The organism is Labrys sp. LIt4 (genome assembly GCF_017813775.1).
In the GTDB taxonomy this organism is placed as follows: Bacteria; Pseudomonadota; Alphaproteobacteria; order Rhizobiales; family Labraceae; genus Labrys; species Labrys okinawensis_A.
The window spans coordinates 171,984-229,410 of sequence record NZ_JAGIPY010000008.1 but is presented as its reverse complement, the minus strand read 5'-3'; the positions used below and the strand labels follow the sequence as shown (position 1 = coordinate 229,410).

Sequence of the window (57,427 nt, the reverse complement as noted above, 5' to 3'; positions counted from 1 at the left end):
CGGCGTGGAGGTCCGGGCGCATTTCCGTTCCCTGTCGCAGTGGCTGGCATCCGTATTGGAGCGCGGCGCGCAGCAGGGGCGACTGCGACTGACGAGTTCCGCTCATGACGAGGCCGAAGCGTTCATGGCAACGGTGCACGGCGCGATGCTCTCGGCACGCGCCTATGGCGATCCGACGATTTTCGGTGTGGTGACAGGCCCCCTCCTGCGGCGTCTCGCGCCGCGGACGGACTGAGCCGCCCTTATCGCTGAAACGATCGGAATCGCCCCATCCAGCGATCCGGTTCGGACTTTCAAAGATCCTCTAGAGTTCACCCTGCATATCTACCTACTAGTTGGAAGCCTATTATCATTTAAACTTTAGGAGACTGAGATGTTTGGAATCTCCCCCATTGGCTGGGTGCATACGCTCGGCAGCCTGCCCGCGATTCCGCTCGCCCTGTACATGTTCGTTCGCGACGGACGGATCGTGCCGCGCTCGACGGCCGGCATCGTTTATTTCGTTTCGATGCTGATCGGCGCGGCAACAGTGTTCCTGGTCGCCCATCAACCGGTGAGCTACGTCATCGGTGCATCAACCATCGCGTTGCTGGTCGCCGGCTATGGTGTCGGGCGTCTTCATTGGCTGGGGCGTACCGGGCGATTTATCGAGACGGTCTGCTTGAGCCTGACCGTATTTCTGCTGATGGTGCCAACCGTCACCGAGACCCTGCGCCGCGTGCCGGACGGCCATCCCCTCGTCACCGACTTGAAGTCGCCGCTCCTCCTCGGGGCTCAGGGCAGCCTTCTTGTCATGCTGATCATAGGCCTAACGGCCCAGATCATCTACCTTCGCAGATCGGGGAGGGTTGCGGCGGGACAATCCTATTGACGGGACAGCCATCGCAGATGGGCGATGGCCAAGGATGCCGGTGGGCAGGGGCATGCCATCGATGTCCCATTAACCATGCTTCGGCAGTGCCCGCTATGGCGCGATCCATACCGTCATTTTTCAGAAACCGTTCATCTTTGTCTCGCTAGCTTGCTGCCAGAGCTGGGGGCGGCTTCTCTAGGATAATATTAATGAAAAAACTTATTTGCGCCGCCGTTCTTTGCATTGCGGCACTTGGCGGGACAACTCTTTCTGCTTCGGCTGCCCCGCGGCATGACTGGCGACATCCGGGTTTTGATCGACACCACCACCGGCCGGTATGCAAGATCGTCAAGACGAAGACCTTCAAACATGGCCGGCCGATCTGGGTGACGCGGCGCGTTTGCCGATAGGAATACCTGCAAAGCACCAATGCAAACAAAACCCCTCTGGCCTCAGGGCCAGAGCGTGGCCGGGGGGAATGGGCCGACGCTGCAGGTGGGCATGGGATCGCAGGCGGCCACCGTCATGTTGCCGGCCTGGATGAAAGGCCGGGAGGCTGCAATTGCAGCCCGCCTGCTTGGAACCAACGCCGGGCGAGACTGTTTAGCAGTAACTTTGACGTGACGCTGACATGCCCTTCTTGCCGGGCGACCGGCTGTATTGAGAGACTTGCATCATGAATATTTCGTCCAGATTTCGTACGATCGTGGCTGCGCTTGTCGCTACGGCGGGAGTCGGCCTCGCGAGTTCCGCACAGGCCGACAGCGGCACGATCCGCTTCTACGTCTACAAGGCTGCCTTCTTTGTCGGCGGCTCGGGAGGCGAGGGCACTTTGACCTTCCACGGCCGCCGTTATCCCATCTCCATCGGCGGTGTCTCGGGCGGCCTCGCCTTCGGGGCTTCCAAGACCTATTTCCAAGGTCGCGTGCGCAACATTCAGCGTGTCCGAGACGCGACAGGGGTCTATGGCGCGGCGGGTGGCGGTGGTGCCGTCGGCAAAGGGGCGCAAGTGATCGTCATGACCAATGGAAAGGGCGCCCAGCTCGAACTTCAAGGCAGGCAGGTTGGCTTGCAGGTCAACGCCGATGTCACCGGCCTTGCAATCTCGCTCAAGTAAGGGCGATTGAGTGGCTGAAGGCGGCCGTTACGGAGGACGGCGGGTATGTTCCCCTTCGCGTTCCGTGTCGGCCGTCAGCCTTCGAAAACCCGCGAGCCTATTGCGGCCCGCACGGCGTAGCCCGCCCTTCCGTTCAGCTTTAGCGCGGGCTTACGACGCCATGGTGGAATAGGCTCCGGGCGGTGTCGACGATGGTTTCCTCACGGGCCCGCGGACGCCATCCCAGAACTCGCCTGGCTTTCTCGCTGGTACTTCTGCGAATTGGCGTGCCTGTGGCCTGTTCCCTCTGTGGTGTCTGTATCTTCGCAGCGAGATTGCCCAGGTTTTCCTTGAGGATGCGGACGATATCGAACAGCGTGACGACATCGCCACTCACCCCAATGAAACGCTGTCCTTTTGCCGCTTCCGCCATCATCGCGAGGATGTGGAGATCGGCTAGATCGCGGACGTCGACCATGCCGAAATTCAGGCCGGGCAGGGGCGCAGCCCCTTCAAGGATCTGCTTGATGAAGGCGACGGAAGCGGAAATATCGGGCCCCAGAACCGGCCCGAAAACGCCGACCGGATTGATGACCGACATTTCGAGGGAGCCACCCTCCCTGTCGATGAAATCCCAGGCCGCCCGTTCGGCAAGGACCTTGGATTTGATGTAGGGCTGCATGCCCGGGCCGTTCGGATCCGTCCAATCCTCCTCGTTGAAGACCTCGTCATAGGTCGTGTGGCCGTAGCCGATCGCCGCAAACGAGGAGGTCAGCACGACACGCTTGACGCCGGCGTCCCTCGCGGCGCGCAGAACTCGCAAGGTACCATCGCGCGCGGGTACGATCAGTTCGTCCTCGTTCTCTGGCGCAGTCTGCGGAAATGGGGATGCCACATGCAGAACATAGTCACATCCGGCGACGGCGGCGGCCCAGCCACAGTCGTCGGTCAGATCCGCCTGGCCGAAGGAAAGTCCCAGACCGGGTTCGACACCGCCGTTGCGCACCATCGTCCGGACATCGGTTTCACGCTGGACGTTCCTCACAGTTGTTCGAACCTGATGACCTTCGCTCAAAAGCCTCGCAACGAGGTGACTGCCGACAAAACCCGAACCGCCGGTAACCAATATCTTGCCCATGGCACTACTCTGATCGTTTGCTTTACTGCAACATCGAGCTGTAATATGAAAATGGCAAGTAGGATGAATTTTCGGACCTAGTATGAAAAATCAAACTATAGAGCCACGAATCTATGACGAAGATGAATGCGCCGGGTGCAGAGGCCCGGACGCAATCGATATTCTGCGTTTCCAGCGAGCCATTCGCGCCATCACGGGCAAGTGGAAGATCGAGATCGTTTGTATTCTGGTCGAAGGGCCGTTGCGTTTCGGTGAGTTGCGGCGACGCCTTCCGGGGATCACCCAGCACATGCTGACCGAGCAGTTGCGCGATCTGGCCAACAACGGCATCGTGATCCGCAATGCCTTTGCAGAGATTCCGCCACGCGTGGAGTACGAACTGTCGCAGGCCGGGATTGATTTGATGCCGACGCTGCGGGAGATGCGAGACTGGATGCTGAAATATGAGCATCAACTGACGGCTTCCTGATTGCTCCGCTCTCACGGGTCCGGCTGCCGCGGCGCCCTCACTCGTCGAATGGAGCGTTCAGGACGAAATCCACCACCGAGGGAGCTCTGTAGCCCTGAACGAACCGTTCGCCGAAGTCACGGGCGAAGTTGTCGTAGGTTGTTTCCGGATTCTTCTCGGCGATACAGCAAAAGCACCTCGTCATCATCTTCTTCATGCCGAGGCGCGGGAATTCCGAGACGATCCTCGACATCTCGGCGGCGGGAATGGCATCGTAGCGCCACCCGATGACATCGACGCCGATGCCGGCGGTACAAAGCGCGACCTCCGGCTCTTTGTGCAGACCGATCGAGGGCGTCGAGTTGAGAGCGACGCTGTCCCAGACCAGTTGTGCGCGCCGGCTATCGACACCGCTCTGCCTCGCGAATGTCCGGGCCAGATCCGCCCCTTCCACCTCGAAGCGGCGCGGACCGGCAAAGCTTTCGTTCAGCGTGATGTCGTGCAGCAGCGTCCCCACGGCGACGACTTCCGGGTCGTGCTCAATGCTTTCGAGTTGTCCGAGCCGCGCCGCGAAAAGCCAGGAGCGGACCACATGATTGAACAGATAAGGTTCGCATTTCTCCCGCGCATATCCGATCGCCTTGTCCACCAGCGGCGTGTCGGGGACGGACACCCCCGCGAGCATTCGGCTGGGAATTTCGGTCATGGCCGGCTCCGCTTCTTTCTGGATGGTGGTCCGCCGGACGCGGCGAGGGGGAGCCGCGTCATTTCTGATCCGGAATCGTCAGCACCTTCTCGTCGGTATTGACGACGAACACCGCCAACAGTTTCGACGGCTGCGTGTCGCTGGCATTTGCACTGACGCCATGGTGGTCGCCCGGCAACTCCGTGAAGCTTTCGCCGGCCTTGAAGGTTCGAACCGGCCCCCCATTGATCTGGCTTTTCACCGCGCCTTCCAAAACGGTCGCGTAGATGATCGCCGATTTCGCGTGGGTATGTGCCGGCGAGTAACCGCCGGGACCATATTCGACAAGGACGCCGCGAATGCTCTTACCGGGTACATCCGGAAGCGCATGCTCATAGACGAGCGTGATCTTTGCGTTCTTGGCTCCCGGCACTTCGTCGGCCAGCGCCGGTGTGGCGAGCGCGGCAGCCAGGAGCAATGGAGGAAGACAGTACTTCATGGGCGTGTCCTCGGAGGTTGGGAACATCAGGCGGGGCGGTGGGCGCCCAACCAACTGTCGAGTGAAATGCGGCCGATTATCGCCTCTCCGAGCGGCACCAGCGACGTCTCCACGACGGTGCCGCCGAAATATCGAGCTTGCGGGTCGCCCACCACGCTACGGCTATCGCCTGTCGCCTCCAGATAGCGCGCGATGATCCGATCGAAGGGCGCCCGGTCAGGACCGGCGATGTCGAAATGGCCACCGCGTGGAGTTCCGGTCGCTGTCTCCGCCACGATAGCAGCAACATCGTCGGCGGCGATCGGCTGGAACAGGCCGGCAGGTAGACGCACGCTGCCATCAGCCATGCTGCCGTCGGCGATGGCACCCAGAAATTCCATGAACTGAGTGGCGCGCACGATGCTGTAGGGGATGCCCGAGCCTTCGATGAGCCTTTCCTGCGCCATCTTGGCCAGAAAATAGCCGTTGTCGGGCATGCGGTCTGTGCCGACGATGGAAAGAGCGACGTGATGGCGGATACCGGCGGCGCGTTCGGCGGCGAGCAGATTGCGGCCCGAGGTCTCGAAGAAGGCGAGCACCGCTTGCGGCTCGAAGGAGGGGGAATTGGCAACATCGACCACCACCTCCGCACCGGCGAGGGCTTCCGAGAGTCCCTCGCCGGTGAGCGTGTTGACGCCAGTGCTGGGCGAGGCGGCAATCGCTTCGTGACCCGCTTCGCGCAGGAGAGCCACGGTGCGCGACCCGATCAGTCCGCTGCCGCCGATAACGACGATCTTCATGAAACTGTCTCCGTTGGAACGCGGGTCAAAAGCCGGCGCTCCAGAGCGCCGGCTTTGGGAGACTCAGCCCTTCACGAAAGCGAGGAGGTCCGGATTCACCACATCGGCATGGGTCGTGCACATGCCGTGCGGGAACTTCTCATACACCTTCAGCGTGCTGTTCTTCAGAAGCTTGGCCGAAAGGAGCGCGGAGTCCGCAATCGGTACGATCTGATCGTCGTCACCATGCATGACGAGGGTCGGCACGGTGATGATCTTCAGGTCTTCCGTGAAATCGGTCTCGGAGAATGCCTTGATGCCGTCATAGTGGGCCTTGGCACCGCCCATCATGCCCTGTCGCCACCAATTGTCGATGACGGCCTGAATCGGCTGTGCGCCAGGGCGGTTGAAGCTGTAGAAGGGACCGGCAGGCAGGTCGACGTAGAATTTGGAACGGTTGTCGGCGAGTGCCTTGCGCAGGCCGTCGAATACCTCGATCGGCAAGCCACCGGGATTGGCCGCCGTCTTCACCATGATCGGGGGAACCGCGCCGATGATGATCAGCTTGGCGACGCGGCCTTGCGGCTGCCCATGCCTGGCCACGTAATGCGTCGCCTCGCCGCCGCCGGTCGAGTGGCCGATATGCACGGCATTCTTGAGATCGAGATGCTCGACGACCGCCGCGGCGTCGGCCGCGTAGTGGTCCATGTCATGGCCTTCGCTCACCTGTGCCGAGCGCCCATGCCCACGCCGATCATGCGCCACGACGCGATAGCCATTGTGCAGGAAGAACAGCATCTGGGTGTCCCAGTCGTCCGAGGACAGCGGCCAGCCATGGTGGAACATGATCGGTTGGGCCGTCTTCGGGCCCCAGTCCTTATAGAAGATCTCGACGCCGTCACGCGTGGTGATGGTGGCCATGCTTTGGTCCCTTTCAGAGGTTGGGCCTTGGGTTGTGGTTGATTGCGCTGCGGCCGGCCAGGCCGGAAGCATCGCCAGCGTCGCCGCGCCGAGCCCGAGGGCAAGCAGTTCGCGACGGCCGGGATCGGCCTGTTCATGTGGTCTTATGTCCGTCATCATCATCCCCGTTTTCGCTCATGACAGAGCGGCTATTCTTCGTTGGGCCTGCTTTGCCGGATGGGATGATCGCTTTGCTTCGCACCTGAGCATGCTCAGCGCGCAGCAATAATCGACGAGCAATTTTGGCAATCCCAAATAAACCGCACCAGAAAAAGCCGAGCTTTTTCGAATTAAGCTAGTCAGGCGCGGTTCTATAAATCGATATATTCATGAATTTCGCTGCCCCCGCTGCGTTGATTTGCATCTTTGAATATTTGTTGCAAAGCAGCAAGTAGGATGGATTTTATGACCTGGTCTGAAGAATCAGACTATGGCACGCCCGGCGGCGGCCTGGGCGGGCGGCCACAAGTGATTGCCACGATCAAGGGAAAGGACGCTGGGCGCGAAAGTCCCAGGCGGGGGTTGGGCAGAGGCGTCCGCTTCTATCCAGCTGGGATGCCGGCGCACTCTATCTTTGGAAACAGGCGCAACAGCCTGCGTCCTTTTCTTGTGGTGCTACCCGGCCACAAGCCCGGCAAACCCCTGGACCGAAGTAATTGTCCAGGGATAACCGGCAGGTACGCCGGCGATCTTCATGGTTGCTGCATGCGACCCGTTAGCGGTCCCCACAGGAAACTTCCGAAGGAGATGATGGCAGGTGTTGCGGACGCGACTTCGGCGTATTGAGCGCGACTGGTGCGGCAGGCTCAAAGGCGTTGTGAAGTGGCGGAAGGGGTGGGATTCGAACCCACGGTAGACTTGCGCCTACGACGGTTTTCAAGACCGTTGCCTTAAACCACTCGGCCACCCTTCCGCGCCTTCGCACCGCTGCGTGCGAATAGGGGCGGTCTAGCAGAGTAGGGGGCTTCGTCAAGACCTTCCGCGTCGAGAAGGGGCTTTGATCGTCCCATGGCTGGTGCCGCATGGTGGGGCGCGCCGCGGTTTGGCTTGTGCCATGAGCGGCCCCCACATTCTACCGACAGAAACACGCTTGACTCACTTAAATTCATCAATTTAACTAAATCTCGGCGGGACGAACCAGAAGCATGAAAAAACCGCCTCTCGAACAACGAGATCCGAGGAGGAATTGTCCAATGGCTTCTAGCCTTGAATTCATTGAGGCGGCCCTGATCGAACGCCGCCGTTTCCTGATCGGCTCGGCCCTCGCGGCCGGGTCGCTGTTGCTGCCTCCCGGGGCAAGACGCGCCTTCGCGGCTTCAGACCTTCAGCTCGCCAGCTCGATCCGTTCGCTGTCGAACGCCTTTCACGTCGCTTGGGACAAAGGATCGAAGGCGTATGCCGATACGGTGAGTGCGCCCTATGCGGCCCTGGTGACGGAGGGCAACAGTGAAAAGGGAATCGCCGACATCAAGGCCATGCTCGCCAAGGTCGGCAACAAGCTGGTGCTCGGCGTCGATCCCAACGATGTCCCCGATGCCCGGCCGATCGTGGAAGCCGTCACCAAGGCCGGCGCGCATGTCGTGACGGTGTGGAACAAACCGGACGACCTGCATCCCTGGGATTTCGGCGACAATTACGTCGCCCACATGTCGTTCAACGGCGTGCCGGCCGGTGAGCAGACGGCCAAGGCCCTGTTCGACAGTTTCGGCGGCGAGGGCGGCATCGTGGCGCTTGGCGGCATTGCCTCCAACGCCCCGGCCATCCAGCGCAAGCAAGGCCTGATGAATGCGATCAAGGCCAATGGCAAGGTGGAACTCCTCGATTTCCAGGATGCCGACTGGGATTCCACCAAGGCCAACAATGTCGTGGCCGCCTGGATCACGCGCTTCGGCGACAAGATCAAGGGCATCTGGGCCGCCAATGACGGCATGGCCGTCGGGGCGCTCGAGGCGCTGCGCGCCGAGGGCCTGGCCGGCAAGGTCCTGGTGACCGGCATCGACGGCACCAAGGATGCAGTCACGGCAATCCGCAACAAGGAGATGGCCGCGACCGTCGACTGGAACCCCTACTGGATCGGCGGCATCGCCCTTTCCCTCGGCTATCACGCGGCGACCGGTGCTTTCTCTCCTTCCAAGGAACCCAAGGAGCACCGAGAATTCTACGGTACCGGCGTCCTGATCACGCAGGCGGATGTCGAGGCCTATTGGAAGGCCAATATTGACGAGACCCCCAAGGTCGACTGGAACGATCTGTGGGGCAAGGTTACGGGCCAGATCACCTATTGAGATCGCGCCCGTCGGCGATGCGCGGCCCGCGGGGCAAGGTCTCTCCCAACCTTTCCTCACCGGCGGCCGCGCATCGCCCCTCTCGCAGGGATCCAGGCGGAATTCTCGAACCGAGACTGTCGAAATGGTGATCTCCAGACAATCCTTCGCGCGTGCCGCGCCGGTCATGGTCCTGTTCGGCCTCTGCCTCGGCATTTCGCTGCTGGATGCCCAGTTCCTCTCGCTCGGCAACCTCATCCGCGTGGCCGCATCGGCGGCAGCGCCGCTGACCCTGGCTCTGGGCGTGACTTTCATCATCCTGATGGGGTCGATCGATCTGTCGATCGAGGGCTCGATGGCCGTGACGGCGGCCGCGCTTTGCGCCTTCGTGGCCAATTCCACCGGCAGCGGATTCAATCTCGGCCTGCTGGCGCTGCCGCTGGCGCTGGCGACGGCTGCCATCTTCGGCTGCATCGTCGGGACCATCCATGTGGTCATGAAGGTGCCATCCTTCATGGTCAGCCTCGGCATGGGCTTCGTCGGCACCGGCCTCGCCACGGTCCTGCTCGGCGGCGAGAGGGTGCAGATCCTCGATCCGTCGATCCGTGCTCTAGCGCTCTCTCGCCTGGGCGGGGTTCCCCTGGCCGTCTATGTCGCGGCCTTCATGCTGCTCGTCGCCTGGTATGTGCAGGATCATACCCGCCTCGGCCGCCACATCATGGCGCTGGGAGGCGGCGAGGACCTCGCCAGGGCTTCCGGCGTGGCCGCTGGCCGCGTCCGCATCCTGGCCTTTACCCTGGCGGGCGTCTTCTTCGGGGTCGGAGCCGTCCTGGCCTGCGCGCGGCTGGGAGCCGGCAGCGCCCTGATCGGCAGCGGACAGCTCTTCACCGCCGTCAGCGCCGTCGTGGTGGGCGGAACTGCCCTGACCGGCGGCACGGGCGGGGTGTTCAACACGCTCGTCGGTGTGCTGATCGTGATGGTGCTCAACAACGGCATGATCATCATCGGCCTGCCGACTTTCGTGCAGCAGGGCGTGCTCGGCGTGGTGATCATCGGGGCGGTGCTCTTGAACACGCCCCTGCGCGCGCTCTCCGTGGTGAAGTGAGGGTCGGCGCCGTGCTCGAACTTCTCGGCATCACCAAGCGCTTCGGCAAGGTCGAAGCCCTCAAGAATGTATCGATTACCGTGTCGGCCGGCGAAGTCGTCGGACTGGTCGGAGAGAACGGGGCCGGCAAATCGACGCTGATGAAGGTGCTCAACGGCATCAATCAACCCGATGCCGGCGAGATCCGCATTCACGGCAAGGCCGGCTCGATCACCGGCCCCAAGGATGCGGCGGCTCGCGGCATCGGCATGGTGTTCCAGGAGCAATCCCTGATCACCAACCTGTCGGTGGCGGAGAACATCTTCCTCGGAAACGAAACCCCGTACATCCGCCTCGGCCGCATCGATTGGCGGCGCATGGCCGCGGCCGCCAGGCATCAGCTCGCAAAGGTCGGCCTGGACATCGATCCCCTGACCATCACCTCCGAACTCAGCTTCGTGCAGCGCCAGATGGTCGAACTCGCCAAGGTCCTGACCCTGGAGGAGGCGGTGGAGGGAAGCCTGTGCATCCTGCTCGACGAACCGACGTCGGTACTGGAGCAGGCGGAGATCGACATCCTCTTCGATGTCATCCGCAAGCTGAAGCAGCGGGCTGGCATCATCTTCGTCTCGCACCGGCTCGACGAGGTCATCGACATTTCCGACCGGATCTACGTTCTCAAGGATGGCGTGGTCGTCAGCCAGATGAGCAAGGATGAGGCAAGCCCGGAACGCATCCATCACCTGATGGTCGGGCGCGCCGCCACGGGCTCCTATTACAAGGAGGACAGACGGGCGCCATTTGGGGCGGAAATAGCCCTGAAGGCCAGGGGGCTGGCGCGGGCTCGGGCTTATGCCGACATCGATCTCGACCTTCATGTGGGTGAGGTCCTCGCCCTTGTCGGCACCGAGGGGGCCGGCAGCGAGGCCCTGATCCGCAGCCTGTTCGGCCTGGAGAAGATCCACCTCGGCAGTGCTCATTATCGTGGACGCAATCTGCGTTTCGTCTCCCCCAGCCAGGCGGTGTCCCTCGGGCTCGGCTATGTCCCGCGCGAGCGCAAATTCGAAGGCATCGTCGAAGAAATGACGGTCGAGGAGAACATCAGCCTCGCTCATCTCGGCGGCATGAGTCGCTTCGGCATCCTCAAATTCGGCGAGATCGGCCGCGCGACGCACAGCCTCATCGACCGCATGCGGATCAAGACCCCCGGCGCCGATACGCTTTGCGCAAATCTGTCGGGCGGCAATCAGCAAAAGGTCGTGCTGGCGAAATGGTACAATGCCGGGGCGCGCATCTTCCTGCTCGATCATCCCACCCGTGGCCTCGATGTCGGCGCCAAGGAGGATGTCTACGGCCTGATCCGCGAGCTTTGCGCCAATGGCTGTTCCGTCATCCTGATCGGCGACACCCTGGAAGAGGCACTCGGACTGGCCCACACCATCATCGTGATGAAGGACGGGCGCCAGACAGCACGCTTCGACACGCTGGCGGTCCCGCCGCCTGAACCGCTCGACCTCATCCGGCACATGGTGTGAGCATGGTACGTCTGCGTTCCCTTACGCCCTATCTGCCCTGGATCGCGCTGATCCTCGCCATCCTCGTCGTGGGCCTGTTCGACGCGCGCTTTCTCGATCCCATGACCCTGATCGGCCTGATGGCGGACAATGCCACGCTGTTCGTGATGGCCCTCGGCATGACCTTCGTGATCTATGTCGGGTCGGTCGATCTGTCGATGCAATCGGTGGCGGCCGTCGCCTCCATCGTGCTCGCCCTTCTACTGCCCGGATATGGCCTGGCCGCCATTCCGGCCGCCATCGTCATAGGCGGGATGTTCGGCCTGCTTTCAGGCTTCGTGCATGGCAAGCTGCGTATCCCGAGCTTCGTCGCCACCCTTGCCACCGGCGGCATCGCGGCGACGGCGGCTTTGTGGATTTCGGGCCAGAGGGCCGTCGGCATCGCCGGCGACGTCCGCGGCGACACCCTGGGCTGGATCATCGGCTCCACGCTCGGCCTGCCCAATGAAATCTGGGTCGGCCTGGTCGTCTTCGTCCTGGCCTTCGTGCTGGAGCAGGCGACGCCTTTCGGCAAGATGATGAAGGCCGTGGGCTGCAGCGAACCTGCCGCGACCGTGTCCGGCATTCGCGTCATCCGGATCAAGCTTGCCGTCTTTGCCCTGGCCGGCGCCTTTGCCGGGCTGTCCGGGATCATGCTGGCGGGCCGCCTGTCGAGCGGTACGCCCACCATCGCCAACGAATTCCTGCTCCCGGCCATTGCCGCCGTCGTGCTGGGCGGCACCTCGCTGACCGGCGGCAATGGCGGCGTCCTGCGTACGCTGGCGGGCACCATGCTGATCGCAGTCTTCCGCACGGGCATGACCTTCGTGGGCGTCAACGCCCTCGCTCAACAGATCGTCTTCGGCACGATCCTGATCCTGGCTGTCTGCCTCAACAGCGGCCACGCGCCCAAGGGCGTGATGAAATAGCCACCACCACATAGGAAAAACGGATGCTCGAGAAATTTCGTCTGGACGGCAAGACCGCTCTCATCACCGGCGGCAATCGCGGCATTGGGCTCGCGGTCGCCCACGCTTTGGGCGAGGCAGGCGCGAAGCTCCTGATTTCAGGACGAAGCAAGGTCGAGGAGGCCGAGAAGAGCCTGGCCGATGCCGGCTATGACGTCGCCTTCGTCCAGGCCGACATTCGCGATCCGGCCGCGCCGCAGCAACTGGTCGATGCCGCCCTCGCGCGCTGGGGGCGGCTCGACATCCTCGTCAACAATGCCGGCATCGCCAGCCACGGCGATACCCCCGATTTCGACGAGGAGCGCTGGCGCCAGGTGATGGACACCAATGTCGATGCCGTCTTTCGCGGCTGCCGCGCCGCCCTCGTGCCGATGCGCAAGCAAGGCAGCGGCGCGATCGTGAATGTCGGCTCGATTTCGGGATTCATTTCCAACGTGCCGCAGAACCAGGTCGCCTACAACGCCTCCAAGGCCGCGGTTCACATGATGACGAAGAGCCTGGCCAGCGAGTTCGCCGCCGAGAACATCCGCATCAACGCGGTGGCGCCCGGCTATATCGACACCAACATGTCGCGCGGCGGCATCGAAAACCCGGAGTGGTTCCCGATCTGGCGCGACATGACCCCAATGGCCAGGGTCGGGCAGCCGGAGGAAGTCGCCGCCTGCGTGCTGTTCCTGTGCGCGCCGGCGTCGAGCTATGTCACCGGCGAGGTGCTGGTCGTGGACGGCGGCTATCTGACGCGCTGATGCCGCTATCGACCTCTTTTTGCGATTCTTGGCAATTCCGCCGAACCGCAAAGCGCTTTAGGGTGTAGACAGGAATGTCTCGTAGGGGCAGGGCTGACACCCTGCCGGTATCGGTCGCGTCATGAATGAGTCCAGCCGGGAAGGACCGGTCCCATCGTCCGCCGGGCGGCGCAGGCAGCGAGGCTACAATGCCTCGCGGGTCGGCGATCTCAATCGTGGCCTGGTCATCGAAGGCATCCGGCAGTCACCGGGGATCGGACGCACGCATCTCGCCGCTGAGACGGGCCTGACCCCTTCTGCCATCACCCAGATCGTCGCGGCGTTGATGGAAGAGGGGCTGGTGGCGGAAGTGGCCGCCACGCCGGCTGCGGATGGTGCCGGGCGTCCCCGCCTTGGGCAGCCCATCCGTGGATTGCGCCTGATCTCGGGCTATGCCGCCACGATCGGCCTGCATTTCGACCATGAATTCGCCCGGGCCGTGCTCGTCGATGTGGCCGGCAACATCATTGCGCATGAGAAGGAGCAGTTGCGTATCGAGGAGCCTGAAGCTTCCACCCATCTCCTCGCCACGCTCTTCTCCCGTCTCGATGCCCACCCGCTGCGGCCGAATCGCCTCTTGGGCGTCGGTGTCTCGGTCATGGGGCCGGTCGATCACGACAGGGGCGCCGTCGGGCAATCGAGCCAATATCCCGCCTGGCGCAACTATCCCTTCGAAAAGGCCCTGTCCGAACGGATCGGGCACGATGTCTTCATCGCCATCAACGGGGCGGCCGCCGGTCTGGGCGAATACTGGTTCGGCGGCGGCCACCATCTGCCGAGCTACATCTATGCCTTTGTCGGCTATGGCCTTGGAGGCGCCCTGATCTTCAATCGCCGGGCGGTGCGCGGCTCCTATGGCAATGCCGGCGAGATCGGCCATATCCACACCTATCCCGACGGCGAGATCTGCTATTGCGGCGCCCGGGGGTGCCTGGAAACGGTGGTGTCACTGCGCGGACTGGCGCGTTTCCTGGGCAAGCCTACCGTCGAGGCCCTTGATTTCACCGCACCGGGCTTTTGTGACGATCCCGATCTCGGCCGCTGGGTCGAGCAGGCGGGCACCGATCTCGGCCGCGCCCTGACCAGCGTCTCCAACATCGTCGACATATCCAACATCCTGATGAGCGGCCTGCTGCCCGAACCCGTACTGGGACGCCTGGTCGAGCGCACACGCCGGACTGTTGCCGCCTATCAGATGAATGCACGCCCCAGGCCCATCGTGCTGGAACGGGCGCAGGCACCGAGCGATTTGGTCGCGGCCCTCGGCGCCGCCGCCATGCCGCTCTACGGCAATCTGTTCTGACGCCGTCCATTTTCTTTAAGTCGAGCGTCATTGCGAGCGAAGCGAAGCAATCCAGCTCGGCGCGGCGCGGCCCCCGTGGATTGCTTCGCTTCGCTCGTAATGACGAGTTCGATCAGCGGGAAGCTTCGAGCCGATGCCGGAAAACCGTGCTTCAGCTCTGCATGGCCTCCTGCTGGGCCTGGATCACAGTGGTCTTGGCCAGAGTCCGCTCTTCGGTACGGGCCAGGGCTTCCTCGCTGAAGATGCGGAAACCGAGATCAGGGCGGTAGCCGTGGATCTCGTGCACGTCCAGCGCCGACATGAACTGGAGGATCTCCATGCTGATGACCTGGCCGGGCACCAGGATGGGAAAGCCCGGCGGGTAGGGTATCACGAACAGGGCCGAGACCAGTTCGCGCCCCGCCTGGATCGCCCGCGAGGCCTCCATCATGTTCACGTACTCGCAATTGCTGTCGTCATAGGACAGGAAGAAGGCGCTGCGGATATCGCCATTGCGGGTCTGGGTATTGCTGGCGAGATTGTCGCCGCGGAAAGCCCGATGGAAGCTGGAAAAGTCCGGCAGCGGCGGATGTTCAAGCGTCAGAGAACGCACCTTCTTGGCATGGATGCGCCGCTCGATGCTGCTCATGTCTGCCGCGCGGCGGTCGAGATCCCGGGCGATCTTGACCAGCACCTCGATCAGATAGGCCACCGCCGAACGTGTCGAACCGATATTGGTCATGAACAACACGGTGTTTCGGGAGGTCTTGTTGATCTGGATGCCGTATTTGTCCATCAGCTCCTTGTTCTTGAAAGTGTCGCCGTCGAGACCGGTGGCGCCGATCGCCAGCGTCGCCCGGGTCGGGTCGAGCGCGAACTCGTCGGTGCGCCACGCCAGCTCGAAATTGTTCCAGCCCGTCTCCTCGTTGAAATAGCTTTCGACACCGGATTCCCGGTGCTGTAGCGGCACGAGGTCGCCGACGGCCAGGAAGCGGAAGTAACGCTTGAGCAGGGGATGGGCCTGCACCTGGTCGCGCAGGTTCATGGCGAGCTCGAGCTGGCGCTGCACGAGCTCGTAGCCCTCCAGTTCCACCTGCCTCCGCCCGACATCGAGGGAAGCCAGGATCTGGTAGTTGGGCGAGGTCGAGGTATGGGTCATATAGGCTTCGTGGAAAGCCTCTTCCGCCTTGTCGCGGAAATCCTGATCCCAGACATGGATCATCGAGCCCTGGCGCAGGGCCGTCAGGGTCTTGTGCGTGGAATGGGTGGCATAGGCGCGTATGCGCACCTTGTCGGGATCCGGGACCAATCGCCGTTCGAGCAGCGCCTCCTCGTCGTCCCAATCGACGCTGGCCGAGAACTCCTCATAATGCTTGGCGTAGGCCGGATCCTTGAACATCTCGGCAAGGCGCGCCGCCGTCGCCATGGCCGTGCGCGGACGATAGACGGGATGGCAGCGCGCGAACGCAAACCAGGCCTCGTCCCACAGGAAGACCAGATCGGGCTTGATCGCCAGACATTCCAGCATGACGCGCTCGACGTCGTAGACGATGCCGTCGAAGGTGCAGTTGGTCAAAAGCACCATGCGGACGCGATCGAGCGTGCCGGCCCGCTTGAAGCTCAGCAGCTGCTGCTTGATATGGCGGATCGGCACCGCGCCATACATCGAATATTGATCGAGCGGATAGGAATCGAGGTAGGCGACCTGCGCGCCCGCCAGCACCAGGCCGTAATGATGCGACTTATGGCAGTTGCGGTCGACCAGCACGATGTCGTCGGGCCGCACCAGGGCCTGCACCACGATCTTGTTGCAGGTCGAGGTGCCGTTGGTGGCGAAATAGGTGCGCCGGGCGCCGAAGGCACGCGCCGCGTGTTCCTGGGCGATCTTGAGAGGGCCGACCGGATCGAGCAGTGAATCCAGGCCGCCCGATGTCGCCGAGGTCTCGGCCATGAACAGGTTCATGCCGTAGAATTGCGAGAGATCGCCGATCCAGCTCGAATTGAGGATCGCCTTGCCACGGGCCAGGGGCAGGGCATGGAACACGCCCGTCGGCTGCTTGGCATAATCGCGCAGGGCATCGAAGAAGGGGGTGTGGTAGCGCTCGCCGACGCCTTGCATGATGGCGCCGTAGAGCTCGACATGGTCCTCTTCGCCGAAGAAGATGCGCTTGAATACTTCGCCCGCCGTCGCCGCGATGTCCTCCACCTTCATGTCGGTGACGAGATAGAGGTCGAGCTCCGGGCGCAAGCGCGCGATCTGGCGGCCGAGCAGGGGCCCTCGCTCGAATTCGGGTATGGTTTCGATGCCGTCCTGAACGCCGTCAAGGAAGCGGCGCAGCATGTCGTCGCTATAGATCGAGCGGAAGGGAAAGCCGTGGCGGATCACCACCGCCTGCAGATTGAAGTTCACCAGGGTGGCGATCAGGGCGTCTTCGAAACTGGGCACGATGACGATGTCGAAGATGAACTCGTCCTCGGCATGGCGCTTGCGCTGAACGCGCCGGCGCAGCGCGGCCTCCTCGCTCGCCGACATCTCGTCGACGATGAGCACCTCGAAATAAGGGCGCGACAATTGGGCCTGGCGTTCGCTTTCGGTCTCGATCTGGGAGGGTAGTTCGCCATCGCCATCGAGGGAGCTCGCCTCATGCCGATAGGTCCGGGCTACCAGCACGCGATGGATGCGGCGCGCTGTCTGATGCGCACGCGCCAGTTCACCCCGTTCGATCCAGCTGCAGAGATCGGCGAAAACCCTTCCACCCGGAAAGGCCCAATAGCTTTCGATCGGCGCCAGGGCGGCGATCAGCTCGCCGATATGGGTCAGGCGGGACTGGCGTTCGGGATGATCAGGCGGGAGGGCCACCAATCGGCTCAGATCGTCGACAAGGCCGATCCAGCTTTCCGAGCGCATTTCCCATACGCTCCGATGACGGCTCAGCGAATTCTTGCTTTTGTCGAACGAGATCCCGGCATTCATATATTCCTCCAACGCCTTATCGTTATATTTTGTGATTTCTTCGCGAGAGGTGATCGCGGACATCATAGGTTGGTCTTCCGAAGGAAAGGCTTGAAAGTGCTTCATACACATTCCTTCAGGCAACCGCCGCGCTCGTCACGCATCGTCGAAGATACTGATCGGCTCAATGTCGAATCTGTCGGCCAATTCTCCCCAGATCTCCTGATGCCCACAGGCAGATTACAGTCACAGGGATGTCGCACAAGCGGATTTCAACGGGCACTGGAGCTATTTCCAAGGAGACGGCGGGCCGTTCCATTCATCTTCCCCATAGGCAGGTATCATTGGATGGCGGGATAAAGGCGAGCCACCCTCAGGCATCCGACCTGCCGTGGGCATTCGCCCATGCGCCTGCCTTTCAAGGCGCTTGGAAACACGCAGGCGGAGGGCATCACCGTTGCTCTCCTCCATCGTTTGACGCATTCCGAGGGTTCTTCGATGAGTATCTCCATTCCATTTTCAGCCATATTGTTCGATGCTTACGGCACGTTGCTCGATCTCGGCTTCATTACCGAGAGGGCAGAACAGGCTTTTCCCGGTCACGGCGCCCAGCTCTCCGCGCTCTGGCGCGACAAGCAGCTCAACTACACATGGCTGCGTACGATCGCCGGTCACTATACCGATTTCGCGACTGTCACGGCCGACGCCCTGGACTATTCGATCGAGCGGCTCGCCCTGACCGCGTCTCCGCAAAGCCGGGACGAATTGCTGGCGGCCTATTGCTCCTTGCCGAGCTTTCCCGAAGCCTCCGCGGCCCTGACCCATCTCAGGCACAAGGGTCTGCGGCTCGGCGTCCTTTCGAATGGCACGCCGGCCATGCTCGAGGCCGCCTTGCGGTCATCGGGCCTTGATGGCCTCTTCGACGACGTCCTCAGTGTCGACGCGGCCGGCTGCTACAAGACGGCGAGAGCTGCCTACCAGCTGGGCCCGGACCGCCTGAACCTGCCACCCGAGCGCATCCTCTTCGTCTCGTCGAATGGCTGGGATATCTGCGGCGCAACCTGGTTCGGCTATCGCACCTTTTGGGTGAACCGTGCCGGCCACCCTCCTGAAAGACTGGGTGTTTCTCCCAATGCCACGGGTAGAAGCCTGATGGATCTCATGCCCCTGTTCGTTTAACCCGGATTGGGGGCGGGCCTGGTGTCTTCCACCGGCCGCTGGGGCTTGACACTCCAGCGGCGATGAAGGCGCGACAGCATCAGATAGATCACCGGCGTGGTATAGAGCGTGAGGATCTGGCTGACGATCAGGCCGCCGACGATGGTGACGCCGAGCGGGCGGCGCAGTTCCGTGCCGGGGCCGGTCGCCAGGATCAGGGGCAGGGCGCCCAGAATAGCGGCGAGGGTGGTCATCAGGATTGGCCGGAATCGCACCAGGCAGGCCTCGAAGATGGCATCCCTGGCGCTGAGATTGCGGTCCCGTTCGGCTTCCAGGGCGAAATCCACCAGCATGATGCCATTCTTCTTGACGATGCCGATCAGCAGGATGATGCCGATGAAGGCGACGATCGTCAGTTCCATATTGGCGAAATGCAGGGCAAGCAGCCCTCCCAATCCGGCCGAAGGCAGGGTCGAGAGGATGGTGAGCGGATGCGCCAGGCTCTCATAGAGCACGCCGAGCACGATGTAGACCGCCAGCAAGGCGGCCAGGATCAGCAAGGGCTGGCTTGATCCGGCTTGGGCCGCCTGCTTGGCATCGCCGGCAAATTCCCCCCTGATCTCGGCGGGCAGGTGCATGCCGGCGACCGCCCCCTCGATGGCCTCCGAGGCTTCCTGGATCTTGGTGCCCGGCGCGAGATTGTAGGACAGGGTAATGGCTGGATATTGTCCCTGGTGGTTGACTTGCTGCGGCGCTAACCCGCGTTCCACCGAGGCAACCGCCGAAAGCGGCACCAGGCCCGACCGGCCGGGCACGTAGAGGCCGGTCATGTCGCTGGGATCGCGGCTTTGTTCGGGGGAGGCGGCAAGCACCACGCGATACTGGTTGCGCTGGGTGTAGATCGTCGAGATCTGCCGCTGCGAAAAGGCATTGTTGAGGGCGCTGTCGATGGACGTGATGGCCACACCGAGACGCGCCGCCGCCTCGCGGTCGATGACAAGTTTGGCTTGCAACCCGTTGCGCTGCCTATCGGAATTTACATCGGTCAAACCCGGTACGGTCTTCAGCCTCTCCATCACCTTCGGGGCCCATTCGACCAGGAGGTCGGCATCACCGGACCAAAGCGTGTACTGATATTGTGACTGGGACTGACGCCCGCCCGCCGACACATCCTGCGGCGAGAACATGAAGACGTTCAGTCCGGCCACCGCTCGCACGCTCTTGCGCAACTGCGCGATGACATCCTCCGTGGGCGGACGCTGGTCCGGAGGGAGCAAGGAAATGCTGAGCTGGCCGGAATTGGTGCCGCCAAAGGGGCTCGAGCCGATGGAGGAGCCCACGCCGGTGACGTAGGGATTGCGCTGGATGATCGCCGCGACCTCGCGCTGCCAGGCTACCACCGCTTCGTAGGAGGCATCTGACGATGCTTGAGAAAAACCTTGAATGAAGCCGCCATCATCCTGAGGAACCAGGGATTTCGGCAGGGCGTAATAGAGCCATGCGGTTCCGAACACCGTGGCGAAGATCACCAGCAGCGTCAGGAAGCCGTGATTGAGCACACCGCGCAGGCTGGCGCCGTAGAGGCTCACCACCCGCCGCAGTGCGCCCTCGATCGCGCGGTCGAACAGTCCCCGCCTGGCCTCGATGCCGTCATGGCCGCGATGGGCCAGGATCATCGGGGTCAGGGTGAGGGAGATCGCGGTGGAGGCGATCACCGCAAAAGCCAGCGTCATTGCGAATTCGAACAGGAACTTGCCGGTAATTCCTCCGGCAAAGAGCAAGGGAATGAAAACGGCCAGGAGCGAAAGGCTGATCGAGACCACGGTAAAGCCGATCTGCCGGGCGCCCTCGATGGCGGCCTGCAGCGGCGGCAGGCCGGCCTCTCGTTTGGCATGCACATTCTCGACCATGACGATGGCGTCGTCGACGACGAAACCGACCGAGACGACCAGCGCCATCAGGGAGAGATTGTCGATGGAAAAATCGGCAAGCCACATAGCGCCGAAGGTGGCGGCCAGCGAAAGCGGCACGGTGACACCCGCCGCCAGGACCGGCGTAGTGCGGCGAAGAAAGACGAAGACGACAAGCACGACCAGGATGACCGAAGCCATCAGCGTCCATTGCATGTCGTCGACGCTGGCGCGGATCGTGGTGGTCCGGTCGGTCAGGATGTCGATGTCGATGCCGGCCGGAATTCGTGTCTTCAAAACCGGCAATAACGCCTTGATAGCGTTCACGGTATCGATGACGTTGCCATTGGCTTCCTTGGTGATGTTGAGCAGGATCGCCGGCTTGCCGTTATAGGTTGCGCTGGAGTTGAGGTTGCGGACACCGCGCTCCACCGTGGCGATGTCGCCAAGCCGCACGGCGGTGCCGTTGCCGGCCCGGATGATGATGGAGGCATAATCCTCGGGGGCCGACATCTGGCTCCCGGTATCGAGCGCCATGACGATGTCGGGGCCATCCAGCGAACCGAGGGGGCTGATGGCGTTGGCCGCCACGATCGCCTGGCGCACCGCCTCCATCGACAGGCCCATGGCAGAAACGCGATCGGGGTTGAGTGTGACCCGGATTGCCGGCTGATCGGCCCCGCTGACCGCGACCTCGCCGACCCCCTCGACCTGGGAGATGCGCTGCACGATCACGCTGTCGGCGGCATCGAACATGTCGCTGGCATCGACCGTGTCGGAAGTCATCGCCAGGATCAGGATCGGACGGGCATTCGGGTTGAACTTGCGGAAGGAGGGCGCCGTCGACAAGTCCGACGGAAGGTCGGAGGCTGCGGCATTGATGGCCGCCTGCACATCCTGGGCCGCGCTGTCGACGTTCCGCGAAATATCGAACTGGATGATGATGAGGGTGGAGCCGAGGGACGAGCGCGAGGTGATCTCGGTCACCCCCGCGATCGACCCCAGCTTGCGTTCGAGCGGCGCTGCGACACTGGCAGCCATGGTCGACGGGTCGGCGCCAGGACGGCTCGCCGTCACCACGATGGTCGGCAGGTCGATGGCAGGCAGGCTCGAGACCGGCAATTGGCGATAGGCGGCGAGCCCCACCAGCAGGAGCCCCATCGCCAGCAGGATGGTGCCGATCGGCCTGCGGATGAAGGGCTCCGAGATGCTCATGTCTGCGGCATCGCCTGCGGCTTGCGGGCAAAGCGCTCACGCAGCCGCTCGAAGCCGAGATAGATCACCGGCGTGGTGTAGAGCGTCAGCAGCTGGCTGAGCAGCAAACCGCCGATGATGGTGATGCCGAGCGGTATGCGCAGTTCCGATCCCATGCCGTGGCCGAGCGCCAGGGGCAGGGCGCCGAACAGGGCGGCCAGGGTGGTCATCATGATGGGGCGGAAGCGCAGGGCGGATGCGGTGACGATCGCCTCATGCGGATCCAGGCCCTGCTCGCGCTGCGCCTCGATGGCGAAGTCGATCATCATGATGGCGTTCTTCTTCACGATGCCCATCAGGAGCACGATGCCGATCAGCGCGATGAGCGAAAGCTCGTGGCCGGTATATTCGAGCGCGAGCAGGGCGCCGACGCCGGCCGATGGCAGTGTCGAGAGGATCGTCACCGGATGGATCGCGCTCTCATAGAGGACGCCCAGCACGATATAGATGGTGATCACCGCCGCCAGGATCAGCCAGGGCTGGTTGGCGAGCGAGGAGGAGAACTCCGCCGCGTCGCCGGTGAAGCGGGTGGAGATCGACGCCGGCATGCCGATCGCGGCCTGTGCCTTGCGGATCGCGGCGACGGCGTCGCTGAGCGAGGCTCCATGAGCGACATCGAAACTGATGGTCGCCGAAGGGAACTGATCGTCGTGCTCGACCACCAGCGGCGCCGTCTCATGACGGATGCTGGTGAAGGCGCTGAGGGGAACCTGGTTGTCGGTGGCGCCCGATGCTGTCGGTATGTTGGTTGCCGTACCGCTGGCACCGACCGTCCCCGCGGTGGGATTGGTGGTGGTGGCAAGCCCCGACGTGCTGGCGGAACTGGCAACATAGATCCGGCTGAGCACGCTCGGTCCCACCTGGTCGTCCGGCCCCGCTTCCAGGATGACGCGATATTGGTTGGCCTGCGCATAGATGGTGGCGATCTGGCGCTGGCCGAAAGCGTTGTTCAGGGCGTTGGAGACGTCTTGCATGGAGACGCCGAGACGGGACGCCGTGTCCCGGTCGACATCCACGAACAGCTTGGCACCGCCATTCTGCACTTCCGAGGTGACGTCGCGCATCACGCCGGAGCGTTCGAGTTCGGCGGCCAACTGATCGGCCCAGCGATCGACGTCGCCCGCATCGGTTCCGGTCAGCGTATATTGGTAGGGCGCCCGGCCGGCCCGGGCGGTGATGCGGATATCCTGCACGCTCTGATAGGTCACGCGCAGGCCTGGCAGCCGGTTGGTCTGCGCCTGCAGGCGCTGAATGATATCCGTGGCGTCCGCCTTGCGCGCGCTGCGCGGCTTGAGCACCAGGGAGAGCGAGCCGGTATTGGAGGTCAGATTGCTCCCGGAGACGCCGATGCTCGCCACAGTGGAGAGGATATCGGGGTCTTTGCGGGCAATGTCGGCAATGGTCGCCTGGGCCTTCTTCATGGCATCGAAGGAGGCGGTCGGCTCAGCCTGGATCACAGCCGTGATCAGCCCGGTATCCTGCTGGGGCAGGAAGCCCTTGGGCATGGCGATATAGAGCCAGATCGTGGTCGCCAGCGTGCCGAGCGTCAGAAGCAGCATCAGGAAGCCATGGCGCAACGTCCACACGAGGCTGGCTCGATAGCCGCGGATGACGGTGTCGAAGCCGCGGTCGATCCAATCCAGCAGCCCCTTGCGTTCGCCATGGCCCGATTTGAGCAGGCGCGCGCACATCATCGGCGTCAAGGTCAGCGAGATCACGGCCGAGACCACCACGGCAATGGTCAGGGTCAGGGCGAATTCGCGGAACATGCGCCCGACGATACCGGTCATGAACAGCAGAGGAATGAAGACGGCGATCAGCGACACGGTCAGCGAAATGATGGTGAAGCCGATTTCCTTGGCGCCCTTGAGCGCGGCATCGAAAGGCTTCTCCCCTTCCTCGATGTGCCGCACGATGTTCTCGATCATCACGATGGCATCGTCGACCACGAAACCGGCGCCGATGGTGAGCGCCATCAGCGAGAGATTGTCGAGACTGAAGCCGCAGAACCACATGACGCCGAAGGAAGCGATCAGCGAGAGCGGCAGCGCGACGCCGGCGATGATGGTGGCGCGCAGGGTCCTGAGAAAGATGAAGACGACGAGGATCACCAGGCCGACGCTGAGGGCCAGCGTCATCTCCACTTCGTCGATCGAGGCCTGGATGGTCTGGGTGCGATCGTTGACGACCTCGAGCGAAACATCGGCCGGCAGGCTGCGGCGAAGCTCGGGCAGCGCCGCCAGCACGCTGTTCACCGTGGCGATCACATTGGCGCCCGGCTGGCGCATGATGTCGATCACCACTGCCGGCTGGCCGTTGTAATAGGCGCCCACGCGTGCGTTCTCCAGGCCCTCGACCACATTGGCGATGTCCTTGAGCCGCACGGGAGCGCTGTTGCGGTAGGCGATCACCACGTCGGCGAAGGCATCGGCCGCGCTGATCTGGTCATTCGCCGCGATCGTATAGGACTGGGCCGCGCCGTTGAGCGAACCCTTGGCGCCGGCAACGGTCGAAGTGGTGATGGCGAGCCTGATGTCCTCCAGGCCGAGGCCATAGGCAGCAGCCCGGGCCAGGTTGACCTGCACCCGCAAGGCCGGGCGTACGCCCCCCTGCACGTCGACATGGCCGACGCCGCTGACTTCGGCGAAACGCTGGGCCAGCAGGGTATCGGCCATGTCGGACAGGTTGCGGATGGTCTGCGTCTTCGAGCGCAGCGCCAGCGTCAGGATCGGCGTATCGGCCGGGTTCACCTTGGCATAGCTCGGCGGATAGGGCAGTCCCGAGGGCAGGGTGGAGGCCGAGGCATTGATCGCCGCCTGCACGTCCTGGGCCGCCCCGTCGATGTCGCGATCGAGATTGAACTGCAGCGTGATCTGGCTGATGCCGAAAGCCGAGGACGACACCATGGTCGCAATCGACGGGATCTGACCGAGATTGCGCTCCAAGGGCGCCGTCACCAGTTTTGCCATGGTTTCCGGTTCGGCCCCCGGCAACTGGGTGGTGATCTGGATGGTCGGGAAATCGACCTGGGGCAGGGGGGCGATCGGCAGGGCAAAATAACCGAGCAGCCCCCCCAGCAGCACGGCGATGCCGAGCAGCGAAGTGGCGATCGGCCGAAGGATGAAGGGGGCCGATACCCCGTTCATGGCGCTGGCGCTGCGCCGCCGCCCTGCTGGCGACGATGCCCTTTGCGTTGCGGCTGGCCATCCCCACCCTCGGCCTTTCCGCCGGTCTCGGGCGTGGCAGCGGGCGTACCCAGGCCTTCGTCGTCGTCCTCGGCCGGCACGGCTCCCGGCTTGGAAACCTCGACCTTGGCGCCGTCGCTCAACCTGGCGAAGCCGGTGGTGATGATCTTCTCGCCATTCTTCAGGCCGCTATCGACCACAACCTGCTCATCGCCTTGCTGGCTGACGGTGACCGGACGCATCTTGGCGGTGCTGTCATCACCGAGCACATAGACGAAGGTACCGTTGGGACCACGCTGGATTGCGGCGGTCGGCGCAACCACGACGCCTGCCAGTGTTCTCACCTTGAGCTTGGCGTTTACGAACGCGCCCGGCCACAACCCCAGCGTATCGTTGGGAAAAATGGCCTTGAGCTGAATCGTGCCAGTGCTGGCATCCACCTCGTTGTTGATGACTTCGAGCTTGCCCGTGTCGATCAGGACCTTGCTGTCGCCGCGAAGAGCCTCGACCTGCAGCGGCTCCTTGCCGCTGGCCGGGGCGATCTCGGCCAAGGCCTGTTGCGGCACCGAGAACAGCACGGCGATGGGCTTGAGCTGCGTCAGCGTGACCAGGCCCGTGCTGCCCGATGCCTGGACGACATTCCCCACATCCACATTGCGAATACCGGCGCGGCCGTCGATCGGCGCGGTAATGGTGGTGTAGGCCAGGGTTGCCCGCGCGCTGGCAATGGCTGCGTCGTCGGATTTGAGCTGCGCCTCGTATTGCGCCACGGTGGCGCGCTGCGTATCGGCTGTCTGCCGGGTTACCGAATTGCTGGCGGCCAGGCCGACATAGCGTTCGAGGTCGCGCCTGGCATTATCGAGCAGGGCTTGGTCCTGGGCTCTCTTGGCGATGGCCTGGTCCAGCGCAGCCTTGTAGGTCGAATCGTCGATGCGGGCGATCACGTCCCCCTTTTTGACGTCCTGCCCCTCCCGAAAAGGCATGTCGACGATCTGTCCGCTGACCTGGGGCGTGATCGTCACGGTATTGTAGGCCTTCACAGTGCCGACCCCGTAGAGATAGACCGGCACGTCGGCCGTCTTGGCCTCGGCAATCAGCACGGGCAGGGGGCCGCCATCGAAGCTGCCGCGGCGCCCGCGGCGCCCGCCGCCCGCCCTCGATACCGCGGGCGTACCCTGGCCCGCGCCCTCGGCCGGCGGCAGATAGGCCTGCAGCCATGGCGGAGCCGAGGCGCGCCAGCGGTCGCGCGTCACATAGGCCGCCCCAATTCCGGCAGCCAGCAGAACGGCCAATGTCGCGAGGCTGCGCGAAAATCTGGGCATTTCAACTCACTCGAATCGGCAACGGGCGCGAGCAGGGTTTCGCATCACCACGAACGCCCTAGTTTTGCGGCATTTGCGCGGCGGATGCGGTCCAGCCGCCGCCTAAAGCCTGATGCAGGCTGATCAACGCCTGCAGACGCAGCAGCTTGACCTGTATCAGCGTGTCCTGGGCGTTGAAGAGGGTTTGTTCGGTCTGCAACACGGTGACCAGATCGACCGTGCCTTCGCGCAATTGCTGCTCGGAGATGCTGTAGGCCTTGCGCGAACTTATCACCACGGCCTGCTGCAACGCCTCCTGGCGGGCGTATTGGCGCACGGCCGCCAAGGCGTTCTCGACATCGACGAACGCCTGCACCACCGTCTTGCGATAGGCCGCGACCTGGGCGCTCTGCACGCCGTTGGCCCGTTCGACATTGCCGCGCAGGGTTCCGCCATCGAAAATGGGTTGTGTCAGGCCTGCCGCGATCGAATAGAAACCCGAGGCCGGGTTGAACAGGCTCTTGAGCGCAGCACTCTGCACGCCGCCTTGGCCGGTCAGGGAAATCGAGGGGAATTGGGCGGCTCGCGCCGACAAGGCATCCTGATGGGACGCCATCAGACTGGCTTCTGCGGCCGCGATATCGGGCCGGCGCGTCAGCAATTGCGAGGGAAGTCCTGCCGCGACGACCGGCACGCGCAAACGTCCCAGGCCGCCGCCCTTGATGTCTACCAAGGCGGGAGGCTTGCCGACCAGGAGGGCGACAGCGGCCTTGTTCTGCGCTACCGACAGTTCGAGGGGCGGGATGCTGGCGCGCTGCTGGTCGAGCAGGCTCTGCTGCTGGGCGACCTGCAGCGACGTCGCCGTCCCGGCTTTGAGCTGGTTGTTGATCAGCGCCATGATCCGGCTCGCACTGGCGACGTTCTCGCGCGCAATGCGCAATCGATCCTGCGCTGCAAGGATGGAGAAATAGGCATCCGCCACGTTGGCGATCGCCGTCAGCTCCACGGTATCGCGGTCGAAGCGACTTGCCGCCTCGCTCGACCTGGCACTGGCCAGGGCCTGGCTGTTCTTGCCCCAGAAATCGATCTCGTAGCTGGCGCTCGCCGACAAGCCATAGGTGGCGCGACCGCGCCCGACGCGCCCCGTCGCAGAGGCAGCACGGGCTCGCTGCGCCGAGACGTCGCCGTCGATCTGGGGAAACAGCGGCGCCCTGGCGATCGTAATGCCCGCCTGCGCCTGTTCGATATTGGCGATGGCGGTCGCGATGTCGAGATTGCCCATCTGCGCCTGAGCGACCAGTGCCGTCAGCTCGGGGGAGCCGAAACTGCGCCACCAATCCGTCCGCAGCGGCTCGGACGGCTTGGCTTTCGCAGCCTGGTCGTAGGCGCTCGGCACGGCAATCGCGAGATTGAGCGGGCGAACATCGGCGCAACCCGCCAGGATCGCCGTAAGCCCGGTCAACGTACCGACTGCCATTGCTGAAGTACGCATCTGACGAAGAGAAAACTTCACGATGGAGCCTTCAAAAAGGGGCGATCCAGCGAAACTAGGGCAGGAATCACCAACATGCCAAACACATAGCCAAGTCACTGGCCTTGTGCGAGCGACGCGGGAGCCCCTGTTTGCTGTCGAGCGCCATTCCTCGATTCCTTTCCGCCATCCGTCCGGCCTCAAACTGGCGGGGTGACTATGGCAGCACCGTGTTTGCCGGGGTCGTTCTGCTCTGTAAAGTTGTGTGAAGTGAACTTTTTTGCCGGCAATCGAACAGTGCTCGCCTGCACTGGTTAACTGCCCTTTTCTTACTGATTTTGCTCAGGAAATATTGGCTTCACCGCAGCGGCTACGACGCCTGGGTCAGTGTCCTGGTGCCGCATGGGCCCGTCCGGGGGCTTTCAATTTGTCAGATCTTGCGCTATCGGCTGTTTACGGTTTGGAAACCCTGCCGCAATTTGGACGCAATGTCAGGGCGTCTTTATGGCGAAATTCGGGGAATTTCATAACCGGACACGAAGTGCAGAACGGCTTCGTGCTTCGAAATGAAACAGCAGGTTGCGTTCGTACTGCGCCCCGCCATGTCGTGTTGACACGCCATGGCCGCACGCAGACCACGGCGCCTCTTTGCTCCATAAGAAGGGTTCTGAGATGGCGGAAAACCTCTCGGCTGTTCCAAATTGCGTCGAGTTGCGTATTTCCGACACTTCATCTCCTTCCCGGGTATCCGGAGCGGTCGCCAAGGCGACCATTGCCCTTGTTGGCTGCGCCGCATTGGCCAGCTGCGCAGCGCCCAATCAGGCCTACGCCCCCAAGCCTGCCACCACGCAGGTTGCCGCCGCCACAAGCACGACCGTGGTGCCCCCGCCTGCCGGCATGCGCGTTGCCACCCCTCCCGTCCGCAGCAAGAACGGCACGGACAAACCCTATGCCATCGGCGGCAAGCGCTATGTGCCGGCAAGCCATGATTCCAAATACACCGCCGTCGGCCTGGCATCCTGGTACGGTCCGGGCTTCAACGGCCGCAAGACGGCCGTGGGCGAGCGCTTCGACATGATGGGCCTTTCGGCCGCACACAAGACCATGCCGCTGCCGAGCTATGCTCGCGTCACCAATCTGAGCAATGGCACCTCGATCGTCGTTCGTGTGAACGATCGTGGCCCCTATGTGCATGGCCGCCTGATCGACCTGTCGAGCCGGGCCGCCGACCTGCTGCAATTCAAGGGCTCAGGTGTGGGGCGGGTGAAGGTCGAATATGTGGGTCGCGCCCCCGAATCCGGGTCCGACAACAAGATGCTGATGGCGACCTTGCGGACCGATGGCACGCCGGCACCGCTGCCGGCCGGTGTCTCCAACACAATGGTTGCCGACGCGGCGCCGCCGACGCGCCCCACCGCGACACCGATCCTGCCGGTCCAGCCGGTGACGCAGGTCGCTTCGGCAACCGAAGCCAAGCCCTCCAGGCTCGCAACCCCCGAGATCAAGCCAGTGGTGGTGCCGCCGGTCATCGCCCAGGCCGATCCGATGGATCCGCCGGTTGCAACGACCGAAGTGGCTGGCCTCAGCAACATGGCGTTCACGCCGCTGCCCCCCTCGCGCCCGCGCAGTTCAGATGGTGTCCTGGGCAAGGTGCCGGCCGGTTCGATCGGTCAGGTTAACCTGGCGAAGGCCAAGGCCCCGGACGCTTCGGTGGAGCCCGCCATGGCCGTGCAGCCGACAGCCCAGGCCTTTGCCGCGACACCGGCTCATGCGCCTGCGGTTCTGGTGCCGACCCCGCCGGTCACCGCTTCGATGGCAGGTCAATAGGCTAAAACGCCAGTCATACGAAAAATCAAAAAGCTCGCACAAGCCTTTGTGCGAGCTTCTTTTTTGGGGGATGGAGCAATTCCCGCCGGTGCGCGGGCAAGCGGTGCGGGCGGGCCATGAAACCTGCAGCGAAGTGGTCGAATGAGGCGCTTCAATCGCCCTTTGCCAGAGGCAGATCCGGCCGAGCTCCCCATTCGGCCCAGGACCCGTCATAGATGCCTTGGACCGGTTTGCCGACGGCATCGAAAGCCAGGGCCAGAATGGCAGCCGACACGCCCGAGCCACAACTCGTCACCAACGGCTTCTGGGTATCGATGCCGGCAGCCTTCATCGCGTTGTGGATCGCCTCGGGAGAGGCCAGGCGGCCGTTTTCGACAACAGCAGCATAGGGCAGGTTACGGGCGCCCGGCATGTGACCCGGCCGTACACCCGGACGCGGTTCCGGCGCGTCGCCGCGGAAGCGCTCGGCGGGCCGAGCATCGACGATTTCCGCACTGCCTTCCGCCAAGGCTGCCTGGACTTCGCCGACACTCTTTACCTGGCTGCCGTCGAAACGCGCGGTGAAGCGAGCCGGCACCGGATGCGGCTCACCAGTTTCGATCGGACGGTTCTCGACCTGCCAAAGCGGAAAGCCGCCGTCGAGGATAGAGACCTTGGATGCACCGAAGATCCGGAAGGTCCACCAGACCCGTGGGGCGGAGAACAAACCCGCACCGTCATAGACGACGATATGCTTGTTCTCGCTGATGCCGAGGGCGCCGACGGCTGCAGAGAAAACCTCGGGACCTGGGAGCATGTGAGGCAGCCCGCTGCTCGCATCGACGATCTTGTCGATATCGAAGAAGACGGCACCGGGAATATGGGCAGCCAGATATTCCGCATGGCCATTGCGATTGGCCGCCGGCAAATGCCATGAGCCATCGACGATCGCCAAATTCTCGTCGCCGAGATGCGCGGCCAGCCAGGCCGTGGAAACCAGATGGGGAGAGGAGGTCATGGTGTATTCCTATGCCTTCTTGCGGGTTTTCTTGCCGGTAAGCCGGTCTAGAGCCAGCTTGGCTTTCTCATGCCCCTGGGCTGCAGCTTTGCGATACCAGGCGATGGCGTCCTTCTTGCTGGCGCGGGTCCCGCGCCCTTCCTCATAGAAAACACCGAGATTGAACTGGGCGACCGGTTCGTCCTGCTCGGCCGCCAGCTTGAACCATTTCAATGCCTCGGCTTCGTCCTTGGGCGCACCGGTACCATCGGCGAGCTGCACGGCAAGATTGGTCTGGGATGGAATGTAACCGTCCTCGGCAGCCTGCCGATACAGCGAAACCGCCACGGCCGGATCCTTTGGCACGCCCTTGCCCTCGGCATAGAACAACGCCAGATTGTGCCGGGCTGCGTTGTACCCCTTGTCCGCGGCCTTGGCATACCATTTGGCCGCCTCGGCCGGCTCGGGAGACAGGCCCACCCCCTCGTCATAGGCATAACCGAGCTCCATCTGGGCCGAGCTCAGGCCCTGTCGCGCTGCCTTGGTGTACCAGACCACGGCAAGGGTCGCATTCTTCTCGACACCATCTCCCTTGGCATAGCGCCGAGCGAGTTCATATTGCCCGTTGGCGCTGCCGGCCGCCGCAGCCTTGCGATAATAGTCGATGGCAGCGGCAGTGTCGGCTTCGACGCCGTTGCCTTGTTCGTAGAGGCCCCCTAAATTGTAGGCAGCTTCGCCGTCGCCATGCTCGAAGGCCTTGCGATAGAGAGTCAGAGCCTGCTCGAGACTCTGTTCGACGCCGTCGCCTCTCAGATAAAGGCCGGCCAGATTGTTCTGGCAGCCGCTTTCGCCGGCATCGGCGCCCTTCCTGTACCATGCCACGGCCACCGCAAGATCCGGTTCCACGCCATGGCCTTCCTCGTAGAGATTACCCAGGTTGAGGAACGCTCGTTTCTCGCCGAGGTCGACGGCCTTGAGGTAGGACTGGCGCGCCTTCTCATACAGCCCGGCCGCCTCCAGGGACCGCCCGAGCATATAGGCAAACCGGCCTTCCTGCGGCCGCTCGGCCAAGGCCTGCTCACAAGCCGGGATCGCCTTGGCGTGATCGATGTCCGCCATGGCGAAACCGGGAGCGAGGGAGAGCGGATCGCTTCCGCCGCGCGAAGCCAAGCGATCACACTCGGTCACTGGCCCGCCGGTGCCGGGTCGGGACCGAGCGGCGATCTCACGCTGGGTACAAGCCAGGTGCCTGGCGTAGGAGCCGGCTCCCGTTTCGACTTTGGTCCGGCCCTCCCCATAGCACGAGCCTTGGATGTCTTCCGGCACCTTGGCCCAGATGTCGTTCAGTTCGACATAGGCCAGCGATTCCCGGTTGAAACAGGCGACCATTTCCGGGCTGTCCAACGTCGCCTTCGGCGGCCGGCCGACTGTATCGAGACAATAGTCGTCGGACCGATAGACCGGGAACATCTCCGCCGAGGCCTGCCCGGCGAGCACTGTCATCAACGTCGCGGCCAGTGCGGCCACGCCTCTACTTCCTGCCATCACGTCCTCAAAAGCCAAACCGTCTACCGCACGAGCCGAATTGCCGGCCGGTCACTCCGGTGCGGCGGCCTTGTCCAGGAACCAGTGGATCGGCCCGGCGGCCTCGACATGGGCCGACGGCAGATCGGCCCCTGCGAAGACCTTTGACAGCGTCTCTCGCTTGTCGGCCCCTGCTGCGAGAAAGGCGACGGCCCGGCTGGAGGCGATGGCCGGGAAGGTCAGGGTCACCCGCGGCACGAACGGGTCCAGGCCGGGATCGGAATGGGTAACCCAGCGATCCCTCACCGTCAGGGCAGGCTTGCCCGGAAAGAGCGAGGCGGTATGCCCGTCGGATCCGACGCCGAGCAGCATGATATCGAAGAGCGGCCGATCCGGATCGAGCGCTTCGGCGCCGTAATAAGCCTTGAGCGCCTGCTCATAGGCCTGCGCCGCCGCCTCGGGCGAGGTCGGTGCGGCGGCGACCTCATGAATGTTCCGCTCGGGTGCCGGGACATGATCGAGCAAGGCGGTCTTCGCCATCAGCGTATTGCGCCTTGCATCGTCGGCGGGCACGATGCGTTCATCGCCCCAGAACCAATGAATGCGTTCGAAGGGCAGGGCGGAGCGCCAGGGATCGCGGGCCAGGCGTTCGTAGAGCCGCTTGGGCGTCGAGCCCCCGGATAGCGCCACTGCGATAGGGCCCGGCCGCCCTTTGAGTTCGGCGACGAACCAGTCGGCCGCTCGGTCGGCCAGGGCGTCGGCATTATCCGAAATGTCGATGATGCGCTCGCTGCTCATGCGATCGGCCGCCAGCTGCGCCCGTCGCGGGCAAGCATGACCTCAGCCGCCGCCGGGCCTTCGGAGCCGGCGGCATAGGTGGCAAGCCCCCGATCACCGGCATTCGCCCAGGCATCGAGGAAGGGTTGCACCGCAGCCCAGCCAGCCTCGACCCCATCGGCACGCTGGAACAGCATGGCGTCGCCGATCATGCAATCATAGATCAGCGTCTCATAGCCCGTGCTCGCGGCCGCCTCGAAATAGTCCTTGTATTTGAAGTCCATGCCGACCCCGGCCAGATCGATCTTGGGGCCCGGCACCTTGGCGTTGAAATGCAGCGTGATGCCTTCTTCCGGCTGGATGTCGAGCACCAGCGTGTTCGGGCCCATGCCGGACAGTGCCGTGTCGCGGAACATGGCGATCGGCGCGTCCTTGAAACGGATCGCCACCTCCGTCTTGCGCTTGGCCAGCGCCTTGCCGGTGCGCAGATAGAAGGGCACGCCCGCCCAGCGCCAATTGTCGATGGCGAATTTGATCGCGGTGTAGGTCGGCGTGACGCTCTTGGGGTTGACGTCCTGAGAGGCGCGATAGGCGGTGATCGGCGTATCCCTGATGATGCCGGGACCGTATTGCGCACGCACCGAGTTCAGGATCGCCTGTTCGGGCGTGTATTGGGTGATTGCCGCCAGGGCCTCGGCCTTTTCCGAACGCACCGAATTGGCCGAATAGCGGGCCGGAGGCTCCATGGCGATTAGCGACAGCAGCTGGCACAGATGGTTTGGCACCATGTCGCGCAGGGCGCCGGTCGCGTCGTAGAAGGCGCCGCGGCGCTCGACCGTGACGGTTTCGGCCACGCTGATCTGGACATGATCGATGTGATCACGGTTCCAGATCGGCTCGAACAGGCCGTTGGCGAAGCGCAGGATCATGATGTTCTGGACCGTCTCCTTGCCCAGATAATGATCCATCCGATAGATCTGGTCTTCGCTCAGCACACTCAGAAGCTGGCGGTTGAGAGCCTGAGCCGAGGCGAGGTCGGTGCCGAAGGGCTTTTCGACGATGACACGCCGCCAGGGCCCACCTTCCACCTCCTGGCTGAGGCCGACCTCCTGCAGGAGGCGGGTGATCGGCGCAAAACCCGAAGGCGGCGTCGCCAGATAGAAGAGGCGATTGCCGCCGGTGTTGCGTCCGCTCTCTACCTTTTCCAGGTGCCGAGCGAGGTCGCGGAAGCTGTCGGGATTGTCGACCTCGGCAACCACGCTGGTGACGCAGGCGAACAATTTGTCGGCGACCGCCTGATCGACGGGCCGGGTGGCGAACTGCTTGAGGCCATCCACCAGGGATTGGCGGAAGACGTCGTCCTCCATAGGCCGACGCACCACGCCGACGATGGCGAAGTTCTCCGGCAGCAGGCCAGTGGCCGCAAGATTATAGAGAGCGGGGACGAGCAGGCGCTTGGTCAGGTCGCCATTGGCGCCGAAGACGACGAAGCAGCAAGGGCCGGCGGCGCCGCCCTTGTTGATGTGGTGGGCATTCATAACTCAGGCCTTTACGGAATTCTTCGGCTCGACGTGGCCACCGAACCCCTTGCGCATGGCGGAGAGGATCTTCTCCGCATAAGTATGCTCCTGGCGGGAGCGGAAACGGGTGTAGAGTGCGGCGGTAAGCACTTCGGCGGGCACCGCCTGGTCGATGGCGGCCTCGATGGTCCAACGCCCTTCGCCGGAATCCTCCACGAAGCCGGAATATTCGCTCAGCTCCTCGTCGGCGGCGAGGGCCGTCGCCGTGAGATCCAGCAGCCAGGACGTGACGACGCTGCCGCGGCGCCAGACTTCGGCGATGTCAGCCATGTTGAAATCGAATTTCTCGCCTTCCGCCCGGCCCTCATTGGCAGCGGAGCGCAGAATGTCGAAGCCTTCCGCATAGGCCTGCATCAGGCCGTATTCGATGCCGTTGTGGATCATCTTGACGAAATGTCCGGCGCCACACGGGCCGGCATGGATATAACCCTGCTCGGCACGCGGATCGTGCTTGTCGCGTCCCGGCGTGCGAGGAACGTTGCCGATGCCCGGCGCCAGCGTGGCGAAGATCGGATCGAGGCGGGTGATTGTCTCGGGCTTGCCGCCGATCATCATGCAATAGCCGCGCTCCAGGCCCCAGACCCCGCCGGAGGTGCCGACATCGACATAGTCGAGCCCCTTGGCAGCCAGTTCCTTGCCGCGGCGGACGTCGTCCTTCCAATTGGTATTGCCGCCATCGATGATCACATCGCCGGGAGACATGAGGCGCGAAAGCTGGTCGATGGTGCCCTGGGTGATGGCCCCCGCCGGCAGCATTACCCATACGGCGCGCGGCGGCGTCAACTTGGAGACGAGATCGGCAAGGTCTCCCGCACCAATCGAGCCTTCGGCCACCAGTGCCTGAACCGCCTGAGGAGCGCGGTCATAAACGACGGTGGTGTGGCCGTTCTTCATCAGGCGGCGGGCAATGTTGCCGCCCATGCGGCCCAAGCCGATGATTCCCAATTGCATTGGCTGATCTCCTTTTGCCGCCCCCGGCAGCTTATCGTCCGTACGTGCTTAGCACCGTTTTCAGCTGTCGCAAGCGCATGTATTCATCACTTCATGAGCATGACGAGGGGATGACGCGCCATTTTTGCATGGCACGCCGCAATGTCAGCTTGACCCACCCGCTCATGACGCTTAGAGACACCGCCATTGCGGGACAAAGTCCCGCCTGGTGAGAGCTCGTAGCTCAGTCGGTAGAGCACGTGACTTTTAATCATGGGGTCGTGGGTTCGAATCCCACCGAGCTCACCACTGATTTTCCTGACATTACCAATGAAACGGCTGATCATCCCAACACCGGATCCAGCCCGCACTATCTGCAAGCCCGTCCGCACAAAGAATGTTAGATTCTGCGACGGGATCAGAGCAGGTGGGGACTTATGGCAAGCGAGAAAGCCGCGCTGGAGCAGGCACGTCGCGATTTTGCCAGATCGATGCTGAAGGAAAGCGGATCGGCTGACCCGCGCATCGAGAGGGCGTTCGAACTCGTGCCGCGCGAAGCCTTCTTGCCGCCCGGCCCGTGGCTGACAACGTATCATGGCGGTTACGTCGAGACCCCGGATGCCGACCCGATTCATCTCTACAGGAATCGCCTGGTTGCGCTGAAGGCCGACAAGCAGATCAACACGGGCGAACCCGCCCTGCATGCGGCATGGCTCGGGGCAGTGGCTCCCAGGGCAGGGGAGAGGGTCAGCCATATCGGGGCTGGCCTGGGATATTACACCGCCATATTGTCGGTGCTGACATTGCCCGGCGGACGCGTAACCGCGTTCGAAATCGAGGAGGATCTCGCCGAGCAGGCAAGGCGCAACCTCAAGCCGTTCGATGGCGTCAGCGTGATTCACGACGATGCCACGCGCGTCGCTCTGCCGCCCTCCGACCTCATCTATGTCAATGCCGGCGTGGTCGCTCCGCCGCTTGCCTGGCTGGCCGCGCTGCTGCCCGGCGGCCGCCTGATCTTTCCCTGGCGTCCGCGCGAGGAGATCGGCATCGCCCTGCGGGTGGATGCCAGCCCCGCCGGCTTTGCCGTCAGGGCCCTGATGCCGTCCTGGTTCATTCCCTGCACCGGCGCGTCGCGCGAGATCCCAACGATTCGTCCGCCGCGTTCCTCTCGCCAAGCCTCGGCCGTACGCTCGCTTTGGCCCGTGACTGCCAGGGTTCCTGATGAGAGCGCGATTGCCGTCTATCCTGATCTTTGGTTTTCTTCGGCCGCGCTGGACGCCTGACCGTCCGCACGAATGTGGGCCGTCAAAAGACGCTTGACCTTACAATCATGGGAAGTCCTACAAGGTCTTCATCGAACGGAGACCTCACATGATCACGCTGAAAGTACCGGAAATGAGCTGCGGCCATTGCGCCAAGACGATTACGGGGGCGCTGCAGGCGATCGATCCCGGCGCAGCCGTCGAAATCGACCTCGGCGCGCAGACCGTCAAAGTGGCAAGCGCCGCCGATGAGGCGAGATTGCGTGCGGCGATCGCCGAAGCCGGTTACGAGAACGAGAAGCTGCCGGCTTGATGACCAAGCCGCCGGAGCAGGGGCCGGCTCTTGCCGGCCCGGCTCCGCGCGTGGGAGAATTGCGGTGCCGCGGGATCGCAGTCACTCTCGGGTTTAGCCGTGAGCTCCAAACTCGAGCGCGATAGCGGCGCCGATGGCGAGAATCGTCCGATAGGTTCTTTCGATCGGATCGATGAGATTGCGTGTCAGCGCAGCGTAGTTCGAGGGTGAATCGCCGGGATAGGTGAAGGGCTCGGCGAGGCTGTAGCCCTCCATGGTCAATCCATTCACCGGATAGGCATCGCGCAGCAGCGCCACCGCTTCGGGAATGCGCAGGCTGAAGATCAGTTCCATGATGTCTTCGCGCGAGACGTCGTTGCGCGTGGAGAATTTCGGCACCCGCGCCGCCATCAGCAATATGTGCTGGAGCAGGGCAAGCCGAACCGCCTGCAGCATGTCGAGCCTCTCCCGGTTTTCCGAGATCGACTTGCCCAGGTCCTGTCCTGCAAGGTCGAGCAGGCGATGAAGCGAGATGGCATCGAGCCGCAGCTTCACCGCCAATTCGCTGAGTGAAGCGGCCCGGTCATCCTCTTCCAGCAATTGCGTGATGAAAAGGCAGGGTTCTGCCAGATGCGGTTCGGCGCCGGCATAGGGACGCGTCGACCAGAAGGAACGGTCGAACAGGGTGGAGAACGCCGCGAGCGCCTTGATGCTGGAGCGCCGCTTCATATGCACGACATGCGAGGTCAGGCGGCGCAGCCGGTCCGATTTGGCGAAGGTATCGATGAAACGGTCCTCGTCGCCCCGCAGCGCCGTGCCGAAGCCCGCGATCACCGTGGCAGGGTGGCCGAGCTGCTGCAGGATGGCATTGTGCGGAATGGCCCTGATACGGCGGACCTGATGCACCTCGCCGCCCGAAACGTCGAACTGGCGCCGCGACTTGCGCGAGCCGGTTTCGTTCAGCAGGCCTTGGGCAAAAGAACCCAGCGCCCGGTGGTAGGCATGATCATCGAGCAACTTGCTATGAAAAGAGGCAAGCCTGCGGAAGAAGTCGAAGGAGAAGGTGGTGTTGGAATAGAAGGGATCGTCACTGGCGGGCTGCTCGCGCCAGGCCACTTCGGCCTCCAGCATGCGCGTCAGCGTGGCGAGGGCAAGTTCCGGCGTCTCGAAATAGACGAAGCCGTCGCCGCCCTGGAAGCTGATCTCGTGCTTGAGGGCAATGCCCCGGCTCTCGAATTCGCGGCGCGCCCAGGGGCTCATTACATAGAAGGCCCGGTCCTCAAAATTGCCCTGATGGGCGCCGCGCCCTGCCGACTCGCCATGGGTGTCGAAGATCAGGACCTCGACATCCGTCAGCCGTTGGCGCTCGCAGGCACGGGCCAATTGCCCATGCAGGCGCTCGATCGCCAGCGCCGCGGTGATCTGGCCCATGAAGCGGCCCGAATCCGAAAAACCGGTCTGGATCGCCAGCCGGCCACGCCGGCGCACCGCCTGGCGATATTCTTCGATGCCGAATAGCACGTCGAAGAACCGCGAGGCGCCTTCCAGCGCCGTCGGCGTCTCGAACAGAGGCGAAACGTCGAGCTTGTCCTCGACACCGAACAGGCGCGCGAAATAGACCGCGGCCATCACCGTCGCCGGCGCCTCGCATTCGGCAATGAGCAGACGGATGCTGGAATCCTGGTCGACATGCTTGAGGATTTGCGCCGCCAGCACGAATTGGCGCAGCGCCGTCTTCTGCTCGATGTCGAGCGAACCGAAGTTGACGGACACCGGCTGGGCGTCGCGAATGAACGTCGCCAGACGTTCCAGCATCGAGCGGGAGGTGATGTTCTCCTCCGAATCGATATCGAGATGCTGGCGCATGGCATTGTGCAATTGCGTGGCATTGATGCGCATATGCACTTCGCCGACGCCGAAGCCGAGGGTCAGCATTTCACTGCGCAGGGCAACGAGGTCGAGCGCGATCTCGGGCGGGGCATCGGCGATCGCGATGTCGATCAAGGCGATGTAAGGCCGGACGCTGGTGGCTGCATCCGGATGGCGCGCAGTGAGAAGGTCGGCAGCCTGCCGGAGTGCGGGGCGGTCGAGCGGCGACTGGCCGAAAGCATCGAGAATGCCGGCGTTCCAGGCGCGCGTGCGCTCGATACGCGCGGTCAGTTCCTCGAGACGTTGCGCGGTCTGCGAATCCGGCCCGACCTGAGCGGCAATGCGAAGGACCTCGCCGAGATAGCGGTCGATCTGGTGCTGCTTTTCCGCGAGGCGGAAACGGAAGGAATCGATCCACTGGATATCGGTGCGCCCGTCGAGGTCATAGCCGATCCAGGTGCCGAGGCCGGCATAGCCGACGGTAACGGTGCGCCATTCGGGCGACCGCCGCTCGCGCAGGACTTCGGCGACGACACGGGCGAATTCACCGATCGCCGTCTTGGCGGCATCCAGGGCAACCATTGCGGCGCCATGCTCGACCTGCAGCGTAATGGGATTGTCCGGTGCCATCAGCGCATCCGGCAGCGTTGCCTCGCTACCGCAGGCCATCCGGGCCAGGCGCGCCCGATTGGCGCTTGAAAGCAGGAAGGTCGGATGCCCGGTAAAAACGATGCCGAGCTGGGTGCGCGCCAGCGGAGAGGCATTGGAAACGCTGCGACGACTCGTTGCGAGCAAATGTTCGGCAACACGGCGCAGGCTCTTGCGATTGCCTGGCATGTCGAGCGGACCGACATAGTCCCGCAAGGCCTTCGCGCGCGCCGAGAAGGTCTCCTGGCTGAGCCGCAGGGCGAGGGCTTCGAAATCCTCCCGCGTCAGGCGTCCGGCTTCGAGCTCACGCGACAGCTCGAAGGCCAGTTGGGCCACCGGATTGTAGCGAGGCTCGTCAACCAGCTTGGCCCGAGCGCTGTCGAGCTTGTCGCGGCAGAAACGTTCGAGCTCGATGATACGATCGTCAGGTCCAGGCTGCGGCAAGGGTGCATCCATCTGGGTTCTCGGTCGACAGGTTCTTCAGGCGGTCCCATAAACCACCCGCGCGTTCGAAACGAGCAAAAATCGTGCCGCCGACACAGCAAAAATGAAAGAAACGATCGGCGGCGGCGGCAGGCGCATACCGATTGCATCGCATTTGCTCGCGCAAGGCGGGCGTCAGCTGCGATCAGGAAGCCAGCCCAGTCCCTCGACCGTGCCCCGCAACGGCCGGTATTCGGCGCCGATCCATCCCCGATAGCCGATCCGGTCGATATGCTCGAACAGGAAGGGATAGTTGATCTCTCCGGTTCCCGGCTCATGCCGCCCGGGATTGTCGGCAAGCTGCAGATGCGCGATGCGGGCGAGCTGGCTTTCGATGGAGCGGGCCAGATCGCCCTCCATCACTTGCATATGATAGATATCATACTGGAAATAGAGGTTGCCCGAGCCAACCTGCTCGATGATCTCGATCGCCTGCCGCGATCGGTTGAGATAGAAGCCCGGCATGTCGATCGTGTTGATCGCCTCGACCAACAGGCGGATACCGGCGCGCCCGGCTTCGTCAGCGGCAAAGCGCAAATTGTCCAGGAGCGTGTCGCGGATGAGCTTGGGGTCCGCCCCCTTGGGCGGGATCCCCGAGAGGCAGTTCACCTGACTACAGCCGAGCAAGGTGGCGTGATCCAGAGCCAGGGCGACGCTTTCGCGAAACTCCGCCTTGCGATCCGGCAGGCAGGCCAGCCCCCGCTCGCCGTCCCCCCAGCGCCCGGGCGGCAGATTATGCAGCACCAGCGCAAGACCGTTGGCGTCCAGCCGCCGACGCAATTCCTGCCTGTCGAAATCATAGGGAAACGGGAATTCCACGCCGGCAAACCCCGCCTTGGCGGCCGCTTCGAAGCGATCATAGAAGTTGAGTTCGCTGAACAGCATCGAGATATTGGCGGCAAAACGCGGCATGGCTGACGATAGGCCCTAGGTCTTGGCTTTGACGAAACGCGAAAAGGCATCGAGGGTGGCCTTGCTGACATGGTGCTCGATGCCCTCGGCATCCCGGCGGGCGGTATCGGCATCGATTCCCAGGGCCAGCAGGAAAGCCTCGACGATATGGTGGCGCTCACGGCTCGCCTCGGCGAGCGCCTGGCCGGCTTCGGTGAGAAAGACGCCGCGATAGGGGCGTTGCGCCACGAAGCCTTCATCCGCCAGCCGTTTCAGCATTTTGGCGACGGTCGGCTGGGCGACGCCGAGACGGGCAGCGATATCGACCTGCCTGGCTTCACCGCCATCGCTGATCAGGTCGGCGATCAGTTCGACATAATCCTCGATCAGTTCCAGGCGGCGCGCCTCGCGCGCCTGGCGGAAGCTCTCGACATGTACGACGGCGTCGACCAGCCCGGGTTCGGGGGGCGAAAGCGCAGCGGAACGTTTCATGCCGGCTCTCCTTAGCTGATTCCGATATGCAACCCAGGGCAGCAAGAAATCGCTACCCCGGTTTGCGGCATTGCAATTGCGGGTATGCCCGATCCGCGAGGCCTTATCAATGCCGGCGATGAAATACAGCCCCGGCGTTTATCTATTGACCAATCTTTAGAGTATAGCATATGCTATATTGATCGATAGGAAAATGTGCGGAATGCCGTGGTGGAGAAGAGCATGGGTGCGGACGGTGCAGGAGCGGCCTCAGCTGGCCAAGGGGGCTGGCGAGCGGCTTCCGACGAAGAAAGGCGGCCAAGCCTGGGGACGATGAATGCCAGCATTCCCGTACCGAAGACGGGTTTGTGGGTACGCCGATTCCTGGCCTTTCTGGGCCCGGGCTACATGGTGTCCGTCGGCTATATGGACCCGGGGAATTGGGCGACCGACATCGCCGGCGGCTCGAAGTTCGGCTACACGCTACTGAGCGTGATCCTCTTGTCGAACCTGATGGCTATCGTGCTGCAGGCTCTGGCGGCGCGGCTTGGCATCGTCACCGGCCGCGATCTCGCCCAGGCCTGCCGCGACCATTATTCCCGCCCGGTGAATCTGATGCTCTGGTTCGCCTGCGAACTGGCGATCATCGCTTGCGACCTGGCCGAGGTCATCGGCACGGCCATTGCCCTCAATCTCCTGTTCGGCATCCCCCTGGTCTATGGCGCCATCATCACGGCCGTCGACGTCTTCCTGGTGCTCATGCTGATGCAGCGCGGCTTCAGGACGCTGGAAGCCTTCGTCATCGCGTTGCTGATCGTGATCTTCGGCTGCTTCATCGTCCAGATCGTCCTCGCGGCTCCGGCGATCCACGATATCGTCGGCGGGTTCCTGCCGCAGGCCAAGATCGTCACCAACCCCGAGGCCCTCTACATCGCCATCGGCATCATCGGTGCCACCGTGATGCCGCACAACCTCTACCTGCACTCATCGATCGTGCAGACCCGCGCCTATGAGCGCACGGATGAGGGCAAGCGCTCGGCCATTCGGTGGGCCGTGACCGACAGCACCATCGCGCTGATGCTCGCCCTGTTCGTGAACGCCGCCATCCTGATCACGGCTGCGACCGTATTCCATCAGAATGGCCGGACGGATGTCGAGGAGATCGAGCAGGCCTATCAATTGCTGTCGCCGATGCTTGGTGTCGGCATCGCCTCCACGCTGCTGGCCGTCGCCCTGCTGGCCTCCGGCGTCAACTCGACGGTAACGGCCACGCTCGCCGGGCAGATCGTGATGGAGGGCTTCCTCCACCTGCGCATCCCGGATTGGGCGCGCCGGCTGATCACGCGCGGCATCGCCATCGTGCCGGTGGTCGCCGTCACGGCGCTCTACGGCGACCAGGGCACCAACAAGCTGCTGGTGCTCAGCCAGGTGATCTTGTCCATGCAGTTGCCCTTCGCGATCATTCCGCTGGTTCGCTTCGTTTCGGACAGGCGCAAGATGGGAGCCTTCGTCACGCCGATCTGGCTGACGGTCCTGTCCTGGGTGATCGCTGGTGTGATCCTGGTGCTGGATATCAAGCTGCTGGTCGACACCTTCACCGGGGCCTGAACTCGGAGACAGGCGCGAGGCGTGCCGCAATCGTCCCTACAGCGTTGGACCCGATCTCGAAATCGGCTCCGACGCTGTAATTGTTTCCGCTATAGCGTTTTGCGATTAGACGGAGTCACCAAGAATCGCAAAGACGCGTCAGAACAATGAGCTAGAGCAAATAAGCGTTCACGCTTGAACGCGCTTTGCTCTAAGACCCGCTATGCCACCGAGGACGACAGATCAATTGGCATGAACCAAGGCGAGGCGGGCAAGGCGCTCGGCTGAATCCTGGGAGCCTGCCTTCGCTGCAGCCTCGTAGAACGCCTTTGCCTGGGCCGCATTCGCCTGAGAATGATCCTTGACGATGGCCGGGTCATAGGTCTCGGCCAAGGCGAACAAGGCCCGCGGATCGGACCCGCTGCGATAGGATTCGAGAGCTTCCCTCGCGCCGATCACGTCACCTCCCGCCAACAATTCACGCGCCGTTTGCACCGCCTGATCGACCTCGTCCACGGTAATGGCAATGGTGCTGACGCTGCGCGTCGCGTCCGGTGAGGCAGGGGCGGCGGCGGAGGCCGGCGGCGGAGGCGCGACGCTCCGTGCCGGCGCTGCAGCCGGAGGCGGAGCCGGTGGGGGCGCAGCGGCAACCTTCGTTTCGGGCGGCGTCGAGGCCGGCGGCGCGATCATGCTGCCCAAGGATTGCAGCTTTTCCGGATTGGCCCAGAAATAGGCGCCGACCGCGGCAATGCCGGCGGCAAGCAGCACGGAGGCGATGAGGGCCGGCGGAACCTTGATCCTTGCCAAGCTTCGCCGGGAAAACCGCGTCTCATTGGCATTGGCCGCCGGATTGACACCGAAGCGCGTGGTTTTTCGCGCCGGCGCCGGGCGGGGCGGGGCCGATCTTTCGTCCTGGACCGAAGGAGCTGCGGGCGTCGCGGAGGCCTCGGCACGAGCCATGGCCGAGCTGCTGCCACTTCGCTGGTCCAGATCCTGCGGTGGCCCGGCCGTCGCGTTCACCGTCGACATGCGCGGCCGCTCGCGGGAAGGCGGGCCGCGGAATTCGAAGATTTCATCGGTCTCGGAAGCCGGCCGCTCGGGGGCCGGCGTGTCGAGCGAGGCCGCACGCGGCATTTTCGGCGGCTCGGCCTGTGCCTTCTTCTCCGCCTCGGGGGCGATTTCTATGAAAAGCGCTTCACCAAAATCAAAGCCGCTATCGTCAGCGTTGTCCTCGACGACCGGCGCGAGATCCGCCTGTGGGGCAGCGAACGGGGAAGAGGGTTCGGGTGCTTGGACGGGTTTCGCTTCGGCTTCGGCAGGCGGCACCTCGGCGGGGCGCGGTGCAGCCTCCGTCGGCGGCGACGCCAGCGCAACCAGGCGATCGAGGGAAGGGGAAGAAGCCTTGACGTCGCTCTGGCTCGACTCGGCCGGCTTGGCTTCCGGCAATTTGGCCTCGGCCGGCTCAGCAATCGCCTTTGCCTCGGCGGGACCGGCCTCATTGGCCGGTTTGGGCACGATCAGGCGCGGATCGCGAGCAGGCGGGGAGACACCACGCTGCGCCGCGGCAGCGGCCTGCTTTTCTTTCAAAGCCTCGGCAGCCAAGCGCGCATTTTCCATATGGCGCTGAAATGCTTCGCGAACAGCGGCCGCGAGAGCCTCGTCTTTCTTCAGGGGTTCAGCCATATCGTTCCCACCCAAACGCTACACGGGCACCCACTGTGACGTGAAAAAAGGCTATCCAGCCGCGAGAGCGGAAAAGATAGCGTCCGGAGGAGTGCCTGCGCAAACAAATTCTTTAACCATTTGTTAACGAAGAAGCAGCCCGGTCCACCGGACCGCCCTGAAAAGTTGACGAATATGGTTAAGACGCCTCGCCGCAGCCGAGCAAGGCCCGTTTCGAAGTGCTACGATGCCGCAATGCGACAAGAAGGTGCGGCAGGGTGCGGGAATATTCGGGTTCGGTGCTTTACGCCATGACGCTTTTCGAGGATTGCTGTGTCGTCCTCGGGCCAGGCTGTGTCGGGCTTAGGCCGTTTTAGAGGACTGCGTGTGTCGTCGGAAGGAGCGCCATGCCCTTCCGGCCCGTGATTGGAGCGTCGCAGCCGATCTGTAACACCAGCATCGGCCCCGGGCGCCCAGGAGGAATTTCGTGTCCGTTCAAAATCAGTCCCAACGAGTCACCGCCCCTCAGATTCGCCTGCGCAAGGGAGGAGAACCGATCGTGGTCCTCACCTCCTATCACACCCATACCACGCGCATCATCGATCCCTTCGTCGACTGCATCCTGGTCGGCGACAGTCTGGGCATGGTCATGCACGGCATGGAAACCACTCTGCCGGTGACGCTGGAGATGATGATCCTGCAAGGCAGGGCGGTGATGCGTGGCTCCTCGCATGCCCTGGTGGTGGTCGACATGCCGTTCGGCTCCTATGAGGAATCGCCGCAGCAGGCCTTCCGTAACGCGGCGCGCATCCTGAAGGAAACCCGCTGCGGTGCCATCAAGCTCGAAGGCGGCGAACGCATGGCCGAGACCATCCGCTTTCTCACCGAGCGCGGCGTGCCCGTGATGGCCCATGTCGGTCTGACGCCACAATCGATTATGGCGCTCGGTTCCTTCAAGGCCCAGGGGCGCGAGGAGACCGATTGGGCTCCGATTGAGCGCGATGCCAAACTGGTTGCCGAAGCCGGCGCCTTCGCCGTGGTGCTCGAAGCGATCGCCGAGCCTCTCGCCGCCAAGATTTCGGCCAGCATCCCGATCCCGACCATCGGCATCGGGGCCTCGCCGGCCTGCGACGGACAGGTCTTGGTGCTGGAGGACATGCTGGGCCTGTCCGACCGGGTGCCGAAATTCGTCAAGCGCTTCGGTTCGCTCGGCGACCAGATCCGCGAAGCCGTCCAGGGCTATGCCGATGCGGTGCGTGACCGCAGCTTCCCGGCCGCCGAACACACCTATGGCATGAAGAAGAAATAGGGTGAAGCTCCGGGCAAGCGCAGGATTGTTTTCCGGGAGCGCTGCCCATCACAATATCACCACGCCCCCGTGCCGCGACCGAGCCTTACTGGAAGGCCACTTCGTTGAAGCTCCGCAGCTTGCGTGAATGCAGTTGGCGCTTGTCCGTCTCGCGCAGCAGCGCCATGGTTTCCAGTCCGACGGCCAGATGCTGGGAGACCCGTTCACGATAGAAGGAATCCGCCATGCCCGGCAGTTTCAGCTGGCCATGAAGCGGCTTGTCGGAAACGCATAGAAGCGTGCCATAGGGGACGCGGAAGCGGAAACCATTGGCCGCGACGGTGCTCGATTCCATGTCGAGGGCGATCGCGCGGCTCTGGATGAAGGGCAGATTCTGCACCGTCGAGGGACGCAGTTCCCAGTTGCGGTCGTCGACGGTGGCGACGGTGCCGGTCCGCATCACCCGCTTGAGGTCATAGCCGGTCAAACCCGTGACCCGCCCGACGGCGCGTTCGATCGCGATCTGGATCTCGGCAAGGGCCGGCACGGGCACTTCGCGCGGCAGATCCGCGTCCAGCACCTGGTCCTGGCGCAGATAGGCGTGGGCGAGCACATAGTCCCCCAGCATCTGCGAATTGCGCAGCCCCGCGCAATGACCCAGCATCAGCCAGGCATGCGGCCTGAGCACAGCGACATGGTCGGAGATGTTCTTGGCGTTGGACGGGCCGACGCCGATATTGATCATGGTGATACCGGAATCATCCGCACGCTTGAGATGATAGGCCGGCATCTGGGGCAGGCGCGGAGGATGATGGCCCGTCACGTCGAGTTGCTGGGTCTCTTCTCCCAGTTCGGTGACGACATTGCCCGGCTCGACGAAGGCTGTATAGCCGGAGCCCAGCGAACCGCCTTCGCCCTTGGCCAGAATGGCCTGTGCCAGCCGCACGAATTCGTCGATGTAGAACTGGTAGTTGGTGAAGATCACGAAATTCTGGAAATGCCGCGCCGAGGTGCCCGTATAGTGCTTCAGGCGCATCAGCGAGAGGTCGATACGCGGCGCGGTGAACAGCGCCAGAGGCTTGGCCCCGTCCGCCGCGCGCACATCGATGCCGTTGGCGATGCGGTCGTCCATGATGGTGAGATCGGGCACGTCGAAGATCTGCGGCAGCAGGGCAAGGCGCCCGTAGTCGAGGCCGCTTTCGGCATGATAATCCTCGCCGAGGGCGAAATGGATCGGGATCGGCGTCGAGCTCTCACCCACCTCGACGTCGACACCCGTATTGCGCAGCAGCAGCGCAATCTGTTCTTCCAGATAGCGGCTGAAGATGTCCGGCCGTGTCAGCGTCGTTGCATAGGTACCGGTATCGGCCACGAATCCGAACGGGGTGCGCGCATCGAGCGTGGGCAGGCTCTCGGTATTGACACTGACATAAGGATAATAGGCGCGAACGCGATGGTCGAAGTCCTTGCCACGGGTGAAAGCCGTGAAGGCTTCCCGCAGGCGGGCGGTGTTCGCGTCATAAAGCTGCGTGATCGCCGCTACGGCCGCTCTCGCATTGTCGAAGCGGCGGGGCTTAGTGGTCATTCCAATTTCGAAGCCGCGATGCGGCTCTCCCTTTTCAACCTTCTAGTTCAGCCCAAGTGACATCGCAACGACATGACATCGCGTCACCGATGAAATTTCCAACGGCGACATGGACTGCAAAGGATTTGGCGCTATAGGGCATGATCATCGATCGGAGACCGCCCATGTTCGCCAGCTATGTGTTCGCCAGGCATCTGCTTGCCATCGCTACGGTGGCTTTCCTGCTGCTGCCCGGCCCCGCATCGGCACAGGAGGATGAGGGCGCGCGTAAGGCGCAGGTCCTCCAGCAGGCTGTCGAGGCGATGCAGAAGGTGCTGCAGCCAGGCCCCGCCGTGACGGCCCTGGGCGATCGAGCGACCCTGAAGGTTCCGCAGGGCGCCGGTTTCGTGCGCCAGCCGGAAGCAGGCGTCTGGGCCTCCGCCTCCGGCTATCCCGGCGATCCCAACCTCGTCGGCATGCTGGTGCCCACGAGCGAACAGAATTGGGTCGTCTTCATCGATTATCGCTCCGGCGTGCGCTTCGAGGATGACGAGGCCCGCAATTGGAACGCCGAGGATCTGCTGGCACGCCTCAAGGCGGCCACGGAAGAAGGCAATCCCGCCCGTGAAAAGCGCGGCGAGCCCCAACTTGAGGTTCGCGACTGGCTGGTCAGGCCACGTTATGACGAAGGGCAGCATGCGCTGATCTGGGGCGCGAATACCCCCGAAAAGGGCGGGGAAGCCGATGAAGGCACGGGCAATATCCACGGCTATGTGCTCGGCAATGAGGGCTATTTCGAGCTGACTCTGGTCTCACCGGCCGCCGAGGTGGCCTCCCACGTGCCGATCGCGCAATCCCTCGTCGCGGGCCTGCAGTTCACCGCCGGCCATCGCTACCAGGATGCGGTGAACGGACAGGCCGAAGTGCGTCCCGTCACGAGCCTGATAACCCCCACCTCGCCCGACCTTCGCGCCACGGTGCTGGCCTATCTCAAGGCGAACTGGCTGTGGCTATTGGCCGTGCTCCTGGTACTGGCCATCATCGCCGGCAGCGCGTTGCGAGCTCTGCGGCGATGAAAACCGCTGGAACACCGAGATTTAATCTCGGTTTGGGCGGCCAAGAGCGCTGTTTGCTTGACGGCAAGGGGCCGCTCCTCTACGCCGAAATCACATCTCGCGCCAGCGCGAACCAAAGCGTTTTGCGATCGGGCAGAATCACCCGGAATCGCAAGGACGCGTCCAACCAAAGAAACAGGGCAAGGAGCGTTCTTGCTACAGCGCGCTTTGCTCTAGAGGATACGAGCCGGGTCTATGACCGATATCTTCCAGGAAGTCAGTGAGGACATGCGCCGCGAAAAGGCGCAGAAACTCTGGGCGAAATACGGCAACTACGTTCTCGGCGGCGCTCTCGCCGTGGTCATCGGCGTGTCCGGCTATGTCGCCTATCAGCACTACCTGAAGCAGCAGGCCGAAGCGACCGGCGCGCGTTTCCAGCAAGCGATTGCCCTGGCCCAAAGCGGCAAGACCAAGGAAGCCGCGGCCGCGCTCAGCACGCTGATGAAGGACGGCACCGCCGGCTATCAGACCCTTGCCCGTTTCCGCCTCGCGGCTGAGACCGCCAACGACAAGATCGAGGACGGCATCAAGGCCTATGAGGCTCTGGCCGCCGATTCTTCGCTCGGTCCGGTGCTGCAGAGCCTCGCCAAGGTACGCGGCGGCTATCTCATGGTCGACACCGCCTCCTATGCGGATCTCGCCGGCAAGATCGAGCCGCTGACTGCGGCGGGCGAGCCCTGGCGTCATTCGGCGCGGGAAGTGCTCGGCCTTTCGGCCTGGAAAGCCAAGGATCTCGCCAATGCCTCCAAATGGTATCAGGCCGTGATCACCGACAAGGATGTGCCGCCGGCGCTGCGTCAGCGGGCCGAACTGATGCTGCAGCTCATCGCCTCCGACCAGCCCGCCAAGGCCTGATCATGGCTGTTTCCATCGCCATCGTCGGCCGGCCCAATGTCGGCAAGTCGACCTTGTTCAATCGTCTGGTCGGCCGCAAGCTTGCCATCGTCGACGACCGCCCGGGCGTGACGCGCGATCGGCGCGAGGGTGATGCCAAGCTCGGCAGCCTCCACTTCAAGGTGATCGACACGGCCGGCCTCGAGGTTGCCGACGACGCTTCGCTCGCCGGGCGCATGCGCGCCCAGACGGAAGCGGCCATCGCCGAATGCGACCTGATCCTGTTCATGTTCGATGCCCGTGCCGGCGTGACGCCGGCCGACGAACATTTCGCGGAAGTCGCACGGCGCTCGGGCAAGCCCGTCATCGCGGTCGCCAACAAGACCGAGAGCCGCACCGGCTTCCAGGGCGCCTACGAAGCCTATGCACTTGGGCTCGGCGATCCCGTACCGATCTCGGCCGAGCATGGCGAGGGTATGGCGGATCTTGCCGAAGCGATCGTCGCCATCGCGCCGGCCACCGGTTACGAGCCGGAGGAAGAAGTCGCGGAAACCGACGCGGTCGTCAGCGGCGAGGAAGGCGAGGAAGAGGCGATCGATCTCGGCGCGGGCGTGATCCGCCCGCTGCGCATCGCCATCATCGGCCGGCCGAATGCCGGCAAGTCTACCCTGGTCAACGCCCTGATCGGCCAAGACCGCATGCTGACAGGGCCGGAGGCCGGCATCACCCGCGACACCATTTCGGTGGACTGGACCTGGCGCGACAAGCGCATCAAGCTCTTCGATACCGCCGGGATGCGCAAGAAGGCGCGCATCGAGGACAAGCTCGAAAAGCTCTCCGTTTCGGATGGCCTGCGCGCCGTGCGTTTCGCCGAGGTCGTGGTCTTGCTGCTCGACAGCGCCACGCCCTTCGAAAAGCAGGATCTGCAGATCGCCGATCTGGTGGAACGCGAGGGCAGGGCGGTCGTGATCGGTCTCAACAAATGGGATCTGGTCGAGGATCGCCACAAGGCGCTGGCCAGCGCCCGCGAGATGTTCGAGCGCCTGCTGCCGCAATTGCGCGGTGCGCCCGTGGTGACCTTGTCCGGCCTGTCGGAGCAGGGCCTGGACCGCCTGATGGAAGCCGCCTTCCGCGCCTTCACCACCTGGAACCGGCGCGTGCCGACCGCTCGCCTCAACCGCTGGCTCGGGGGCGTGCTGGAACATCATCCGCCGCCGGCCGTGTCGGGGCGCCGCATCAAGATCCGCTACATGACGCAGGTGAAGACCCGCCCGCCGCACTTCGCCATTTTCGGCAACCAGCTCGACGCTCTGCCCGACAGCTTCCAGCGCTATCTGGTCAACGGCCTGCGCGAGACCTTCGACATGCCCGGCGTGCCGATCCGGCTCAGCCTGCGGTCGCCGAAAAACCCCTTCGACCGGAAAAAGTAAGTTTCCAGGGACGGGCGCGCTCGCTGGCGGACGTCAACCTTGCGGGAGAGGTCACATTAAACGCGGAGTGCCGATCTCCGGATCGACCATCTCGAAGCTTGACCGATCAAGCACCGTCATTGCGAGCGCAGCGAAGCAATCCAGGGTCCGAAAACGCGGCCGCCATGGGTCCTGGATTGCTTCGCTGCGCTCGCAATGACGTATGCATCAAATATCGCGATCGTTGGTGTTATTCCGGCGCCCGGAAGCTGAGGAAGCGCGCCTGCCGCATCTCGTAGACCTGTCCGGTTTCCGTCAGATCCGGGCTTGCGAGCTTCAGGATCGAGGGCGCGATGCTGGAGGGATGCGGCAGGGTATCGGCATCTTCACCTGGCATTGCCGCCGCGCGCATATGGGTACGGACGGGGCCGGGCGAGAAGAGGTTGGCCCGGATGGGTGAATTCACCGTCTCGGCCGCATAGGTCGCCACCATCGAGTTGAGGGCCGCCTTGGTGGCCGCATAGAGCCCCCAATAGGCCGTCGCTTTCCAGGCCGCGCCCGAGGTGATGAAGATCGCGCGTCCAGCATCGGATTTGCGCAAGAGGGGATCGAAGGAGCGGATCAGGCGCCAATTGGCGGTGACGTTCACCGCAAATACATTGTCCCAATCCTTGGGCTCGATGTGGCCGAGGGGAGAGATCGCGCCGAGGGCACCGGCATTACCGATCAGGATATCGAGCTTGCCATAGCGCTCGAACAGCGTGTAGCCGAGCCGATCGATTCCGTCACCGTCCTTGATGTCGAGAGGAACCAGGGTCGCCGCGCCGCCCTTCTCGCGGATTTCATCGTCGAGATCCTCGAGCGCGCCGACGGTACGCGCCACGGCGATGACATGCGCCCCCGCCTCGGCCAGGGCCACGGCCGTGGCACGGCCGATGCCGCGCGATGCGCCGGTGACGAGCGCCAGGCGGCCTTTGAGAAGATCGGACATCGGAAAACTCACAGGATAGAAAAGGCTGCTGTGTCCCACCCCGGACCGGGGTGGGGACGCGTCAGCTCGCTTCGGCGAGCAGGGAGAACTGCTGCTTGGCGCCTTCGCCGACCACGTCGGTCAGGAAGGTCGGATAGTCGCCGGTGAAGCAATGATCGGTGAACTGCGGGCGCACGGGGTCGCGCTGGTCGTAGCCGCATGCCTTGTAGACGCCGTCGACCGACAGGAAGGCCAGTGAGTCCGCACCCATATAGGCACGCATCGCTTCGAGGTCCATCCGCGCCGCCAGCAGGTTTTCCCTGTCGGGCGTGTCGATGCCGTAATAGTCGGGGTGGGTGATCGGCGGGCTGGAAATGCGGAAATGCACTTCCTTGGCTCCGGCATCGCGCATCATGCGCACGATCTTCACCGAGGTGGTGCCGCGCACGATGGAATCGTCGATCAGCACGACCCGCTTGCCTTCGATGACCGAACGATTGGCGCTGTGCTTCATGCGCACGCCCATTTCGCGGATGGCCTGGGTCGGCTGGATGAAGGTGCGTCCGACATAATGGTTGCGGATGATGCCGAGCTCATAAGGCAGGCCGGCGGCCTGGGCATAGCCGATTGCCGCGGGGACGCCGGAATCCGGCACCGGCACCACCACGTCGGCCTCGATGCCGGCTTCGGCGGCAAGCTGCGCGCCAAAGCTCTTGCGCACGGCATAGACACTGCGGCCGTGAACGATCGAATCCGGGCGGGCGAAATAGATATATTCGAAGATGCAGGGGCGGGGCGGCACCCGCGGGAAGGGCTTCAACGATTCTACGCCGTCCTTGGTGATGACGACGACCTCGCCATTCTCGATGTCGCGTACGAAGCGGGCCCCGATGATGTCGAGGGCGCAGGTCTCCGAAGCAAGAATGTAGCAGCCATCGAGTTCGCCCAGCACCAGGGGGCGAATCCCGAGCGGATCGCGAGCACCGACCAGCATGTGGTTGGTCAGTCCGACAAAGGCATAGGCCCCCTCGATCTGGAACAGGGCGTCGATGAAGCGATCGATGAACTTTTCCCGCGTCGAGCGCGCGACCAGATGCAGGATCACCTCGCTGTCCGAGGTAGCCTGGAAGATCGAGCCGCGAGCGATCAATTCACGCCGCAGCGTCAGTCCATTGGTGAGATTGCCGTTATGGGCGACGGCGAAGCCGCCGCCCTCGAGTTCCGCGAACAGGGGCTGCACATTGCGCAGGATGGTGCCGCCCGTGGTCGAATAGCGGGTGTGGCCGATGGCCTGGGAGCCGGGCAAGCGCTCGATGACCTCGCGCCTGGAGAAGGTGTCGCCGACCAGCCCGAGCCGCCGTTCCGAATTGTAGCGAGCGCCATCGAAGGTGACGATGCCGCAGGCTTCCTGCCCGCGATGCTGCAAGGCATGGAGACCAAGAGTGGTGATGGCCGCGGCCTCGCTGTGTCCGAAGATGCCGAACACACCGCATTCCTCACGCAGGCGGTCGGCGTCGAGATCCAGATCGTCGTTGTCACGGGCCATGGCGCTCACTTGGATTTCTTCTCCAAAAAGGGGTGAGCGGCCCGAAACCAGGTTTCGCCGCTCCGTTCGACACTGAGATAATACCACTGATCGACTTTTCCAGCATGCCTGCGTGGAAGTTTACTGTGGCAATGCAATCGCCTCATTGCGCGGGCGCCGCCGGAGCCGGGGTTGCCGGCTGGGTCTGCGGGGCGGTGGGCGCGCCGGCAGCATCCGGATCGGGCTCCTGCGTATTGGTGTTGGTGTCCGCGCCAGGTCCGATGACCTCATTGGCCCGCAGCTGCTTGAGGATCACGTTCTCGGGATCGCTGGGCAGCAGGGTGAGGATCCAGTCACGACCGGACACCAGGAGCTGACGTGATTTGGCATCCTGCACCCAGGCAGGCTCGGACTTGGGCGGCACCAGATAGCTGAAGAAGATGAAGGCAACGATGGCGAGCAGCAGGCCGCGGGCCGCACCGAACAGAAAACCGAACGTCCGATCGATGGCCCCGATGCGGCTGTCCAGGATCATGTCGGAGATGCGGATCGTGATGAAGGAGGCGATCAGGAGAACGAGCAGGAAGATGCCGGCGCCCGTGGTGATCCGCGCCAGCGTATCGTTCTTGATATAAGGCGTGACCAGCGGCAGCACCCGGGAGAACAGCAACAAGGTCGCCACGGCAGCGGCAGCCCAGGCCGCGATGGCCAGAACTTCGCGGGTAAAGCCACGCACCATTGCGAGAAGGGCCGAAATCAGCATGACGCCGATGACGATCAGATCCAGCAGCGTTACGGGCATTGGCGGTCTATCCTGATTTGCGAGCAGTATTTCCCGGCAAGGCCGATGCGTGGGCCTTGCCGGGAAATACTGCAAATACCTGACATCTCACAGGTTCCTCTTGATCGCGCTGCGGGCGCGATCAAGAGGAACCCGCGTAGGCGGCGCGACAGGCAGAGCCGCGCGCCTTTCTATAACGAGGGTTCGATACGGCGTCACCCATTTGCTGCAGCGCAATCGGCGGAAATGCCCGCTTCATGGCGAAACTTTGGTGGATTTCCGCCTTTGGCTCTCTCCAGAGGCGGCAATATCCGCAACAAGTGTCGCAAGTGAGGCAACGCCGTTCACCCGCATGCCGCTATCCGAACCCGACTCATTGCCGGGCACGGGACAGACGGCGCGATGGAAACCGAGCTTGGCCGCTTCCTTCAGGCGCGGCCCCATATGAGCCACCGGCCGAACCGATCCCGACAGCGAAATTTCGCCGAAATACACGGCATCCGCAGGCAGGGGCGCGCCGGTGAGAGAGGAGATCAGGGCCGCCGCCACGGCAAGATCGGCCGCCGGTTCCTGGATGCGCAGGCCGCCGGCCACGTTGAGATAGACATCATGCCCGCCCAGCTTGACGCCGCAATGGGCCTCGAGCACGGCAAGCACCATGGACAGGCGGCTGGAGTCCCACCCCACCACCGCCCGCCGTGGCGTGCCGAGGCTCGTCGGCGCCACCAGGGCCTGCATCTCGACCAGGAGCGGCCTCGTACCCTCCATGCCGCCGAACACGGCCGTGCCCGGCGACCCGAGATCGCGCTCCGACAGGAACAGGGCGGAGGGGTTGGTCACTTCGCGCAGGCCGAGCCCGGTCATTTCGAACACGCCGATCTCGTCTGTCGGGCCGAAGCGGTTCTTCACGCCGCGCAGGATGCGGAAATCACGCCCGCCATCCCCCTCGAACGACAGCACGGCATCGACCATATGCTCGACGACGCGCGGGCCGGCGATCTGCCCGTCCTTGGTGACATGGCCGACGAGGATGACGGTGCTGCCGGAACGTTTGGCGTAACGGATCAGGGCCTGCGCCGAGCCGCGCACCTGCGTGACGGTGCCGGGCGCCGATTCGACCGTGTCTGTCCACATGGTCTGGATTGAATCGATGACCACCAGACGCGGCGGCGGACCGTGTTCGAAGGTCGCCAGGATATCCTCGACCGAGGTTTCGGAAGCCAGTTCCACCGGCGCGCTCGCCAGCCCCAGCCGCTCGGCCCGCAGGCGCACCTGCGCCGCCGCTTCTTCGCCTGAAATATAGATGACCCTGGCGTTGCGGTTGGCGAGCGCGGCGCAGGCCTGGATCAGAAGGGTGGATTTGCCGATGCCGGGGTCGCCGCCCAGCAGAAGGACGGAGCCCCGTACGAAGCCTCCGCCGGTGACCCGGTCGAGTTCACCGATCCCCGAGACGAGACGCGGCGCTTCGTCGGTCGATCCCGTCAGGCTTTCGAGTGCAAAGACGCGCCCTCGTCCCCTTGGACGCTGCGAGGCGGGAACGGCGGCGACGGCGCTGGTTTCCTCGGCGATCGAGTTCCACTCGCCGCACGCATCGCATTTGCCCTGCCAGCGATTATAGGCGGCACCGCAATTCTGGCAGACATAGGAGGGGCTTCGTTTGGCCATGACGCCCTTCTAGAGCGTTTTCCAGAAAAGGTGATAGGCTTTTCGATCAAGAAAACGCGTCAAAACAAAAAGTTAGAGACAAAGTGCGATTCGGAGAAATCCCACTTGCTCCAGCGGGAGAGGTCGAGTCTGATCAAGTCGGACAGGCCAAACCGGGGCTGCCGCTACAGGATCTTGAAGCGGGCCACAAGATTGAAGGCGACTCAATGCCGGCCGAACCCGCTAGGTCACCCCATAGGCCGGGAACGACTGCCCCTTGCAGGTAAGCCGAACCACAACCTATATGGTTCCAAACACGTCATCCCGGAACAGTCCATGTCACGCCCGCTGACCGTCACCATCCCTCACAGCCTCGGCCGTGCAGCCGCCCGCAAACGGGTCGAGGACGGCATTGCGCAATTGCGCGACAGCTATGCCGGGCAATTCACCTCGCTCGAAGAAAAATGGAACGGCGACAGGTTCGAGTGCCGCCTGAGCGTGTTCAAGCAGACCATTTCCGGCAGCGTCGATATCGGTGACGACACGGTGACGGTGAGCGTCCTGTTGCCGGTCTTCCTGACCATGCTGGCAAACAAGGTGACCACGCTGATACAGCAGCGCGGCCAGGTGTTGCTGGAGCACAAGAGCTAAAGCCCGAACGTATTCCCGCCGCCATCACTCGCCGCCGGCTCTCTCCGGATGCAGCATCATGCGCTTGGTGCGCGCGGCGGCACGCCGGATGGCGGCTGTGCACTTCACGATCGGGCCAAGAAAGCACCACCAGATTCTCTGATAGTCGCCACGCTCGTCCTCGATCCCGCCGATACCGTATTTCTGCACCTCATCCCGTGTTGCCAGATAGGCCGTGCCGGCGATCCAGTCCCAGATCGACAATCTCGAACCCATGTTCTTGTCCCAGTGCTTGCGTGCCACGCTGTGGTGGACCTGATGCATGCGGGGACTGATGAAGATGCGGTCCAGGATCCCGAAGCTGATGGGGAAATGCGTGTGCTGGAGCGTGCCCAATGTCAGCAGTGAGAAGATCAACGATGTGCTCGCCTGCATCGCCAGTAGCTCGACGATGGAGAAACCATAGAAGAATACGATCAACGTAACCGGTACGACGCGGCACACGCCGATGCACAAAGCATCGAGAAGCACCCCCACCGGATGCACGCGGAAGGCGGTGAAAGGAGACAAAAAAGTTGCCGAATGGTGAACCTTATGGAATTCCCAAAGGTAACGATTCTTATGCTGGATATAATGACTTATGAACTCTCCAAGATCGGAAAACATGAACATGATGATGCATAATATTACAACCGTAATCGGCCCAGCCTGGATTTTTTGATCGAACTGCAGCCAAGCACCGAGCGTCGCCCCAGCTTTCTCCGCCAGGAACGTCGTCAGAATCGCGGCGAAAAGCGCCACCCATCGAAACGAAAATTTGATGATAAAGTATAAGACAACATCGATTTTCGTCGAGTGACTGAACCACCCCGAAACAGGCATAAAAAAACGAAGAAATCCGCGAACATTTCGGCTGGAAATCGTATCCGCCAATAGGAACAGGAAAGCAAACACCCCGCCGGAAACGAATGTCGCCATCATCAATAATATATTGATGTGCGTCATCACAAAATCTGTGATAATAGCGACTATACCCGAAATCGACAGCATGAGATTACTTTCCGTAAGCTCTCAAATGAAAGATTAAGAGCAACATATCGCAAAATCTCGATTGTCAAAGAAGGCGATGAAAGTCAACACCGCCAGGAAAGTCCAGATCCTTGGGAACAATCATGTAGAAAATATGTTCGCTGGCCTGGCCACCGGCGTGAAACCGAGGCGCGAAGGCGTCGACCGTCACGGGAATGCGGAGGGACGGCTTCCGTTAGCCGGGCAGGTGGCAA

Annotated in this window: 46 protein-coding genes and 2 tRNA genes (2 of these 48 only partly in view); 21 read left to right on the top strand and 27 right to left on the bottom strand. The window is 63.2% G+C overall.

The genetic code is table 11. From position 1 onward, the window contains the following. The 3 genes from J8I29_RS17015 to J8I29_RS17005 form a co-directional block, all read left to right on the top strand. Window positions 1–235, top strand: the 3' portion of a protein-coding gene (locus tag J8I29_RS17015; RefSeq protein WP_209432553.1) for a TetR/AcrR family transcriptional regulator. 353 nt of this gene lie to the left of the window's left edge; the window shows 235 of its 588 coding nt (coding positions 354–588); the start codon falls outside the window, past its left edge; the stop codon is at window positions 233–235. Window positions 236–373: 138 nt separating this feature from the next. Continuing rightward, the gene (locus J8I29_RS17010; RefSeq protein WP_209432552.1) at window positions 374–871 is read left to right on the top strand and encodes a hypothetical protein; all 498 of its coding nucleotides are present in this window, start codon (window positions 374–376) and stop codon (window positions 869–871) included. Between the two features lie 658 nt (window positions 872–1,529). Beyond that, window positions 1,530–1,970: a hypothetical protein gene (locus J8I29_RS17005; protein ID WP_105863070.1), complete on the top strand. Its 441-nt coding sequence runs from the start codon at window positions 1,530–1,532 to the stop codon at window positions 1,968–1,970. Between the two features lie 139 nt (window positions 1,971–2,109). Here the strand turns inward: J8I29_RS17005 and J8I29_RS17000 are convergent, their stop codons facing one another. Beyond that, window positions 2,110–3,087: an aldehyde reductase gene (locus tag J8I29_RS17000; protein ID WP_209432551.1), complete on the bottom strand. Its 978-nt coding sequence runs from the start codon at window positions 3,085–3,087 to the stop codon at window positions 2,110–2,112. An 82-nt stretch (window positions 3,088–3,169) separates the two neighbouring features. Between J8I29_RS17000 and J8I29_RS16995 the strand changes: the two genes are divergently transcribed. Then, the gene (locus J8I29_RS16995; RefSeq protein ID WP_105863072.1) at window positions 3,170–3,556 is read left to right on the top strand and encodes a helix-turn-helix domain-containing protein; all 387 of its coding nucleotides are present in this window, start codon (window positions 3,170–3,172) and stop codon (window positions 3,554–3,556) included. Window positions 3,557–3,593: 37 nt separating this feature from the next. Here the strand turns inward: J8I29_RS16995 and J8I29_RS16990 are convergent, their stop codons facing one another. The 5 genes from J8I29_RS16990 to J8I29_RS16970 form a co-directional block, all read right to left on the bottom strand. Beyond that, window positions 3,594–4,241, bottom strand: coding sequence for an HD domain-containing protein (locus J8I29_RS16990; protein WP_209432550.1), 648 nt, complete (start codon window positions 4,239–4,241; stop codon window positions 3,594–3,596). Window positions 4,242–4,299: 58 nt separating this feature from the next. Further along, complete coding sequence (locus J8I29_RS16985) at window positions 4,300–4,719, bottom strand: cupin domain-containing protein (RefSeq protein WP_209432549.1); 420 nt, start codon at window positions 4,717–4,719, stop codon at window positions 4,300–4,302. Window positions 4,720–4,745: 26 nt separating this feature from the next. Further along, window positions 4,746–5,498: an SDR family oxidoreductase gene (locus J8I29_RS16980; RefSeq protein WP_209432548.1), complete on the bottom strand. Its 753-nt coding sequence runs from the start codon at window positions 5,496–5,498 to the stop codon at window positions 4,746–4,748. Between the two features lie 63 nt (window positions 5,499–5,561). Then, complete coding sequence (locus J8I29_RS16975; protein ID WP_105863076.1) at window positions 5,562–6,398, bottom strand: alpha/beta hydrolase; 837 nt, start codon at window positions 6,396–6,398, stop codon at window positions 5,562–5,564. Window positions 6,399–7,260: 862 nt separating this feature from the next. Continuing rightward, window positions 7,261–7,350: transfer RNA gene (locus J8I29_RS16970), tRNA-Ser, on the bottom strand. A 280-nt stretch (window positions 7,351–7,630) separates the two neighbouring features. Here J8I29_RS16970 and J8I29_RS16965 point away from each other — a divergent pair. From J8I29_RS16965 to J8I29_RS16940, 6 genes are all read left to right on the top strand, one after another. Further along, window positions 7,631–8,722: a sugar ABC transporter substrate-binding protein gene (locus J8I29_RS16965; protein WP_209432547.1), complete on the top strand. Its 1,092-nt coding sequence runs from the start codon at window positions 7,631–7,633 to the stop codon at window positions 8,720–8,722. 124 nt (window positions 8,723–8,846) lie between these two features. Beyond that, a complete protein-coding gene (locus tag J8I29_RS16960; protein WP_209432546.1) occupies window positions 8,847–9,806 on the top strand; it encodes an ABC transporter permease in 960 nt (319 codons plus the stop codon). 11 nt (window positions 9,807–9,817) lie between these two features. Further along, window positions 9,818–11,320, top strand: coding sequence for a sugar ABC transporter ATP-binding protein (locus tag J8I29_RS16955; RefSeq protein ID WP_209432545.1), 1,503 nt, complete (start codon window positions 9,818–9,820; stop codon window positions 11,318–11,320). A 2-nt stretch (window positions 11,321–11,322) separates the two neighbouring features. After that, window positions 11,323–12,267: an ABC transporter permease gene (locus tag J8I29_RS16950; protein ID WP_209432544.1), complete on the top strand. Its 945-nt coding sequence runs from the start codon at window positions 11,323–11,325 to the stop codon at window positions 12,265–12,267. 23 nt (window positions 12,268–12,290) lie between these two features. Next, window positions 12,291–13,052: an SDR family NAD(P)-dependent oxidoreductase gene (locus J8I29_RS16945; RefSeq protein WP_105863081.1), complete on the top strand. Its 762-nt coding sequence runs from the start codon at window positions 12,291–12,293 to the stop codon at window positions 13,050–13,052. A 121-nt stretch (window positions 13,053–13,173) separates the two neighbouring features. Then, a complete protein-coding gene (locus J8I29_RS16940; RefSeq protein WP_209432543.1) occupies window positions 13,174–14,394 on the top strand; it encodes an ROK family transcriptional regulator in 1,221 nt (406 codons plus the stop codon). 151 nt (window positions 14,395–14,545) lie between these two features. Here J8I29_RS16940 and J8I29_RS16935 read toward each other — a convergent pair whose 3' ends face one another. Continuing rightward, entirely contained in the window at window positions 14,546–17,347 is a 2,802-nt protein-coding gene (locus tag J8I29_RS16935) for an ornithine decarboxylase (protein WP_245197079.1), read from the bottom strand. A 477-nt stretch (window positions 17,348–17,824) separates the two neighbouring features. On the opposite strand from J8I29_RS16935, the gene J8I29_RS16930 reads away from it, so the two are divergent. After that, on the top strand, window positions 17,825–18,505 hold the full coding sequence (locus tag J8I29_RS16930; protein WP_209432542.1) for a haloacid dehalogenase type II: 681 nt from the start codon (window positions 17,825–17,827) through the stop codon (window positions 18,503–18,505). Here the strand turns inward: J8I29_RS16930 and J8I29_RS16925 are convergent. Genes J8I29_RS16925 through J8I29_RS16910 form a run of 4 tightly spaced genes read right to left on the bottom strand, consistent with a single transcriptional unit; the run spans window position 18,502 to window position 27,596 of the window. Then, window positions 18,502–21,609, bottom strand: a complete 3,108-nt coding sequence (locus J8I29_RS16925; RefSeq protein ID WP_209432541.1) for an efflux RND transporter permease subunit — start codon at window positions 21,607–21,609, stop codon at window positions 18,502–18,504. The two genes, J8I29_RS16930 and J8I29_RS16925, sit on opposite strands and share 4 nt — an antisense overlap. Further along, complete coding sequence (locus tag J8I29_RS16920; protein WP_209432540.1) at window positions 21,606–24,794, bottom strand: efflux RND transporter permease subunit; 3,189 nt, start codon at window positions 24,792–24,794, stop codon at window positions 21,606–21,608. The genes J8I29_RS16925 and J8I29_RS16920 overlap by 4 nt, the downstream gene beginning before the upstream one ends. After that, a complete protein-coding gene (locus tag J8I29_RS16915; protein ID WP_209432539.1) occupies window positions 24,791–26,155 on the bottom strand; it encodes an efflux RND transporter periplasmic adaptor subunit in 1,365 nt (454 codons plus the stop codon). Before J8I29_RS16915 ends, J8I29_RS16920 begins: the two co-directional genes overlap by 4 nt. A gap of 58 nt (window positions 26,156–26,213) precedes the next feature. Then, a complete protein-coding gene (locus tag J8I29_RS16910) occupies window positions 26,214–27,596 on the bottom strand; it encodes an efflux transporter outer membrane subunit (protein ID WP_209432538.1) in 1,383 nt (460 codons plus the stop codon). Between the two features lie 681 nt (window positions 27,597–28,277). Here J8I29_RS16910 and J8I29_RS16905 point away from each other — a divergent pair. Then, window positions 28,278–29,432 carry a septal ring lytic transglycosylase RlpA family protein gene (locus J8I29_RS16905; protein ID WP_245197078.1) on the top strand — a complete coding sequence of 385 codons (1,155 nt, stop codon included), beginning with the start codon at window positions 28,278–28,280 and terminating at the stop codon, window positions 29,430–29,432. Between the two features lie 151 nt (window positions 29,433–29,583). On the opposite strand, the gene sseA is transcribed toward J8I29_RS16905, so the two are convergent. The 5 genes from sseA to gnd are packed head-to-tail and all read right to left on the bottom strand — an operon-like array spanning window position 29,584 to window position 35,240. Then, window positions 29,584–30,429 carry a 3-mercaptopyruvate sulfurtransferase gene (sseA, locus tag J8I29_RS16900; protein ID WP_209432537.1) on the bottom strand — a complete coding sequence of 282 codons (846 nt, stop codon included), beginning with the start codon at window positions 30,427–30,429 and terminating at the stop codon, window positions 29,584–29,586. A gap of 9 nt (window positions 30,430–30,438) precedes the next feature. Next, window positions 30,439–31,953 (bottom strand): SEL1-like repeat protein, encoded by a 1,515-nt coding sequence (locus J8I29_RS16895; RefSeq protein ID WP_209432536.1) that lies wholly within the window; start codon window positions 31,951–31,953, stop codon window positions 30,439–30,441. Between the two features lie 51 nt (window positions 31,954–32,004). Further along, a complete protein-coding gene (gene pgl, locus J8I29_RS16890; RefSeq protein ID WP_209432535.1) occupies window positions 32,005–32,730 on the bottom strand; it encodes a 6-phosphogluconolactonase in 726 nt (241 codons plus the stop codon). After that, window positions 32,727–34,247, bottom strand: a complete 1,521-nt coding sequence (gene zwf, locus J8I29_RS16885) for a glucose-6-phosphate dehydrogenase (protein WP_105863090.1) — start codon at window positions 34,245–34,247, stop codon at window positions 32,727–32,729. Before zwf ends, pgl begins: the two co-directional genes overlap by 4 nt. A 3-nt stretch (window positions 34,248–34,250) precedes the next feature. Beyond that, window positions 34,251–35,240: a phosphogluconate dehydrogenase (NAD(+)-dependent, decarboxylating) gene (gnd, locus tag J8I29_RS16880; RefSeq protein ID WP_105863091.1), complete on the bottom strand. Its 990-nt coding sequence runs from the start codon at window positions 35,238–35,240 to the stop codon at window positions 34,251–34,253. Between the two features lie 212 nt (window positions 35,241–35,452). Here gnd and J8I29_RS16875 point away from each other — a divergent pair. The 3 genes from J8I29_RS16875 (at window position 35,453) to J8I29_RS16865 (ending at window position 36,794) form a co-directional block, all read left to right on the top strand. Then, a tRNA-Lys gene (locus J8I29_RS16875) sits at window positions 35,453–35,528 on the top strand. 128 nt (window positions 35,529–35,656) lie between these two features. Further along, window positions 35,657–36,502, top strand: a complete 846-nt coding sequence (locus J8I29_RS16870; RefSeq protein ID WP_209432534.1) for a protein-L-isoaspartate O-methyltransferase — start codon at window positions 35,657–35,659, stop codon at window positions 36,500–36,502. Window positions 36,503–36,590: 88 nt separating this feature from the next. After that, window positions 36,591–36,794 (top strand): heavy-metal-associated domain-containing protein, encoded by a 204-nt coding sequence (locus tag J8I29_RS16865; protein WP_209432533.1) that lies wholly within the window; start codon window positions 36,591–36,593, stop codon window positions 36,792–36,794. A gap of 93 nt (window positions 36,795–36,887) precedes the next feature. On the opposite strand, the gene J8I29_RS16860 is transcribed toward J8I29_RS16865, so the two are convergent. The 3 genes from J8I29_RS16860 to mntR all read right to left on the bottom strand — a co-directional run bounded on the left by J8I29_RS16860 (window position 36,888) and on the right by mntR (window position 41,156). Further along, on the bottom strand, window positions 36,888–39,746 hold the full coding sequence (locus J8I29_RS16860) for a phosphoenolpyruvate carboxylase (RefSeq protein WP_209432532.1): 2,859 nt from the start codon (window positions 39,744–39,746) through the stop codon (window positions 36,888–36,890). Window positions 39,747–39,908: 162 nt separating this feature from the next. After that, window positions 39,909–40,685 carry a hydroxypyruvate isomerase gene (hyi, locus tag J8I29_RS16855; protein WP_209432531.1) on the bottom strand — a complete coding sequence of 259 codons (777 nt, stop codon included), beginning with the start codon at window positions 40,683–40,685 and terminating at the stop codon, window positions 39,909–39,911. Window positions 40,686–40,700: 15 nt separating this feature from the next. Continuing rightward, a complete protein-coding gene (gene mntR, locus J8I29_RS16850; RefSeq protein ID WP_105863096.1) occupies window positions 40,701–41,156 on the bottom strand; it encodes a manganese-binding transcriptional regulator MntR in 456 nt (151 codons plus the stop codon). Between the two features lie 222 nt (window positions 41,157–41,378). Between mntR and J8I29_RS16845 the strand changes: the two genes are divergently transcribed. Beyond that, window positions 41,379–42,743: an Nramp family divalent metal transporter gene (locus tag J8I29_RS16845; protein WP_105863097.1), complete on the top strand. Its 1,365-nt coding sequence runs from the start codon at window positions 41,379–41,381 to the stop codon at window positions 42,741–42,743. 222 nt (window positions 42,744–42,965) lie between these two features. Here the strand turns inward: J8I29_RS16845 and J8I29_RS16840 are convergent, their stop codons facing one another. Continuing rightward, window positions 42,966–44,405: a hypothetical protein gene (locus tag J8I29_RS16840; protein ID WP_209432530.1), complete on the bottom strand. Its 1,440-nt coding sequence runs from the start codon at window positions 44,403–44,405 to the stop codon at window positions 42,966–42,968. Window positions 44,406–44,871: 466 nt separating this feature from the next. On the opposite strand from J8I29_RS16840, the gene panB reads away from it, so the two are divergent. Next, on the top strand, window positions 44,872–45,693 hold the full coding sequence (gene panB, locus J8I29_RS16835) for a 3-methyl-2-oxobutanoate hydroxymethyltransferase (protein ID WP_105863099.1): 822 nt from the start codon (window positions 44,872–44,874) through the stop codon (window positions 45,691–45,693). Between the two features lie 85 nt (window positions 45,694–45,778). Here the strand turns inward: panB and J8I29_RS16830 are convergent, their stop codons facing one another. Then, the gene (locus J8I29_RS16830) at window positions 45,779–47,257 is read right to left on the bottom strand and encodes an AMP nucleosidase (protein ID WP_105863100.1); all 1,479 of its coding nucleotides are present in this window, start codon (window positions 47,255–47,257) and stop codon (window positions 45,779–45,781) included. A 164-nt stretch (window positions 47,258–47,421) separates the two neighbouring features. Between J8I29_RS16830 and J8I29_RS16825 the strand changes: the two genes are divergently transcribed. The 3 genes from J8I29_RS16825 (at window position 47,422) to der (ending at window position 50,615) form a co-directional block, all read left to right on the top strand. Then, window positions 47,422–48,312: a DUF2167 domain-containing protein gene (locus J8I29_RS16825; protein ID WP_209432529.1), complete on the top strand. Its 891-nt coding sequence runs from the start codon at window positions 47,422–47,424 to the stop codon at window positions 48,310–48,312. Window positions 48,313–48,546: 234 nt separating this feature from the next. Continuing rightward, window positions 48,547–49,206 (top strand): tetratricopeptide repeat protein, encoded by a 660-nt coding sequence (locus tag J8I29_RS16820; protein ID WP_209432528.1) that lies wholly within the window; start codon window positions 48,547–48,549, stop codon window positions 49,204–49,206. 2 nt (window positions 49,207–49,208) lie between these two features. After that, window positions 49,209–50,615: a ribosome biogenesis GTPase Der gene (gene der / locus J8I29_RS16815; RefSeq protein WP_209432527.1), complete on the top strand. Its 1,407-nt coding sequence runs from the start codon at window positions 49,209–49,211 to the stop codon at window positions 50,613–50,615. Between the two features lie 229 nt (window positions 50,616–50,844). On the opposite strand, the gene J8I29_RS16810 is transcribed toward der, so the two are convergent. The 4 genes from J8I29_RS16810 to radA form a co-directional block, all read right to left on the bottom strand. Further along, window positions 50,845–51,585 carry an SDR family NAD(P)-dependent oxidoreductase gene (locus J8I29_RS16810; protein ID WP_209432526.1) on the bottom strand — a complete coding sequence of 247 codons (741 nt, stop codon included), beginning with the start codon at window positions 51,583–51,585 and terminating at the stop codon, window positions 50,845–50,847. A gap of 61 nt (window positions 51,586–51,646) precedes the next feature. Beyond that, the gene (purF, locus tag J8I29_RS16805) at window positions 51,647–53,110 is read right to left on the bottom strand and encodes an amidophosphoribosyltransferase (RefSeq protein WP_105863104.1); all 1,464 of its coding nucleotides are present in this window, start codon (window positions 53,108–53,110) and stop codon (window positions 51,647–51,649) included. 142 nt (window positions 53,111–53,252) lie between these two features. Then, on the bottom strand, window positions 53,253–53,891 hold the full coding sequence (locus tag J8I29_RS16800) for a CvpA family protein (RefSeq protein ID WP_105863105.1): 639 nt from the start codon (window positions 53,889–53,891) through the stop codon (window positions 53,253–53,255). 234 nt (window positions 53,892–54,125) lie between these two features. Then, window positions 54,126–55,535, bottom strand: a complete 1,410-nt coding sequence (gene radA, locus J8I29_RS16795; protein WP_209432525.1) for a DNA repair protein RadA — start codon at window positions 55,533–55,535, stop codon at window positions 54,126–54,128. Window positions 55,536–55,850: 315 nt separating this feature from the next. Between radA and J8I29_RS16790 the strand changes: the two genes are divergently transcribed. Then, window positions 55,851–56,165 (top strand): polyhydroxyalkanoic acid system family protein, encoded by a 315-nt coding sequence (locus J8I29_RS16790; protein ID WP_105863107.1) that lies wholly within the window; start codon window positions 55,851–55,853, stop codon window positions 56,163–56,165. A gap of 24 nt (window positions 56,166–56,189) precedes the next feature. Here J8I29_RS16790 and J8I29_RS16785 read toward each other — a convergent pair whose 3' ends face one another. Further along, the gene (locus J8I29_RS16785; RefSeq protein WP_209432524.1) at window positions 56,190–57,194 is read right to left on the bottom strand and encodes a sterol desaturase family protein; all 1,005 of its coding nucleotides are present in this window, start codon (window positions 57,192–57,194) and stop codon (window positions 56,190–56,192) included. Window positions 57,195–57,408: 214 nt separating this feature from the next. Next, window positions 57,409–57,427, bottom strand: the end of a protein-coding gene (locus tag J8I29_RS16780) for a VOC family protein (RefSeq protein ID WP_209432523.1). Its footprint extends 368 nt past the window's final position; only the last 19 of its 387 coding nucleotides appear in the window; the start codon falls outside the window, past its right edge; it ends in the stop codon at window positions 57,409–57,411.

What these genes read in the sequence shown, in the direction of transcription:
- J8I29_RS17010 (WP_209432552.1), top strand. Translation starts at nt 374, where the DNA reads ATGTTTGGAATCTCCCCCATTGGCTGGGTGCATACGCTCGGCAGCCTG.
- J8I29_RS17005 (WP_105863070.1), top strand. Translation starts at nt 1,530, where the DNA reads ATGAATATTTCGTCCAGATTTCGTACGATCGTGGCTGCGCTTGTCGCT.
- J8I29_RS17000 (WP_209432551.1), bottom strand. Translation starts at nt 3,087, where the DNA reads ATGGGCAAGATATTGGTTACCGGCGGTTCGGGTTTTGTCGGCAGTCAC.
- J8I29_RS16995 (WP_105863072.1), top strand. Translation starts at nt 3,170, where the DNA reads ATGAAAAATCAAACTATAGAGCCACGAATCTATGACGAAGATGAATGC.
- J8I29_RS16990 (WP_209432550.1), bottom strand. Translation starts at nt 4,241, where the DNA reads ATGACCGAAATTCCCAGCCGAATGCTCGCGGGGGTGTCCGTCCCCGAC.
- J8I29_RS16985 (WP_209432549.1), bottom strand. Translation starts at nt 4,719, where the DNA reads ATGAAGTACTGTCTTCCTCCATTGCTCCTGGCTGCCGCGCTCGCCACA.
- J8I29_RS16980 (WP_209432548.1), bottom strand. Translation starts at nt 5,498, where the DNA reads ATGAAGATCGTCGTTATCGGCGGCAGCGGACTGATCGGGTCGCGCACC.
- J8I29_RS16975 (WP_105863076.1), bottom strand. Translation starts at nt 6,398, where the DNA reads ATGGCCACCATCACCACGCGTGACGGCGTCGAGATCTTCTATAAGGAC.
- J8I29_RS16965 (WP_209432547.1), top strand. Translation starts at nt 7,631, where the DNA reads ATGGCTTCTAGCCTTGAATTCATTGAGGCGGCCCTGATCGAACGCCGC.
- J8I29_RS16960 (WP_209432546.1), top strand. Translation starts at nt 8,847, where the DNA reads ATGGTGATCTCCAGACAATCCTTCGCGCGTGCCGCGCCGGTCATGGTC.
- J8I29_RS16950 (WP_209432544.1), top strand. Translation starts at nt 11,323, where the DNA reads ATGGTACGTCTGCGTTCCCTTACGCCCTATCTGCCCTGGATCGCGCTG.
- J8I29_RS16945 (WP_105863081.1), top strand. Translation starts at nt 12,291, where the DNA reads ATGCTCGAGAAATTTCGTCTGGACGGCAAGACCGCTCTCATCACCGGC.
- J8I29_RS16940 (WP_209432543.1), top strand. Translation starts at nt 13,174, where the DNA reads ATGAATGAGTCCAGCCGGGAAGGACCGGTCCCATCGTCCGCCGGGCGG.
- J8I29_RS16935 (WP_245197079.1), bottom strand. Translation starts at nt 17,347, where the DNA reads ATGAATGCCGGGATCTCGTTCGACAAAAGCAAGAATTCGCTGAGCCGT.
- J8I29_RS16930 (WP_209432542.1), top strand. Translation starts at nt 17,825, where the DNA reads ATGAGTATCTCCATTCCATTTTCAGCCATATTGTTCGATGCTTACGGC.
- J8I29_RS16925 (WP_209432541.1), bottom strand. Translation starts at nt 21,609, where the DNA reads ATGAGCATCTCGGAGCCCTTCATCCGCAGGCCGATCGGCACCATCCTG.
- J8I29_RS16920 (WP_209432540.1), bottom strand. Translation starts at nt 24,794, where the DNA reads ATGAACGGGGTATCGGCCCCCTTCATCCTTCGGCCGATCGCCACTTCG.
- J8I29_RS16915 (WP_209432539.1), bottom strand. Translation starts at nt 26,155, where the DNA reads ATGCCCAGATTTTCGCGCAGCCTCGCGACATTGGCCGTTCTGCTGGCT.
- J8I29_RS16905 (WP_245197078.1), top strand. Translation starts at nt 28,278, where the DNA reads ATGGCGGAAAACCTCTCGGCTGTTCCAAATTGCGTCGAGTTGCGTATT.
- sseA (WP_209432537.1), bottom strand. Translation starts at nt 30,429, where the DNA reads ATGACCTCCTCTCCCCATCTGGTTTCCACGGCCTGGCTGGCCGCGCAT.
- J8I29_RS16895 (WP_209432536.1), bottom strand. Translation starts at nt 31,953, where the DNA reads ATGGCAGGAAGTAGAGGCGTGGCCGCACTGGCCGCGACGTTGATGACA.
- pgl (WP_209432535.1), bottom strand. Translation starts at nt 32,730, where the DNA reads ATGAGCAGCGAGCGCATCATCGACATTTCGGATAATGCCGACGCCCTG.
- zwf (WP_105863090.1), bottom strand. Translation starts at nt 34,247, where the DNA reads ATGAATGCCCACCACATCAACAAGGGCGGCGCCGCCGGCCCTTGCTGC.
- gnd (WP_105863091.1), bottom strand. Translation starts at nt 35,240, where the DNA reads ATGCAATTGGGAATCATCGGCTTGGGCCGCATGGGCGGCAACATTGCC.
- J8I29_RS16870 (WP_209432534.1), top strand. Translation starts at nt 35,657, where the DNA reads ATGGCAAGCGAGAAAGCCGCGCTGGAGCAGGCACGTCGCGATTTTGCC.
- J8I29_RS16865 (WP_209432533.1), top strand. Translation starts at nt 36,591, where the DNA reads ATGATCACGCTGAAAGTACCGGAAATGAGCTGCGGCCATTGCGCCAAG.
- J8I29_RS16860 (WP_209432532.1), bottom strand. Translation starts at nt 39,746, where the DNA reads ATGGATGCACCCTTGCCGCAGCCTGGACCTGACGATCGTATCATCGAG.
- hyi (WP_209432531.1), bottom strand. Translation starts at nt 40,685, where the DNA reads ATGCCGCGTTTTGCCGCCAATATCTCGATGCTGTTCAGCGAACTCAAC.
- mntR (WP_105863096.1), bottom strand. Translation starts at nt 41,156, where the DNA reads ATGAAACGTTCCGCTGCGCTTTCGCCCCCCGAACCCGGGCTGGTCGAC.
- J8I29_RS16845 (WP_105863097.1), top strand. Translation starts at nt 41,379, where the DNA reads ATGGGTGCGGACGGTGCAGGAGCGGCCTCAGCTGGCCAAGGGGGCTGG.
- J8I29_RS16840 (WP_209432530.1), bottom strand. Translation starts at nt 44,405, where the DNA reads ATGGCTGAACCCCTGAAGAAAGACGAGGCTCTCGCGGCCGCTGTTCGC.
- J8I29_RS16830 (WP_105863100.1), bottom strand. Translation starts at nt 47,257, where the DNA reads ATGACCACTAAGCCCCGCCGCTTCGACAATGCGAGAGCGGCCGTAGCG.
- J8I29_RS16825 (WP_209432529.1), top strand. Translation starts at nt 47,422, where the DNA reads ATGTTCGCCAGCTATGTGTTCGCCAGGCATCTGCTTGCCATCGCTACG.
- J8I29_RS16820 (WP_209432528.1), top strand. Translation starts at nt 48,547, where the DNA reads ATGACCGATATCTTCCAGGAAGTCAGTGAGGACATGCGCCGCGAAAAG.
- der (WP_209432527.1), top strand. Translation starts at nt 49,209, where the DNA reads ATGGCTGTTTCCATCGCCATCGTCGGCCGGCCCAATGTCGGCAAGTCG.
- J8I29_RS16810 (WP_209432526.1), bottom strand. Translation starts at nt 51,585, where the DNA reads ATGTCCGATCTTCTCAAAGGCCGCCTGGCGCTCGTCACCGGCGCATCG.
- purF (WP_105863104.1), bottom strand. Translation starts at nt 53,110, where the DNA reads ATGGCCCGTGACAACGACGATCTGGATCTCGACGCCGACCGCCTGCGT.
- J8I29_RS16800 (WP_105863105.1), bottom strand. Translation starts at nt 53,891, where the DNA reads ATGCCCGTAACGCTGCTGGATCTGATCGTCATCGGCGTCATGCTGATT.
- radA (WP_209432525.1), bottom strand. Translation starts at nt 55,535, where the DNA reads ATGGCCAAACGAAGCCCCTCCTATGTCTGCCAGAATTGCGGTGCCGCC.
- J8I29_RS16790 (WP_105863107.1), top strand. Translation starts at nt 55,851, where the DNA reads ATGTCACGCCCGCTGACCGTCACCATCCCTCACAGCCTCGGCCGTGCA.
- J8I29_RS16785 (WP_209432524.1), bottom strand. Translation starts at nt 57,194, where the DNA reads ATGCTGTCGATTTCGGGTATAGTCGCTATTATCACAGATTTTGTGATG.